We start from the raw sequence: 54,807 nt of genomic DNA on the forward strand, positions 1-54,807 counted from the left end.
CTGGGCATTGAGGTGGATTTCTCGCTGCCGTCCGAGCGGGTGATTCGCACGCTGGAGCAGCACATGGAATGGCGTGGCAAGCCGAAGGTAATTCGTTGTGACAACGGCCCAGAATACCTGAGCACAGCCATCGTGACTTGGACGCAGAAGCTAGGTATACGGCTGGAATACATTGAGCCGGGCAAGCCGCAACAGAACGCGTACATCGAACGGTTCAATCGGACCGCGCGATACGAATGGCTCTCGCAATATCTGTGGGAAGACCTGGAGCAGGTTCGGCAGGCAGCGGCCGACTGGATGTGGACTTACAATCACGAGCGCCCAAATATGGCATTGGGCGGCTTTACCCCGAAGCAGCGGCTGGCCATGGCCGCTTAGTTTCTACTTCTCGCGGCCGTGGAAAATGGGGGCATTACCTCTGCATCACCCCTTTTTCCGATCGCGTTGGTTCTGAGTTGCGCAAGCTGCGCATGGGTAAGCTGGACGAGCCGGAAGGGTTAGAAGATTTCTTGTGTAGCCCCATCGAGCTAATGGGAATACCGACGATTTCTACGCTCGGGTTTCTCGAATCGCATGTGGATAAAGAAACTTTCAACAAGGCATTCTTTGATGCCTTGTCAGAATTGCCATTTTCCTTCCAGTTGGAAGTTGCCGGTACATTTCCTGGGGCGAAGTGGGATAACTCGCGCGGCATTACAGACATCAACGACGGAAAGGTCGAGCATCAGTCGGAAATAACGAACCTCAACACCGGCATATTTGTTGAATTGACGGGCTGCATCGCAGCATGGTTCAGAGAGGAAGGGACAACCCTTTCCCAACCAGAAATTAAGCGATACGCACTTGAGGCGCAATACCACTGGCATGAGACGCCAGCCTCACGAGCAATGCCAACACTGAGGGTATTGAGTTCACTGTATGGGTTGATGCGATTCGATCCGCAACGCCGATACCAGAACGGAGATCCAAGCGACTTCATGGTGGCGGCATCCGCACTTCCTGTGGCGGATGCTCTTTATACGGACAGAAAACTCGCTAATCTTCTGTCCGATAAAAGAATCGGGCTGAACAGGTTTTCGGACTGCACGGTAGTCAGTGGGTTCGAGGACATGGCGGCGCATCTCGAAGAACAACTAAAGTGAGCGGCAACACAATGGACTCAACCTTGCCTCCGCGCGAGGATGAACAAGTAAAAACCGCAGTTCGGAACGTCTTGCTAGGTTCTGCGCCGGAACGCGAAAGCGAGTTGGCCTCCTTATGGAGCTTGCTTGAGCCTCGTTTTCAACTGACTGCCGATACGCATGACGGTGAGCGATTGGTCATGGAAGCGGGAATGTATCGTTTCGTCCGATTTAACCATCGCGTAGTGCGTGCATTCTGGATCGCAGGCTTTGCAGCTTGGGAAGCGTATCGCGTTGTAGCGGAAACGCCTGAACTAGAGCCACTTGACCTCAAGCGCCTGATGGAGCTGATTGATGCGTTTGAGCGCGTCTTGGAAAGCGATGCCCCAGAGCTGGAAGCGCTGCCCAAAGATGTTCCCGAGCCGGGCCACTACGACGACAACCCACAACTTCGCGCACCGGGGGAGCTTGCAACGTTGGGCGTTGGTTGGGCGCTTCTGCACGAGGTTCGGCATCTGAAGCATCAGCAGGATGGAGATGCGGCTGACCCCGATGAGGCAGACCCAACCCAGCGCAGGAACGAGGAGCTGTCATGCGACGCCTTCGCCACGAAATTCCTGCTTGACCAGCTTGATGCTTATGCCCAACGGGAAAATGCAAGCCCGAACCTTGTTCGCAGAAAGAGAGAGCTCGGAATCTATTTCGCGCTATTTTCGATGACCTTGATGGCCCGCGATAAGTGGGGTGCGTCCCAAAGCCATCCGTCCATTCAGGCCAGAATCGACGCAGTACGCGCCTTGATGGGAAGTCAACGCGATGAGGTGGCAGAGGCAATCGCAAGTGTGGCATTTGCAACGCTTCATACGCTGATGCCCGGTTCTCCTGGCATTGTTCCTGCCCCTGATGATTCAGACTACTCCCCCAACAAAAAAGAATTTGCGGGTGAACTAATCCTCAAGGAAATGTCGCGCGTTCTTGAATGGCTCAAGGGAAAGGGGCTTAACGCACTAAACTCACGGTACTCAAGATACGAGAAAGACATAGATCAGTTTTTCTCGTGCGACGATCCTACTTCCACTGACGGCCGGGCCAAGTTTGAAAAGCTGACCAATTCGTATATCGAGTGCTTGAACATTGTTCTGATTCACCGGGCATTTCGAGACGAAGCTAGCCAAGGCTTTGTCGATAGACTAAGCAAGGTCGCAGACGGGCAAGATCATCCTGATGCTAGTTCGGCAGGATCATCAAGAGACTATTTGTTCGAGCTGCTGATTGCGGCAAGAATGTCGTTGTCCGGCTACAAGATCGACTTCAACAAGGTCACGGATGTTGTCGCCGAGAACGACGAGTTCCTTGTGTTCGGCGAGTGCAAGCGACTGTCTTCCGAGAAGAAGTTTGAGGAAAACTTCAAGAAGGCGGGCAAGCAAATTACCGCCCAAGCCGAAGGGATGTCTCAACGGGTCTATGGCTTGGTCTTCTTGGATGTGTCCAGTTGTCTCGGCGGCATTCCCAAGATGGAGCTTCCCAATGTCGAAGCAGCCCAGTGGGCAATTCACGAAAGCCTTGAGGCATTCGTGGCAAGAAACGCATCAAAAATAGAGCAGTTAGCCGAACGCTTTTCCGAGGCTTCGCTTGGAGTCTGCCTAATTGGGCAGGCTCCGATTTGGACACGAGACGGCACTCTCTACATGGCGGCCAGAACAAGAGTAGTCGCACCACAGAGTTTGTCGGATGAGGATTTAAACTCTCTCGAAAAAATCTTGAGCGGATTTTCAGGTTCTATGCTTTCCCTCGTTTGATCTGCGATTCCGCTCGACGAGCCGCCTGCTGCAACCGTTCCCCCAAGACTGCACGCGGCGGCAAGGTGGTCAGGTACTCGGCAACGTGGATGCCCGACTTGTCCAGCTCCAGCAACTCGATCTGCTCGCGCTTCTTGCCGGTGCAAAGGATGATCCCCAGCGGCGAGGCTTCTTCCGGCTCCCGCTCGTGCTTGTCCAGCCAGCGCAAGTAAAGCTCCATTTGCCCTTTGTAGGCCGCCTTGAATTCGCCGATTTTCAGCTCCACCGCCACCAGCCGCCGCAGCTTGCGGTTGTAGAAAAGCAGGTCTAGGTGAAAATCCTCGTCGTCGATCAGGATGCGCTTCTGCCGGGCAACGAAGGAAAATCCCGCGCCCAGCTCCAGCAGGAAGGCTTCCATTTCGCGGATGATCGCGGCTTCCAAGTCGCCTTCCTGCCAACTATCCCGCAGCCCCAGGAAATCGAGGATGTACGGATCGCGCATGACCAGCGCCGGGGTCATGCGCTGCACATCGCGCAGGGTCGCCAGCTCCTGCGCGATGGTTTCCTCCGGCTTTTGGGACAGCGCCGTGCGCTCGTACAGCATCGAGTCGATGCGCTCGCGCAGCGTCCGCACGCTCCAGCGTTCGGCGCTCGCCATCTGCGCGTAGTAGTCCCGCTGGAGCGGGTCTTTCAGCGGAATCAAGGCGATGAAGTGCGTCCAGCTCAATTGTCGTATCAGTGATACGACAATTCGCTCGTCCGGGTATGCGGCGGCGAACTGCACCATCCGGCGCAGATTCTTGACCGAAAAGCTGCCGCCGTACTCCTTCACCAATTGCGCCGCCAGGGTGGATACGACTTCCTCGCCGTAGTCGGCCCGCCGACCTTCCAAGACCTGCGTATGGATTCGCTGGCCGATGCGCCAGTAGAGCATCGACAGCTCGCTATTCACCGCCGAAGCGGCGCGCTTGCGCGCCGCTTCGATCAGTATCCGAATGTCGCCCAGCAGCGCCGAAGGCGCTGCGGGCGACGCGATGGATGCCTTGCGCCTGGTCATGCCGTCGCCTCCGCAGCAGGGGGGCGTTTGGTGCCGGTGATCGTCTTGCGCCGGCTCGCCACCAGTTCGGCGGCTTCCCGAACCGGCTTGTCCTCGGTATGGACATAGCGCATGAACATCGCCACGGTCTTGTGCGCCGTCAGCACCATGCCGACCTTGACCGGGATACCCGAATTGGCAATATCGGTCGCGGAGCGGTGGCGGATACCGTGCGTGCCGACGTGCGGCACGCCAGCCGCCTTGAGCGCCCGAGTCCAGCCGCCGTAGTGCTCGCCATAGGTCAGGTGCTTGGCCGGGTCGTTGGGCGACGGCAGAACGTAGGGGCAATCTTCCTGGCGGGGTGCGGTCGAAAGCAGCCGGTGGGCTTCTTCGCTCAAAGGCTTGGACATGCCGCCGGTCTTGCTGTCGGGCCACACCACGCGCCGGTTTTCCAAGTCGATCCAGCTCCATTCGAGCGCGCAGATTTCGGAGCGGCGACCGGCGAACTCGAATTGCAGCCGGATCGCCAGAGGGATGACGTAGTTCTCCAGTCCCTCGGCCTCCAGATGTTCCAAATGGCGGAAGATGCGCGCCATTTCCTCGTCATTGATGAGGCGGGTAGCCTTGCCAGCCGGGAACATGGGGACGTGTCGGCAGGGATTGGTGCCATCCGGGCGGAAGCCCCACACTTCGGCCATGTTGAACATCTTGCGCAGCACGCCGAAGGTGTGATTCGCGTCGGCCGGCTTGTAGGCCAGCTTCTCCATCAGCCCGGCAATGTCGGGCCGCTTCACGTCCTGCACCTTCTTGCGGCCCAGCAGCGGGACGATATTGCGGTCGATGACCGCCTGATAGCCTTCCTGCGTGCTGACCTTGTTGCGCTTCTTGGAGTAGTCCTCCATGAACTTCTTGCACAACGCTTCGACCGTCGGCGCTTTGCGTGCCTCGGCCTTGGCACCGCCAGGGTCGCCGCCCCGGCGAACCTCGGCCAGCCAGTCCTGCGCCATGACGCGGGCCTGCTCTACGGTCAGTTCCCCGAACAAGCCCAGGGCGGGCTTGCGGCGCTCCCCGGTGTTCGTCCGATACTGGAGCATGAACACCTTGCGGCCCGCTGGGGTAATCTTGCACAAGAAGCCGGGCACCACGGTATCCCGTAGTTCGACGGCCTGCGCCTGGGGTTGCGCCGCATCAACGGCGGTCTTGGTGAGCTTGATCTTAGCCATGATGACTCCTCGGAAAGACCCGTTTCCAAGAGCCACATGGGGGCCAAGCGGACGGAAGCCGGGTCAGGTTTCAGAAAGCACCGTCATATGTTGAACTCGCCTAAGCCCTTGATAAACCTGCTGTATCGGGCTGCGGCGTAGTCCAGCGAAATTCGGTGCTGGAGTCATCGTGAAATAAAAAAACGGAGGCCGAAGCCTCCGCGAGGATCAATGAAGCAATGCGACCGTTACAGCAGGCCTGACTCCGCAAAGGAGAACGGGGAACCTTGGCCTACGATGATGTGATCCAGTACCCGTACATCGATGAGCGCCAGCGCGGCCTGCAGTTGCTGGGTCAGCACACGATCCGCGCTCGACGGCTCGGAGATGCCCGAGGGGTGCTGGTGCGCGAAGATCACCGCGGCGGCGTTCAACTCCAGCACACGCTGTACGACGACACGTGGATAAACAGAAGTCGAGTTGATCGTGCCCCTGAACAATGGCTCGTAGGCCAGCACCTGGTGCATGCTATCCAGGAACACAGCGGCAAATATCTCGTTGGGTTCAGCGACCAGTTTCACGCGCAGATAGTCCCGCACGGCGGCCGGCCGGCTGAGGCATGGTCCAGCTTTGAAGATCCGTTTTTCCAGCAGCACGATGGCCTGCTGGATGATCCAGTCTTCGTGTTGGGCAGCTACGGCGGAAAGCGACTCCACACAGGAGTCATTGATGGCGAAAGACATGGCGAACCTCCAGACGGTGAGATCGGAGGGCGCGCGCCCCCGAGGGCAAGCCCTCCTGGGGATGAGAATGAAAAGATGCATCCATCACCGCGATTGGGGTGACCGTTCGCGGCCAGGATGCAAGGCGAACGAGTCGCGGTCAGCGCAGAGGACTGCGCCGTAGCCTTGAAGACCGGGGCTACCTGGGCATGTCGCCGACGACGTCGGCAGGCATTTCGGATGTGGGTGTGCTGGTCGGACCGTCAGCCGCCAGCATGTCCATGGCTGACAGCAAGGCATCGCCCTCGATCGGCCCCTGCAGCAGGATGGCCTGGCCCGTTTGGCGATCGAGCAGGCGCAGCGACGGCGTGGCGGTTACGCCGCTCTTGGTGGCTTCCGCAGCCTGGGCGCGGATAGCCGCACTGGGCCTTTCGCTTGCCATGCACTGCTCGACGGCTGGCGTCGATTCGGGGTAGCGCAAGCCATCGGGCAAGCCCTGGCCGTCGCTGCGCGTGTGGGCATAGACCCATTCGATCGCCTGCCAGAACGCGACATGCCCACCTGCTTCGGCAGCGCATTCCACTAGGCGTGCCTCGGCTGACGCGGCCGGCTCGTGCTCGGCCAGCGGCTGGTGGTGCCATTGCAGCGCCACGTCGGTGTTGTTGCCGATCCACCGCTTGAGCTGCGGGAAATATTCCCGGCAGAACGGGCACTCCAGGTCGGCATAGAGCGTCAGCGTGAAACGGCCTTTGGGGTTGCCCATTAGCCAGGGCGGCCCGGCCACCGGTGCCATGCTGACCGGCGTGGGCGGCTGCGGCGGGGATTCGCCGGGCGACCTCGACACAAGCCAGATCAGCAGCAGCGCGACCAGCACAGCAGCCAATGCCCAAGGCCAGCGGGGTCGCCCGTTGCGGCGGCGGAACGCCTGGACCTGCATCGGAATGGAAGGACGTTTCTGTTCCATGGCGTTCTCCGTCTTACGACAGTTCCAAGGCCGGCGACTCGATGCCGCGCGCCTGGTCGATCTTCTCGGCCACCTTGAAGGCCGCTTCCAGTTCGGTGCAGCCGTAGTGCTGCATGAGCTGGTAGCGCTCGGCCTTCTCTTCGGGTTCGGTCTGCGCCAACGCCAAGTACAGGCTGGGCGGCACGGCGCGGAACAGCACTTCCATGCTCTTGGAAAGGATGACGCCCTCGGTGAACTTGCCCGCTTCTTTGCGCGCCGAGAGCATCAGCGCTTTCTGCGCGGGCGAGAGTTCGCGGAAGCGTGCAATCTTCTCGACCTCATCGGGCGGCATCGACAGGCAGATCCACCACTCAATCATGTTGAGCATGGGCTCCGCGGCACGCGGCAGATCGTCGATATTTTGTGTAGCCAGCCAGAACCAGGCCCCTAGCTTGCGCCACATTTTTGTAATTTTTACAACGTAGGGCGCAAGCAGCGGGTTCTTCGTGATGATGTGGCCTTCGTCGGTCACATTGATGATCGGACGGCCCAGGTACTGGTCGCGCTCGGCGATGTTGTTCACCGTGCTGATCAGGCTGATGTAGGCGATGGAGAGCTGCGCGTTGTAGCCCTCCCGGGCATAGGTCGCGAGATCCACCAGCGTGATGTCGGCCTCGGGCCACGGCGTGCCATCGCGATCGAACATCTCGCCGTCCGTGCCTTGGCAGAACATGTCCATCGCGTCCGCCATCTCCAGCAGCCGCACGCGCCGCATCTCGGGCAGCGTCGGGTCCTGGCCGCGCGTGCGCAGCGCGTTGCGCACGTCGCGCGTGAGCACCGTGCGTTTCTCGGCCACGCAGTGCTCGGCGGCATCGAGGATGCACTGGCGGATCAGCGAGCGATCGGCCCGCGTCATCCGGGCTTCTTCCTTGTCCTCGCCGCCTGTGATCATCAGCCGTGCCGTGATCTCCAGTTCACCCAGCACGTCGCGCTGCTCGTCCTCCTCCATGACCGAGGAATCGGCTGGCAATTCTTCATCCAGTGCATCGGCATCCAGCGTCTGCACGTTGCCGGGCGTTTCGATCAGCCGGCGAGCGTCGGCGAACGGCGCTAGGCTGATGCCCGAGCCAGGAGCCAGCTTGACCCGGTTCACGGTCAGACCCAGGCGCTTTGCGAAGTCGCTGAACAAGCCGAAGCTGTTGCCGGCCTCCACGATGAACAGCCGCGGCCGGTAGATGGCCGTGACCTGGTTCAAGAGGTTGTTGAGCGTTGCGCTCTTGCCCGAGCCGGTGGGGCCGAACAGGAACAGATGGGCGTTCATCTGCCTGTCCAAGCGGTTCAGTGGATCAAACGTGATCGGCCCGCCGCCGCGGTTGAAGAACGTGTTGCCCGGATGACCCGTACCCTGGCTGCGACCCCACGCCGGCGAGAGATTCGCCACATGCTGGGCGAACATCAGTTGGGTGAACCAGTTCCGTCGATCTTGCGCAGGGTTGTAGCAGCACGGTAGCCAGCGCAGGTAGCTGTTGAGCGGCGCGACTTCATCGTCCTCGCGCACAGGCTGCAACCCCGCGTTGAGCATCACGTTGGCGAGGTCCAGACCGCGCCTGTCAAGTTCGGCTTCATCGCGTCCGCGCAGATAGAAGGCCAGCGTGCCGCGGTAGAGCTTGTGCGCGCTGCCGATGAGCGAGCGTGCCTCCTGCACATCCTTGAGCGTTTGTTCCGATGCCAGTGTTTCGCCGACAGCCTTCTTCGCCAGGTGATTCAGGTGCGATTCGAGGATGTCCTGGGGCGTCGCCACCATGGTCAGACACATCGTAGTGTCTTCGGGCATCTGATCGAAAAGCGTGTTGATAGCGTCCCCCTTGCGGGTTTCGCCGGTCAGGTGCCCCGTACCGGGCGGCATGCGTAGCCGGTCGGTGACCAGTACGCGATGCGGCATACCGTCGAAGTACCAGGTGCCGTGCTCGGCATCGGAGCGAGGCTGACCGAAGAATAGCCGTTGACTGAAGTCCCGACCACTCGCCAGCTCGATTTCACCTTCCTCCACCTCGTCGGGATAGCGGGCCAGCGCATAGAAGCGCTCTCGCTCCTCTGCGCCGGGCCCGAGCATCGTGGGGCGTGGGTTGAACCAACGCAGCAGCCAGTCGTGAACATCGGCCGCGACCATGCGCCGGGCCTGGATGCCGGCGTTCGCCAAGCCGCCGCAGAGGCGATCGCAGACGATGTTCAGCATTTGCTCGGGTGTCTGGCCGCGGCGGTTCGCCTGCCCGGCGGCCCGGCGATAGACCACCATGCGCACGCGCCGCGTCTGGCCGCGCCAGCGCAACCGCGTGACCACCGTATCCTCGAACAGTCCGCCGGGCTTGGCCACCGCGCGCAGGTGGTGGCCAAAGAAGCGGAGGTAGAACTCGGTGAAGGCCGTGCTGCGGGCGCGCGGCTGCACGTAGTCGCGTAGCGTCTGCATGTACTGGTCGAAGCTGGGCTCGTCCTGTGCATAGAGCTGGAGCACCCACGGGTTCTCATCCAGCTCATCGAACGAGTCCTGGAGCGCGTTTTCGAGCGCATCGCGGGCATGAGCGAGCCAGCCCGGCTCCCGACCTTCGGTGCCTAGCGGGACCAGTTCGTAGAAGGCCGCGACCGATTGCCCGTCCTCCAGCAGCATGGACTTCGACGGCGGCAGGAACTCCACCCACGGCAGCAGCTCCGCGAATGACTGCGCAACGTCGTACATCGCCTGCTCGTCCGCCACGGTCGCCGGCCTGCGGCCCTGGACCGTCGCTCCGGGTTCGGCAATGCCGGCCTGGCGCAACGCCTCGACGTGGCGCTGCCAGCCGTCCGGCTGCTCGTCATTGCCACCATCGGATGCAGCCAGCTTCGGCCAGGGGAGTTTCCAGCGCATCAGTAGTCCTCCACGCGCTCGCCCGGCATGGCGTACTGCACTCGCTGGTACAGGGGAAAGACCGTCGTGTAGCCCGGAACCGGCACGGGATCGGTGCCCGCCAGGTGCGGGTACACATACATGACAAGATCGGGGTTCGGCAGGCGGTGGAACTGGCGATAGACCTCGTTGCGCGCCGTGCGCGTGTAGCGCATCTGCTCGGTGGGCGCGGCCTCCACGTCGGCCTCGGTCAGCGGCCGGCGCAGGCTCTGGCGTGCATCGAGCAATTGCCTGCGCGCCACCTGGCCGGCGCCACCACCCCCGTCACCGGCGTTCTGCTGCCAGATGTCCATCATCGTGCTGTCGCCGTGGGGGAGCAGCTTTTCCTTGCTGGTGGCACAGCCGCCGAGCACCGCGACGGCGAGGGCCAGCGCCAGGGCCTTATTCAAGTTCGAGAGCATGGCTTTCTCCTGCGCGGTGATCGACCTTGCGGCCTTCGGGATCGAAGTCGATGGCGAGCGGCTTTTCGAGGTGGACGGCGACCTTCGCGCCGGGCTGGACATAGACAGCGGCGAACGCCTGGCCGTACAGCTTGTTCACCCAGTCGGCCATGTCGCGCACGCCACCGGCCAGGATGCGGCCCACGGCTTCATTGCCCGAGATACCGACGCTGCCGATGGAGCCGTCGGCGCCGACGTAGGACATCTGGCCGCTGTCGCTGTCGATCAGCGAGGCGACGCCGGCACCGGCGGCGGTAATCAGGGCTTGCGAGCCAAGGTACTGCTGGGCGTTGCTGCGCCGCTCCCCGCTGACGCAGGGAATGCCGTATGGGTCGCTGATCCAGCCCAGGCCTCCACTTTGAGAGTTCTGCTGCTGGTTGTTTTGCTGGTTGCCGTCGCGGTCTTCGGGGATGGTGCGGATCGTGCCGTCGTGGAAGACGAAGGTGATGCTGCGTACCTGGCCGCGCACGCACGAGAGCGTCCAGTCGCCCGATGCGGTGCCGCTGAACACGGCACCGGCCACGTCGGGAATGTCGATGCCATTGGCGGTCAGGTTGTCCTGTCCGACCAACACCTTGAAGGGGTACGGATCGTTGACGGTTCCGTCGATCGGCACGCGGCCGATCAGCGCCGTCATCGCCACCGACCCCATCAGTGTCGAATTGGTCGGTACGGTATAGACCGCCTTGGCGCTCTTCACGCCTGCGGCGCGTGCGCCCGCGTTCGCCACGGTTTCGGCCGTGGTTTCCAACGTGCTCTGCGCGGGGCCGAAGCTCGTCGGGAAGCTCATGCCGCTACCCGTGCCACGACTGCTGTTGCGCCCCTCGGCTTTCCTCGCATCGTCGGGTTCGACCCAGCGCACGCCGCCTTCCATGCCGGCCTCGTCGCCGTCACGCAGCCCCAGACCCACCGGCAGGTCGGCATGGCCGCCGCCACGTCCGCCGATACTGTCCAGGCGCCGTTGCAGGTCGGCCAGCAGTCCTTCGGTCTGCTGGCGCGCGCTGGCTGCCTGCTCTTGGTCGCGACGCAGGTTGGTGCGCTCGGAGTCGAGGGCCGAATTGATGCGCTGGTCAATGGAGTTCTCGCGCTGGCGCAGTCGCTGGTTTTCTTCGCGCTGGGATTTGTTGTCCGAGAGCGCGGTCTGAAGCTCGGTGCGCAACTGCTTCACTTGGGCAACGAGCGTCGCCACGGTGTCGCGCGGGGTATCGCCCTCGATGCCCAGCGCCTTCATTTCCGCTGGCGTGAGCTTGGCGCCGGCATCCGCGGTCGGTGGTGCCGAAGTGCTGCCTCCCGAGAACAGCCGGATGGCGACGAACAGCACCAGCACGGCAACCGGGATCATCAGCCACTTCAGGAGTCCATTACTGCGCATGGCGGACCTCCTTGCGGTCGGTGCCATCCTGGGAACCGGCTTCCGGTTGCGGGAGATGCACGGCCGGGTCGAAGCGGTTGACCGCTGGTAGCAGCGATTGCGCAAGGCCACGCCCGCGCGTCACCAGGTACAGGACGGTCGTGTCCTCGGGCGTCCCGCGCGGGCCAAGCGCCTCGTGTTGGAAGGTGGCGGTGAGGAAATCGCCTTGCAGCACGCGCGGGTCCAGGGTGATCCAGCCGCTGCTGCTGTTGGTCAGGCGCACGGCGGTCACCCACTGGTCTTCCAGACGCCATGACGCGAGCGCGACCGCGCGCACGGGCAGCGTCGGCATCAGCGTGCCGAGGTCGAGGCCACTGCGCAGGTTCACCCGCATGACGCTCGGCAGCGGCTCCACGGTGCGTAGCGGCGCGTAGAGGTTCTGTGCGGCGAAGCGCGTCAGGACAACCGACACCGGGGTCTCGCGTCGCGCCGCTCGCGCGCCGGCCTGGTCCTGGGCGCGCGCCGGAGCTTCGTTGTCATCGCCGGGCTGATCGCCATAGCGCGCCGGGGTGCTGTTGCCCTCGACGATGCGCACTGGTTCCAGCTCGGCTTCGCCGTCCTTGGCTGGCTCCGCCGCAATGTCCAGCAGGATCAGCGCGCCCGTGTCGGCGTCCTGCAATTGCAGCCGCGTGGGCTCGATCGGCTCGCTAGCACGCAGGTACACCGCGCCGCCCGCGCTCTGCACCCGTAGGCGCTCGCCGACGCCCGCAGGTACGCCCACGCGGACGTTGCGGTCGATGAACACGATGCGCTCGTGGCCGACCTTCAGCGGCACCGCCAACGGCATACGTTCCCAGCGCAGGATCTCCACCGCCTGGACAGCAGGAGCCGCGGCCACGGCCAACAGCCCCAGCAGCGTGAGTACAGGATGCTTCATGGGGTTTCTCCTTGGGGCGCTTGCGGAGACAGGCCACCAGACGCCGGGCGCGTCGGCTCCGGCGTGCTGATGCGCTGGGGCGCGCCCTCATAGCAGTCGAGCGCCAGGCCGAACGGGTTGCGGGCAGGATCGACGTCCACCCGCGTGACCTTCACGGGATAGCGCACCAGAGCGCGCTTGACTTGCTCGGCGCCGTAGTACTCGTCGGCGGTGATGTCCAGCGTCACTACCCAGTCGCGGTCGGAAACCACGCGTACGCGGGCCGTGGGGTCGTCGCCGTAGCCGCGGCCGGGGATTTCGTAGATGCCGCGCACGCGCTGGCGCAACTCGCCCGTGCTGCGGCGGTAGTCGTAGTCCGCGCGCAGGAAGGCCTGGCAGGATGGGGTGAGGTACGGCGAGAGCGTGTGGAGGTTGCGCGCGTAGTCCTCTTCGCCATTCGTCGGCCAGCGGTTGAGCGTCTGGAACACGTAGAACGTGAACGCATAGACCGATTCGGGCGGCACTTCCCACCACTTCCTGGTACTGCCGGAGCGCAGGTCAGGCGGAACGTGGATGGTCAGATCGCGGGGAGCGCTCCACCAGCCGCCACCCATGACCAGGGCGACGATGATCAGGGCGCCAGCACCCAGGCGAAGCGTCTTGATGTGCGCCTGCAGGTGGGTGATCTCGTTCTTGAAGCGGCTCATCGTGCGCTCCTTCGGGTGGTCCAGAAGCCGGAGCGCGAGATCAGCACATGGCCGCCTACCCAGCCCGCCATCAGCGGATGGCGTGTGGCAATGCGCCATTGCAGTTGCCGATACAGCCAGGTGTCGGGACGCCCGCGCTTGAGGCGGCGAAGAATGCCGCCGCCGATGAACACGCCGAAGGCCACGCCCAGGACGACGAACGTGGGTGCTAGCGCGATCGTGCGGAACACCCACGACAGCGGTGCGCCGACCAGCAGACCGGCGGCGCCGGACAGGCCGCAGCAGATCCACAGCTCGTCGGCGGTGAGACCGCGCACCACAACGGGATGTCGATTGAGCCGGTGCGGAAGGAACGTGACCGTCCCGTCCGCACGGACGTGCTGCTGCTCGGACATACCGGCCTCGCTTACAGGATGCCGGTGGCTTCGGTGAGCAGCCAGATGCCGATCACGAGCAGGACGGCGCCGATGGCGACCGTGAGGCCGAACTGGCCCCACGTCTTGCGGCCTGTGTGGATTTCCGCGTAGGTCCCGTAGGCGTGGTAGCACACGCCGATGAACATGGACGCCACCACCAGCAGAGCCACGAGCATGATGATGTCGTAGCCGTAGTTGCGGATCGTTTCCATGATGCCGTTGCCTGTGCCGCGGGTCGGGTTCTCCAACTGCGGCAGACCCTGCGCGAACGACAGCGCGGGCAGCGCTGCGGTGCCCAGGGCCACGGTGGCGCGCTGGGCAAGACGGGAAGTGAGGATGCGGTTTTGCATGGTCATGCCTTTCAGGTCAGGAGAGGAGGAAGAAAGTCAGGACGAGGTACATCGCGACGAATCGGATGCAGACGCCGAGGAACTGGCGCTGGTTGAGGCGGCTTTCGGACCACCCCACGTAGGCCGTTCGCATGGCCCAGACGCCCCAGACGAGCAGGACCGCGAACACGACGCCGACCAGGACGGTCGCCATCGCTGAAGGCGCGATGCCGCTGTTGGCTTGAAATGCCGAGACCTGGGCGCCGTTCATGGCTTGCCCTCCGTGGTCGTCGGCGGTGATGGCGGGACGATCCGCTCCGTGCGGTAGTCGCCGATCAGTTCGGAGGCGTCGCGCGGCTGGGCGCGCGACGGTGTGAGATGGGCCTGGATGCCGGCGCGCACGCGCGCCAGGTCAGCCAGCAGCCTCGGGTAATCGAAGTGGTAGCGCTCGCCCGGCTGGATGGGGGCATGCGTAGCGCTGTCGGCGACGGTGCGCTCCAGCGCGTCGAGCTGGCGCAGCGCTGCGACCAACTCCTGACGCTGCGCCGGGGACTCGGCCAACGCCATCGAGGACTGACCCAGTACAAGGGCCGTCACGAGAAAAGTGGGCACGCCGCGATGCGCGGCGCGCAGCCAGATCGGAGCCAACATCGCGCCATTCCTGTGTGATCAGCAATGGCTCGATCGTGGAGATCGGGGCTGTTTCAGGCCGCAAACAATAGGAACCTGCAGATGACCGGATTGATCTGCTAGAGGTACTTCTTGAAGCTGCCCGCAGTCAGGCTCACGGCCAGTCCCAGCAAGGCGGCGCTCGGCAACAGGATCAGCAATGGATGCACCGAGATCGGCAGCGCCAGGTACGTGATCCACGGCAGCACGGCCAGCGGCATGAGGCTGGCTTTCGCACGGTGGTAGATGAACCCGGATTCGCGGCCCGCGCCGAACCTGCGCACGTCGCGTCGCACCAGACCGTCAATCAGACCGACGAAAGCGGCCGTGAAGATCAGTGGCAACGTGAGCACCAGGACCAGCAGGCGCACCAGGAAGGTCAGCGTCGTGAAGGCTGCGGCGATGAGGTAGCTCTCGGCCCAGACATAGACTTGGCTGATGTAGTAGCGGAAGTTGCGCGTCTGCTCGTGGCTGGGCGCGCGGACGCGCTCGGCGGTCTGGCTCATGCGCGCCAGCAGCCCCGAGCGAACGAACACCCATTCGTAGCCTGTATCCACCAACTCGTGCGCCGTGCGACCTGGCTCCTGCACGACCACGCTGCGCGTGAAGTGGCTGGACAGGTGCCCAAGCTCGTACTGCAACATCTGCTGGGAATGGCGCCAGCCCTGATCCTTCCAGAACAGGTGCATGCCGACGCACTCCACCACGATCGAGAACAGCAGCGAGCCAATCAATACCCCGAGCAGGCGAAATGGCAAGGTGATGGTGCCGACGATCAGACCCTGGCGCTGGTTCTGCTCCCGCTGCGCGGTCGAGGCGGCGTCCTTCATGGCGCGGCCTCGTCGGTACTGTGGTCGGTGTCGGTGGCCACCGCAGCAGGCTCGGCTGGAGCAGCATCGTCCAGCAGGTCATCGGGCAAGGCCGCATCCTGCAAGGCAGGGGAGCTAGTGAAATCCCACCACTGCGTGGCCTCGCTGTAGCTCTGGCGCATGTATCCGGCCAGTTGCTGCAGATCCGCCGGCATCACTTCATCCGGGTCTGGTGTCGGCAGCGGCATGCGAACCTTCCAAAGCTGGCCGCCTTGCAGCAGCGCGAAGCACTGGCCTTTTGGCAGGCCGACTACGTGCGATGGCTCGATCATCGGCACGCTGGACATGCTGATGCGGTCCTGGGTGTTCGACGTGAAATCCGTCGCGCCACGGATGTCCGAGCTGTCGGTCGCCCCTGAGACGATGGTGGTGGTATAGACCTCGACCTTCGGCAACTGCCGCGTCAGCAGTTCGGCGGTGGCCGTCTCGCGCACGCGCAGCATGAACAGGTTGTTGAAGTTGCCGATCACCTGGCCAGCTTTCGCGCGGTTGCCGATACGGGCCTCGATGTCCGAGAGGGTCTGCGTGTACGCGGTGACTTGCAGCCCGGCGCCGCCGCCTTTGTTGATAAGCGGCACGAATTCGTCACCCATGAGTTCATTGAATTCATCCGCATGGACGTTGATCGGCACGCGCGCGCCAGCCGAAGCGTCAGGCAGGCCATCGTCGATCCCGTGCTTGTAGATATGACCCGCGACCGAAACCAGGTCGGAGAACATGGAGTTGCCGACCGCTGCGGCAACCTCGGCGTCGGACAGCGCGTCCAGTCCCACATAGACGATGGCGCGCTTCCTGATGACTTGCATCCAATCGAAGATCGGGCGCGGGTCGGTCAGGTCGGAGTAGTTCGGGGCCAGGAGTTGGGCGATCTTGCCGCTGGTGAGCTTTTCCAGCAGCGGCAGCAACGATGCGACGATCTTGTCGAAGTAGGTCTTGTCGTACCGAACTGCCGAGCGCAGGCCGTCGAGCACCGGGTCGTAGTTGCGCGCCTGGGAGAGGTACTGCTCCAGCGCGACCACGCGCTTCTCGCGCCCGATCATGTTGCGCGGGATGTTCTTCTCGTTGAGCTTGGCCTCGATCTGGACGATCACCTCCCAGGCCTTGGGCTCGGTCTTGGCGAAGTAGTGCTGGGCGTACTCGATAAACAGTGCGTCGATGTTGATGACGTGCCGCTGGATCAGCATGTAGTCCGGGCGCTGCCCCAGTTCCACCAAAGCGCGGGCAATGATGTTGACGAAGCGCCACGCGAACTCCCGGAAGGCCGCGCTGTTGCCTTCACCGGAGAGTTGCCCTGCGATACGGGTGGCGACTTCCGAGATGCGACCGAAGCGTCCTACCGCGTTGTAGCGGGCGCTGATTTCCGGCCAACCGAGATGGAAGATGTAGAACTCGCCTTCACGGCCTGTGCGCTGGGCTTCGACGTACATCCGCTTCAGGAGATCCGCGTCGCCCTTGGGATCGATAACGATCACGACCTCGTGCTCGCCGGCAGCGTTCTTGCGACGGATGTCCTGAGTCACAAACAGCTCGGCCAGCCGCGTCTTGCCCACGCGCGTCGTGCCCAGCACCAGCGAATGTCCGACGCGCTCACCCAGCGGCAGGCTGACGTCCACCTCGTCGGGTTCGATGCCATGCAGCCGCGGCAGGCCACCTACAGGTGGCAGCGGGCGCACAGGGTTGAAAGGAACGTCCCAGCCCGTGAGAGCGGAGAGCCGGGACAGCGGGAACGGCGCGAATTCCAGCCGTTCCTCCAGCCGACGCGCCAGGCGATAGGCCGGTGTCGGCTCCGCGTAGCGGCGAAACTCCGGCCGGTATGTCTGCATGAGCCTATGGGTGTGCTTCTGCTCCCACAGGAATCCGCGCCCGATGAAAAGCCGCTGCTGGCTGACGGGCACATCCTTGCTTGTCATCACGTAGCGCGGCAGGCGGCGGATGTTGCGCCTGTAACGCAGGATGACGCGAGCGTCGCGGTAGCGGATCGCGCCGTAGGCGCCGAACGCCAGGGCGCTGCCGACGCCCATGGCAGGGCTCAGCGCGAGCGACCACGGGGCCACCAGGGACAGAAACGCGGCGCCTGCACACGCTGCGACGGTGTATAGCTCCACCGCTGGGCGTAGCAGAACCTCGATCGGCTGTTTCCCCGACATGGCTTCATTGCTCGATGCCGGTGGCCGTGATCAGCGCCGGGTAGTGCCGCAGGCCCAGGCGATCGGCCAGGTCGTCTCCGGCTACGGGCGCGAGCGGCACGCCCGGCACCAGGGCACGCAGCCGTGCCAGGCCCTGCGCGGTCTCGACATTGACCACCAAGCCGACCGCGCCGCGTTCGCGCAAAGCAATGCCGCGGCGCTGCAACCAGGCCCGGGAGGCGTCGTCGTCGCCGATGACCACGAACGGCCGCAGGCCGGGCGCTTCGATCACGCGCCGCGCGACGGTGCCAGGCGTGAGTTTGGCGCTGCGCACCGGCAGCATCGCTGCCTCGTCCGCGGGTGTGGCGGGAACCTGTGGCGTCGGAATGGGCGGCCGGGCCGGGACATCGGCGCGCGGCTGGAGGTTGAGGGCCTCGTAGTACGGCAGCGCCGACGTGCCACCGCGATCTTCGACCACGATCAGCGGATCGCCGGCACGCGATGCCAGCGGCAGACCCGCCAGCAGCACAAGCAGGCCCCGCAGGGCCAGATGGGATTTCGTCATGGGGAAGTCTCCTGGCGCGTGGCGAGCACCGCGGCGTTTGGGCGTGCGCCCTGCACACGCGCGAGATGGCGCGACACGCTGCGCCGGTAGCGGGCGGCGGGCTCGCCGCCCGCAGGACGGTGGTAGCGGCCGATCGCCAACAGCCAGTCTTCGCCGGACGTGTGCTGCTCCTTCAGGATCTCAGCGGCGATGGCGAGGTTGCGATAAGGGTCCAGCAGGTCGCACGCGCTGGTGAAGCGGTGCTTGTGGTAACCGAGGTTGATCTGGCCCAGGCCTGCATCGATGCGCGTGTGGGGCGTGGCGCGCATTGCCTGTTGCAAGCCCGAGCAGGCGTCGGCGCGCGTGGCGAAGCGGCGCGACTGGCCGGCGACATTGAGGGACCACGGCCACGGGACGATGCGCCCGTTGCGCCGAACACCGCTCTCCTGCAAGGCCACGGCGTAGAGTACGGTCGAGGGGATGCCCGCCCGCTGTGCGGCGAGCTGGTAGGCCGGTGGTGGAACCTCCTGGGCATGGACGGCGCAGGCGCACAGGCCGGTAGCAAGCAGCAGTGCGCGCAAGAGCTGCGAGACGGAGGTCGCTACGGTTGACGCTGCCATTGGCCGTTCACCTCGCGCACAGCCGCGGGCAAGTCACCGGGCAGGCCCAGCGACAGCCAGCGGCCGCCGTCGTGGTTGAGGGTAATGCTGCCGCTGCGCACGCGCGCCGGGTCGATCTGCGCGCGCTTGGCCCAGTCGCGGATGCGTGCATCGTCCTGGCGGCTGCCCACCATATACAGGTCGAACTCGGCACCCGAGGATTGCAGGCGCTGCACGAGCTGCCCACAGGCCGCGCAGCCGTCCTTGACGAACACCGCCATTCGGCCGCTGCCGCGCGCGGTGCCGGCGCCCGGCCCGTCGTCGGGCAGGTTCACGCGCTGCATGCCGGGGTTCAGGCGCTGCCAGGCTTCGTCGTAGGCGCGTTGGTAGGCGAGCAACTTCTCGACGCGGCGTGCCTCGATTTGCACCTGCAGCTCTGCATAGCGCCGCCGTTCTTCGTCGGTGCGTGCCTCGATGCCTAGGGCAGACAGCGGGTCCAGGTTGGGCGAGTAGATGCCCAGCGGCCCATCCATCAGCTCGCGGTAACGCACCCATTCCTGGGGTTGGAGGCCCCAGTTGCTTGCTACTCGGTCGTCCAGGACGCGGGCGGCCAGCGGGCGCTCCTGGCTCTGCGCATTGCGGGCGGGAGCCGTGGCTGACTGCTGCGCCCACGCGGGCCACTGGACTGAAGCCAGTAGGAGTGCGGAAAGGATGATCGACGGCTTCATGTGGTGTGCTCCGATCAGGGAATCGCCACGCGACGGGTCTGGTCGCCGGCTTGGAACACCGCGGCGCTGCCATCGATTGCCTGCAAGCGCCATGGGCCGACCGCATCACCGGGCAGCAGCACCTGAAGCTGGTCGGGCGTGAAGTCCCCACTGCTCGGCGCGACGGACACGCTGCGCTGGCCTGCGCGCAGTTCGGCGCCGACGATGCGGAACGGCAATGGCGGCGGTTCAGACTTGGCTGCGGGCTTGCTCGATGTGCGCGGCTGGACGGGGGCTGCTGCACGCGCGGCGGTCTGGCGCGTCTTGATCTGCTCGATCTCCGCGCGCAGCGCCTGAAGGTCGTCGGCGGCTGCGTAGCCGCTTAGTGTTTTCTCAACCTGGGAAGCGCGTGCTTCCAGGATTTGGCGGGTGTCTTTGAGGTCCGCCGCCGTTGCGACGGCCGGACGCTGCTGGATGGTCTCGATGGCCTCGGCCAGGGCCACCGCCTGCGCTTCGAGGCGTTGCAGACGGGAATCGAGCCGTTCCTGGTCGGCCTGGTCGCTCATCGCCTGGTAGCCGAGGGCCACGATGACGCTTAGACCGAGCAGCCAGAGCCAGAGCAGGCTTTGCACCACCACGGCGGCGGTCGGGCGACGCGAAGATTGCGGAGCGTTCATGGCTGGCCTCCTGGAGTGGAAGGCATCAGCGGGAAGGTCTGCACCGCATCGGCGGCGGTCGGTTCGGGCATGGGTTCGGCGGCCACGCTGTCGCCGGGCCGCTCGAAGCAAATCTGTCGTGCGCGGTCATCCGCGTGCAGTTCCCAGGCCGGACCAGCCAGGGTGAGCAGCGCATCGCGCAAGGTCATGGGACCGAGATGCAGGTGCGCCGCCGGGAGTGGCAGCTTATACAGCTCGATCACGGCATGCGCCGTTTGGCACAGGCTGTAGCCGCTGCGCTTGAGCACATGCCGCAGCCCATCGCCGACCGTGGCGCGGGCATCCTCGGGCATCGACACGTCGATGGTCTGCAACAGCAGGTCGCGCTGCGCCGCTGTAGGGGCCAGTTCGACCAGCGTGTAGCGGGCGTAGCGCACGACCGGGATGTACTCGGGCGCTTCGGGTTCGGGCGCGGCCGAGACTTCCTCGATGGTGTCGGGCGCGACCGGCGCAGTCGTCGTCGCGCAGCCACCGGCCAGCACCGACCAAAGCAGGCCGAGAAATCCCGCCAGCAGGCGGCGTTCGGGATGGTGAAACCAGGGTGGAGAGGGGCACATAGCTCGGCGTCCTGAAACATCGAGCCCTCACCATCGCCGCTCGGGCTACGAGCGGCAGCAAACAATGCGAACCAGACAGCGCCCGATTTGCCGGCAGCGCCTTCACCAAAGAAAGGCCCCAAGTTGGGGCCTGTGAAAATGGGTCTCTTATTTCTCGTCGTCGATGCCCATGCGCTCACGCATTTCGGCGAGGAACGCCTCGGGGGCCATCAGACCATAGCGTGCCAGGCGCACAGGGATGTCCTCCGCATCGAGGTTCCCATCTTCGATGCGCTGTCGCAGGAAATCCGCAATCTCGGCTTCCAGCTTCCGTTGGGTGTCGATGGCTTCGGACGGTTGGGTGTTGGTATTCATGGAAATCTCCTTGGGATGAAAAAAGCGCAGCCACCTCCACGGAGAACGTGGGCGTGGCTGCAAGGTGGGAACAACAGAAATGCCGGCGGCGCTAGGCCGGCTTGTGGCGTGGGAATCAGGCGGCGACCAGTTGCCGGGCCAGTGCGACCTCGACGGAATCACCATCCTGGTTCAGGACATCCAGCCCCGATTCGGGTACATCGCCCGAGGTGGACTGCGAGACCATGATCTTCTTGGCCATCAGTTCGAGGCATGTCATCTGCGAGGAACCGGCGTAGCCGAGATAGATCACGCGCACGGGGTGCTTCTGCCCGATGCGCCAGGAGCGGCGTGCCGCCTGCTGGAGCGAGTACACGTTGTAGCCCGACTGCATGAACACGATCGTCGGGAACTCCAACAGATCCAGCCCCGTCTTGACCAGCTCGGGGTTGGTGATGAGCACGTCGATGCCACGGTCCAGTTGCTCGGCGATCCAGTCTTCGCGGCGGCTGGCGTCCACGCTCGCGCGCAGCACCGCCACCTTGAAGCCCTCCTGCTCCAGCAGCACCTTCAGGCGCGACGTGGTGTCGCGCGTGCCGGTATAGACCGTGTAGGCCAGAACCTTGCGGCCTTGCGCCTTCTCCTCTTTGCAGATGTCGATCAGCTCGCGCTCTTTCGGTGTCACCTCGAACTCGTTGAACTGAGCCGGGACGAACGCCAAGGTGTTGCGCGTGCGCGGATGCACCACGGTCTCCGACCGGAAGCAGCAATCCGGCCAGGCCAGCAGCACGTTGAGGACCACACCCAGCAAGGTCGTATCGCGTCGCGCCAGAGCCTGTTTCAGCTCCGCGGTCAGCCGACCCGCCAGATCGCGGTAGGCCGCGGCTTGCGCCGTGTCCATCGCGACTTCGCGGAACTCCTCGTCATACGGCGGCAGGACGTTGCCGCCGATGTCCTTGAGCTTGAGGAAGATCGTGAACGGCAGGATGCAGCGCAAGACGCCCTTGGGGCCGAAGCCCGGAGCCTTGACCGTGCGCACCGATACCTTGGTGCCCTTGGCCGTCTTGTGCGCCGTGCCGGTGCTCTCGGAGTAGATGTCCTTCAAGACCCCGTGATCGCGCATGAACGCCATCGCAGCCGAGGTCATGCTGCCGCTCGTGGTCGGGCGGTAGCCGTCTTCGATCATCCGCCCAGGCAGGGCTCGGAACAGCAGATAGAACAGGTCGTCCCCATAGCCGCCCATCAGCGTGCCAGTCAGCAGCAAGGTCTTGCGAGCCTTCGCCGCCAGCACGCCCATGGCCTGGCCTTGGGCACTGCCGCCGTTCTTGTACTCATGGGCCTCGTCGGCGATGAGCAGGTCGAACGTGCCTTGCGGCAGGTACCTCTTGATGAACTCGGACGGTTGGTAGCCGCCCTCGCCGAAGCCGAACTCCATGTTGGCCATCGCGCGTTCCATGCGCGTGGCCTGACGGTCGGAAAAGACCAGTTCGCCGTTGCCGTCCATGAGGTTGATGAACTCATGCACGTTGTCCCCCAACATCGAGGCAAGGAAACCATCACCGAAGCGCTTCATGAGCTTCTGCGCGGTGATTTCCCCGATGGTCGGGATGCGCTTCAAGGCTTTGAGGACGGCCGAGGACTGATCGCTGCCGGACAGGCTGCGCGGGCGGATCAGCGTCCACAAGGGCGCGGCGCAATGGCTGCACTTCCTGCGGTACTCCTCGGCTTCAAGCGCGACCGGGTTGACCGGCTCGCCGTCGAGGTCGGTGATGACCGTGCCGCAGTCCGGGCATGCGGCGACGTCGCCGTGGCGGGTGCGTCGCTGGGTGAAGACAGGCTTCCAGTGGAAGCCCATCCGCATCCTCACGCGGCCCAGGACGAAGAACTCCTGACCCGTGGGCTGCACACCCAACTGCTCACGCAGCTTGATGAGCTTGACGAGCGTATCCGGCCCGTTAAGCACCCACACTTTGGCGCCCGCTACCGTCTCCTGGATCTCGCGCCGCCACTTGTAAACAAGGTGCGGCGGCGAAAGAACCAAGGTGCGGCGGTAGCCTTCGGCGTTGAGCACGGCGGCCGTGGCGATGCCGACGGTCGTCTTGCCGCAGCCCATTTCGCCATTGACGATCGCGGCATGTTCGCCACGGTCAATCAGCAGCTCGGCGGCGGCATGGACGACTTCGGCCTGGGCCTGGAACAGCTTGCGCTTGAGGCTGGCGACGATGAGCTGGCGATGTGCCTGCGGTTGGCCGGTATAGACCGGCGGATTAGCGCTGTTGAGGGCGTCGAGCAGTTCGTCGCCGAACTCGCCGACGAAATCCTGAAGGCTCAGGGTCAGAGGGGAAGATTCCGCATCGAGCAGTTCGCCCTGTACGGGCGCGGCTTCAGCGGCATTGGTTTCGAGATCGAGGGACATGGTGATGCTCCAAAGAAAATGGGGCATGCACCACCCCCAGCGGGGCAGTGGCATGCCCCGTGGTGGGAAGTAAATCGGCGCGTGGCCGAAGGTGGTTGAAGGTGCTGGCCTGGATGGCCAGCGGGTGAACCGTGCTCAGTCCTCGGACGGCAGAACGATGACGGTGGCGCGGCGCTCCGCGTCGGTAACGATGCGAATGGCCAGCCCCGGGTGGATCACGTAGTGCGATGCCAGCGAAGCACCTGATTGAAGTGCGGTGCTGTTGGCCTGCCATTGCTGGACGTTGACGTCGCCCCAGTCACCACGGGTGTGGCGCCTGAAGTACGGGATCGGGTCGAGGCGACCCGAGCGGACCAGGCGGTCAATGCCTTTGCTGAAGATAAGCGCCCCGATGGGGAACGCCAGCCTCTGGCAGTAGGTTTCGATGCGATGTGATGCCATGGGCTCCTCCTTGAAAGGTTATTGAGCCACGACACCCCTGGCGGAGTGAAGTGGCTCCGTCAGGTGGATGGGATGACGAGGTGGTGCCTTCAGATCAGGTCGCGCTCTTCGGGAAGCTGGACCACCGTGGTCTGGTGGTCTTCGCTGGTCTTCACGATCAGCACCAACTCCGGCGTGATGCGGTACTGGGAGATCATCAGGTTGTCCTGATCGAGTGCGACATCGTTGGCCTGGCGGGTGGCCTCGTCGATCTCGCCCCAGTCGCCGCGCACGTGGCGCTGTACATAGGACAAGGGATCGATGAGACCTCGGCGGGCCAGCCAGTGCACCTTTTCGCTCAACTGCAACGAGGCCGGTGCGAACAAGGGTTGCTTGTGCGGCGCGGGCCGCTGGAACAGACGTGAGAGCATGGTGTTTCTCCTTCGATGAAGTGCAGCAGGACGTCAGGCGTCCGGGGGATTAGCGGATGGTCAGCACCTCGCCCCGTGTCGGGGAGCCAGGCGTCATGTCCCACGCGCGGATGACGGGCACGAACTTGTCGGTGAGGATGCGGGTCTCGGCGATGGAGCCGTCGTCGCGTTCGGTGAATTCCCGCTGGAGCGTCTTGTCCTTGTGGGTGTCACCCTTGACGACGAGCACGCGCCCGGTCTGGGAGCGCACGACGCCGGAAATCGCACCCGCGGCCAAAGCCAGGGCGAGATGCCAGTGGGACAAGGCCCGCGCCGGTGGACGCAGCGATTGCTGCGCGGCCCCTAGGTGCGTGTCCAGAGACGGCCAGAGACCTTGCAGCCTGCCAACCTCGTCGGTGAACTGTTCGGGCTCCATCGTCACGCGGAAGAAGTGCTCCGGCTCGGCCGGACTGGCGGGGACGATGTACGGCAGGAACGGCCAGTCGCTCGGCAGTTCCTCGGGTTCGACTTCGCCAAGCCCAACCTGCAGCAGCAGATTGCGCACGGCCTTAATCGAATCCGACGCCAGCTCGCGCTGACGCACCCGACGGCCGAAGATCACCACCTGCTTGAACTGCGTCTCCACCGCTCGGTAGATGCGCAGGTCCGTGTAGTGGCGTGTCAGCCAGCCGACCAGCTCCGCGTCGAGCACGTAGCCGGGGACGATGAAGACCAGCACGCCGCCGTATTGCAGCAACGACAGACTGCGCTGATAGAACAGCTTTTCGAGACGGGCGCGGCCTTGGCCCTGATAGCCGATGTTGCCGTTGATGTCCTTGGACAGGTCGCCATACGGCGGATTCAGCCAGAGCAGCCCGAAGGACTGCTTGGAGACCATCGTGTCCATCAGGTCCGCGTGTAGGCAGTGATCGACCAGGCCGCGGGCATGGCGTGCCCGCTCCGCGTCGAACTCGACCGCGAACGCCTTGGCCTGCTCGCGCCCGAGGGCGTGGGCGGCTTCGGCGATCGCCACGCCTTCGCCGGCGCAGGGATCAAGGATGCACATCGGCCCGTCGCTGGGCATCAGTGCGTTGAGGGCTCTTTCGAGCGTGGGTTCGTCGGTTGGGTAGTAACCGTTCTTGGCGAAATTGCGGGCGAGCCGCGGGAACATGAGGGCCATGGAAGTCTCCTGGTTGGCGGGGGATGAATGGCGGAAGCACGCCAAGGCGTGCCTCCGTGGGTGGGTCAGGCCGCTACCGCTTCCGGCGTCCAGATCTTGGCCGGATACGGATAGGCCGTGAGCACGTCACTGCGGATCAGGGAACCCAGCGCCAGGGTCAGCGCCGGCACGTCGATGGCGAGCCGATGGCCTTCCAACGGCCCGAGGGCGAACGGAAGGCGGGCCAGCATCTCGCGGGTTTGCAGCAGTTCCAGCACGGTCTCGCGCCAGTGGTCGAGCAGCGGCAACGGGCAGGTGTCCCGCACCAGCATCCACAGGCGGTCAAGCCGGTGGGCGCTGCCCTGTGGCAGCAGTGCCAGTGCGCTGGCGTTGGCCTTGTCGGGCTTGACGCAGCGCCGGTCGAACAGCCACACGTTGGAGAGCGATCCGAACAGCGTTCGCCGGTAAGCGCGCGTGATGCGCTTTTCCAGGCGATCGACGTTGCCGATGAACACCGGGACGCTGCCGCCCTGGTCGGTGATGACGTGGAACTGGTCCAGTCCCTGCTCGTCGCGCCCGAGGGTCAGGCGAGCGAGGAACTGCTGGACGGCGGTGTCGCGCGCCCAGATGGACAGGAAGATCAGGTTGCCCTGGTCATCGCCGACGCAGGCGTCGGCCATCACGTCCGGGCATTCGTCGATGCGGTACAGCGTGGAAGAAGTATTGGTGGGCATGGTGGTGTCCTCGGATGAACGGGAACAGCATCGCCCGCTGGGGCAAGTACTGCCCCGGGGGGTGGAAGAAAATCGCTCAGTCCGGCTCGAACTGCCGGGTGTGCGGGTTGAAGTGAAGCGCCTCGTCCACCGCGGTGATCGGCGTGAAGCCGTCCAGGTAGATGTTGTTGAGGTACTGGTCGCGGTAGGTCAGTGCCTGCCGTGCCTGCTCCTCGGTGAGGCCGTTGTCGATGAAGTACCCCAGCATTTCTTCGTCGGAGGAAAGTTCGTCGTTGGACAAACTGCCTTCAACGAGCTTCAACAGCGAGGCGGGGAGCGCAGCCAGGATCGGGTCCATGTCGGTTCCTCCTGACTCAGGCCAACAGCGCCGCGGCGGGTGCCGTGGATGCCGTGGGGGTGCGACGCCGCGCGTGGTAGGCGCGAACGCCTGCACGCCAGTCGGCGGACTGCTCCGGCGCCATGTCGAGGTAGCTCAACGGGCACGAGTAGTAGTACGGGTGCATGGACTCGTCCAGCGGCTTGTAGCCCCACTGGTTGCCGCTGCGTTCCAGAAGATCGCAGCGGATGTAGCGCAGGGACTGGCCCGGTGCGAGATCACGATGCACGCCTTCGGCCTTGGCCGTCACTTCCGCGACGGACCAGAGGACGTTGCCGCGCAGCGTGTGGGCGATGACCTTCACGCTGGCGCGCTCGGTCTCCTGCTGTGCGATCAGTTCCGCGATCAGTTCAGACCGCGATTGAGGTGAGAAATACCAGCCCATGAGAGGCCTCCTGAAGAAGTAAAGCCGGAGGCCTCCCCGTGGGGAAGAACCCCCAGCGGGTGATGGAAATGCCGCGTGTGCGGCGAAGGAACCTATGCTTTGCCCTCAGTCCCAGTCGTCATCGTCGCGATCACAACCGGCCGGGCAGTAGCCGAACTCGATCCCATGCGAGCAGTAGCCATGCTCCGCATTCCAGTCCTGGGTTTCCTGCCGTTCGGCAGGTGTTGCGTAGTCCCATTCCCGGGTCGCGATTTCCAGCGCTTGAGTGCGCTGGTCATGCGGCAACCGACTGGCTTGCGCGTCGATCTCCGAGCTGAAAAGCGTGACCCAGTGATCCCAGGACAGGCCGCAACCACGTTGGGCATGCTCGGCGGCCGTCTTGCAAACGGCGCGCCACGCGGTTTCGTCCAGCGCGGAACGGGGTGTATCGCAAGCGATGGTGGACATGATGGAGACCTCCAGAAGAAAGCCGAGGCCTCCCCCCGCATGGGGAAGGAACCCCGGCGGGTGGATGAAGAACACCGCGGATGCGGCGTCCGCAATCACGCAGGTTGCAGTTCGGCCTGGCGGCTCCACTCCTGCGTCTTGAAGTCCAGCGCGTAGCCCAGTTCGCCCAGGCGGGCGATCTGCGCGCGCAGGGCGCGGCGGTCGATGGTCGAATCCAGCTTCACGGACTCGCCCAGCGGCCACAACAGGCCGAACAGCGCGGCGTCGCCATCCTCGGTGCTGCCGGCGGCAGCAGCCGCAGCAGGCGGCGCGTCCACGCCGAAGGGCGTGGTATCGACCAGCGGGTCCGCGGACGCCTGCACGGGTGCAGGTTTGGCGGACCTGGATGCCTTGGCGGGCTTGGCCGGCGTTGCCACAGGCTGCGTCCCTTGCTCTTCATCGAGCGGATCGACTTCCTGCGGGGCGAAGCTATGTGCTTCGGCCTTGCTCAGCTTGTCGATGCCGAAAAGTGTCATACCGTCCAGGTTGGCGCGCATCTCGAAACGCATGCTGCCGTCGCTGATCGGATAGCCTTTGAGGAAGATGTAGCGAAGAACGAACTCCCCTTGGTACTTGCCCTCGGGGTATTGCTCCAACTCCGCGTCTTTAATCGTGAATTTTCCGAGTTGGCATTCGAGCTTGCCAACATTGAACTTTCCGTTGCGGCCGTGAATGGTGCGCAGCGCGAGCTGGCCCGGGACGATGATGGGCGTGGCCGATTTCTCGGGTGCCGATGTGACTGCCATGATGCTTCTCCTTGAGGAATAGGAAAAAGGCAAGGCCCCGTGAGGGGCCATGCCGGATCAGAACGAAGCAGCCAATGCCGGCTCCTGCTCTTCGACTTCACCTGCGGGCTCGCGCTCGGCGGGCTTGACAGGCTGGTCGGCAGCGGTGTCGGCGGCGTCCTCGGCTTCGGGCGCGGGTGCGTCCTCGGCCTGCGCCTGGTTCGTCGGATAGACCTGCGTGCCGTCGATCTTGATCAGACCGATGTGGATCAGCGTCGATTCCAGGCTCGCTCCCGGCTCCCCGGCGCGCTCACCCTTGGTGCGGATGTACGGATCGATCTTCATGTCGTTCAACTTGAAGGCGATCAGCACCTTGCGGTCCCCTTCGATGGCCTGCACGCACCGGCGAACCAGGTGCTCGGCTTCAGGGGTGGCGACGATGGTGTCGAAGTACCGATAGTCCGGTTCACCGACAGGCCCGGCCAGAGCCGCGACGCAGCACGACAGGAACGGATCGCCATCCTTGGGGGTGACGTCCTTCGGACGGCTAAGGTAGCCGATGCCGCGGGTGATCAGCTCGTGCTGCTTGATGGAAGCCAGTTCGGCCCGGTCAAGCGGCTCGGCCTTGAGCAGTCGCGCCTTGAGAGACGCGGCGGCTTCACCCTTGCGCTCGCCCTTGTCGCGGATGTACGCATCGCCCCACAGGTCGCCGAGGCGGAAGCGCACCAGCGGGCGCTGCTTGGGATCGTCAACGCCGATGTAGCGCTGGACGAGGTTCTTGGCCTCGGCACCCGAGACCTTGACGTCGAAGTAGCGGTAGCTGGGGTCCCTGGCGGGGCCGACCAGCGCGGCAACGGTGCATGCCAGGAAAGGCTGCGCACGGCGGCCGCCCCGGACAGGCACTTCACGGACACGCTGGATATAGCCGATGCCCGAGGTGTGGAGGTCGAAATACGATTTCTCGTTGGACGTGGTGTTCATGGTGAATCTCCATAGGGAAGAAGCGGAGACACACCAGCCCCACGCATGCGGGGAAAGGTGCGTAACCCCGCGGTGGGTCGATAAGGCGAAAGCATCCGCCACCAGAGACTGGTGGCCGCTCGCGGATGGATGCGGTGCGAGCTGGCTCGGTCACGCAGTGGGAACTGCGACGCAACCTCGAAGACCGATGGTTGCCCGGCATGTCGCTGACAACGTCAGCAGGCATGGGGTCAGCATGGCCGGGCCTCGCGCGCGCGACAGCAATCAATCGGCATCCGGGCGCTTCCCATTTTTTCCAGGCTGCCCAGTTCCGCCCAAAAGAAAGCCCCCGAAATGGGGGCTTCAAGGGGTATGCGGACATTTTTGGACTACGCCGATTCCACCGCCGCCAGTGACAGATACGTAGCGGTGGCGGACAGCTCCAGATCATCTGAGCTTTGCAGAATGCGAGTGAAAACGCTGTCTTTCGGGTCGAAGAACTCGCCGAAGTCGTCGCCGCCAAGCTCGGCGCGTGCCAGTTCCCACCAGTCATCGAACGGGTCGGTATCCGGGTTGCAGCCGACGGCATAGGCCAGCAGCTTCACGCGGCCATCGGGGCGGCGCTCTCCGCGCTCGGCGAGGAAGTACACGCCCTGGTCCTTGGCCAGGGCGACGCGGCATTGGTTGGCGATGGCCTCGGCAAGCACGGGGCGCAGGTCGGAGCCTCTGAATCGCAGTGACATGGTTGAAATCTCCTGTATGGATGAAGAAAAAAAGCCCTCCACCGAAACGGATGGAAGGCTTGTGGGGCAGTCGCCGATAGGCTGTGGACTGATCAGTCGTGCCGCTAGGCTTCCTGTCTGGCACGTCAGGCTGGAATCGCCTGACGTTGCCGAGAGGCTTTGGCGTCGATCATGCTCACGTCGATCAGGCGCCAGCGCCCGTCGTCGATGAGCCGCTCCAGCACTTCACCGAGCATGTCGAAATACACCCCGTCGTGCCTATCGATCAACTCACCGTCGCGGTGCAGCTCCACCACGTAGGTGTCGCCGCCACGGTCGTAGAGGATCGTCACCTGACCCTCGAACTTGGTGGTTGAGACCGTGAAGCTGATCGCCGGCGGGGTCTCGATGATCTTGGAGGGCTTGGGATCGACCCAGGCGAAGTCGCGGGCACCTGCATCGACCAGCATGTGGGTGATGCACCGGAACCCGTCGGGCGCGGGCATCTCCTCCAACTGCTCGATGAGTTGGCCCAGCTCCATGCACTGCGGCTCGGGAATGGGCAGCTTGGCGGGTGCTTTGCCAAGGATATGCCTCGTGATGGTGTAAGGCGTGCCATCCGAAGTCTTCTCGGTGACGACTTCCGGGGTGTCCGCGCGCAGCCCGTCGAAACGTCGCCGGGCGTAGGGTTGGACATGGACCTTGGCGCCCTCGCTGGGAACGGTGGTCACCAGGTTGGGATCGAGCACGGCGAACTCGGAAGGCTTGAGCTTGACGACGATGGCATCGTCGGTCGCGGAGACTACCTTGCCGTTGAAGGGCTGAGGGTCGATGGCGAAGCCCAACGTCGAGGACTGCGGCTGATCATCGAATACGCGGTATTTGAACGAACGCACGTTACGAGGGACATGGCCCGCGACAAGCGAAGGCATCATGGATTTGATGAGGGAACGGTCCATGGGAATCTCCTTGAGGAAGAACAAGGGATTCCCCGCCCGCAAGGGAGAGGTCCCTTGTGGGTGGCGTGAACGGACGGGGTACGTCCATAGAAAGAAACGACCAGCACGGTTTCCCGCACTTGCAGCCTTGAAGGTCTCGGCTGCCAGGGCATGTGTCGGCAACGCCGACGAACATGGAGCAAGGATGGCTCTGGAATGGGCGGCCTGCTTGCAAGAAATCGCACAGCGTCGCACCCGCTTTCCTGCGCTGCGGACAAGAAAAAGCCCCTCGAAAGGGGCTTGGTTGGGTCAGGCTTCGTACACGAAGTAGTGCTCGCGCTGATGTGGGAAGAAGACATGCTTCCATGTATCGCCGCTGGTGTTGCCACCGTCGAAGACGACCATTTCGTAGTCGTCAATGTCGGTGTCCACCAGGTCGGCGCTGGCGATATGGCGCATGTGCAGCGTGCCGCTCATGCGCTCGAATACCAGGATCTGGCCGATGGCGTCGTCCTGGCCCATGGCATTGACGCAGGCGCCGAGCTGGTGCTCGAAGTCTGGCGTGCGCGAGATGAGGTCGGGGAACATGAGGTTGCTCCTATGAAAATGGACCAGCCCGGCTCCGGGAGGGAGACGGGCCGGTATGGGGGAGAACAAAGAGGAAGGATGTTGCGTCGAGCGGCTGCTAGGATTCGGCCAACGGCAGGCCCAACAGCACGGGTGCGTCGGCGTCGAGAATCAGGATGCGCACGTCGGCCTGGCCAGCCAGTTCAATGACGTTCGCCAGGTCATCCGGCATACCCTTGCTTCGGTGCTCCTGGCGAAGCTGCTCCGCACTGATGCCCTCGGCGTGGTCCAGGTTCTTGTCCGTCCAGGGGGTGGAGATCAGCTTGATGCCGATCGCCGGGCTGTACGGAACCCGGAACGCGATGAACAGGAATGCCTCCGGCGTAGCGAGGTCTGCCAGGTTGGCGAGGTATTGGCCGGTTTCTTGGCTGATGTGTGCGCTGCTGATTTCCCAGCACCGGCTGTAGTAGCCGGTCTCGAAACTCAGGCGCTGTACGACTTCCCGCGCTGCCTCTGCCGAATAGGCGTCGCCGACGTGGATGGGGCGACCGTCGAAGTCGTCGCCATGGATGGCATAGACCACGGCACCGATTACACCTTCGCCGCTGACACCTTCTGCGGTATCGCATTCGGCCAGCACCTCGGCACTCACGGGTTCGGGACCATTCCTGACCACGGCGAAATCGCTGGTGACGATGCACGAGGATGAAATCAGTTCCTCGTCGGAAAAGTGCTTTTGACTCGCGTGGATGATTCGCCAGACATGCGGGCTTCCGTCGTCGTAGCCGATGCACAGCGTGCGGACGATTTTTAGATTCCAGTAGCCGCGGAGAAAGGGATTGGGTTTCTGGGACATGGGAACTCTCCAGATTTGAATAATGGGGCCAATCCCCGCCACCGGGAATTGGACCCGGTGGGTTGAAAGTGGAAAATGCGTCAGTCGGCGCTGATCGTTGGCGTCTGAACCAGCCGTTCGGCGATGCGATGGCGCACATTTAGGCGAAATTGCTCATCGGTGATGCCGGCAAGCAGGTTGGCGGCCTCCAGCGCGATCAACGCTGAGGCCTCTTCGATGTCGGCGGCCAGGATGGTGTTGCGCAGTTGATCGCCGAGTTGAAGCGCCTGCGAGGACGTTCTGAAGACCTGGACCTCGCGGCTCAGGTAGCAGCCGTTGCCGCCGAACTCGAATAGCCTTGGCTTGCTGCAATACCAGCAGCCCTCAAACTGGATGGCGGTCAGGTTATGGCCGTCATCGAAGCGGGTAGCGATCAGAAGCAGGGCTTCCAGGTCGGCGCTGTCCTCGAATTGGTGGTGCTCGATCAGGTTCTCCCGCTCCCCGTCCTGGTCAGCACGGAAGTGCGCGGCCAGCCGTTCAAGCAGAGGCGGAATCGACAACTCAGCACATCTGTCCAGCGTGGATCATTGGTTTCGGCGATCTGGGCGATGTAGGCCTGCCCATTGCCGGGATGGTTTTCGTCGAGCGCGAAAGCACCGAACAGTGCCTTGATGACGGGAGTAACGCGGTTGAGCACGAGAACGCCCGTGCCTTCGTAGTAGTTGTTTGCCATGCTGGCTCCTTTCGAGAAGAGCGGAGCCAGCCCATGCGGACGATGGCATCCGCAGGGAATAGCCCAAGGCCGTTGGCGTCGGGCGATGGGGAAGAAAAATTGAGGGACATGGCCTTATGGGCGCATGTCCCTCACGGGGGGGCGAGAGGACAGTGGCGTGCCGGAGACCGGCTCACCAACCGCTGTAGTTCACCAGCAGGTCGGCGATGACCTTGCGGCGTTCCAGATCGAGACCGTCGAAGTCCGACAGCCCGTGGAAGCGGCAGCGCTTGAGCATGGCACCGCCCTCGCGCGCGTTGTAGAAGCTGACCATGGCGGACAGGAACATGCGTTCGCCGCTGCTCAGGACGCCGAGGGCATCGTTGAGCCGCAGCATGTCGGGACGCAAATCCCACTTGGTGTTGGCCTGGTTCAGGCCTTCACGGGTGCCGTCGCCGAACCACTCGGGACCAGCAATCTCGACACCGCGCTTCCAGGCCTCGAAGAAGGCTTGGGGCGCGGCAGCGAAATGCTGCTCTTCCCGCATGATCTGATCGACGACTTCCCGCGGCAGTAGCTGGTTCATGACGTGATTTCTCCAGTTGGATCAGGGAATGGCGAGCTGGGACCAGCCGCCTCTTTCGAGGGCGCGTTGAGCCGCGGCATAGCTGCGGAAGTACTCGCGGGATTCCCGCGAAACGGGACCTTCGGTATCGCGCGTGCCGATGTAGTGGCCGGCGGCGCTTTGCAAGACTTCGAGCGGCAGGAACTTGCCGCAGTAGGTCAGGGCCAACTGGCCGAAAGAGGCTTGCTGGGACATGGACGGGCTCCTTGGAAAAGCGGGGCCTTGTCCCTCACGGGATGGCAGCTCCCGCACGCGGTTGATAAAAAGCATCAGCGTCACGGGGACGCTCATCCGCAGAATTGATGCGATGCGGACTGGTGGGTGACGCGGGAGAGACCCGCGGCAGCCTGGAACCCTGGCTGCTGGCATGTGCTGACGAATCAGCGAACATGCAGGCAGCTTCGTGCGAGGGCTGCGTCGCGTCAGTTGGAAAACGGCATTCGGCCCAGCCCCGATTGATGAGCACCGGAAAAGAAAAGCCCCGCATCGAGTACGGGGCTGTCAGGAGGGTGCGGTGGCGCTGGGTCAATCGGGCTTGTCGCCCAGGACATGCTGCTTCCACAGGTCGAATGCCCGCTCGGGCGGAAGCTCGGCGAGGATGACGATGGGCTGGGCCTGCCTGGTGCGCAGCGACGCGAAGTACGCCTTGCGGTCGGCGATAGCCTTGAGCTTGATGCCTTTGATGAACAGCAGTTTGCCGTCCTTGATGAACAGCACCTTGTTGCCGATGTCGCGGTTGAAGGCGGCTCGCACCTTGCGCTCCGCGTGCATGGCATCGGCCAGTTCATCGACCAGGAAGTCGAGCGTCATGTCGATGTAATGAGGGTCTTCACCCTCCTGACCTAGATCGAGCGGCGCAGGCGGCAAGCCCTTGGCAAAGGCTTCGGCCTGAGCCAGCAGCGTCGTCTTGCCATTGAGCGCGCGGAGGAATGTCGAGCCGCCATGCCCGTCGTTGCGGGCCTCGGCGATGGGAGTGCCGTCGAACACGATGGTCGCGGTGAAGCACAGCGTTTCCTCGCTGGCGAAGTCGGCGACCTTGAGGTTCTTCAGCGTGATGCGGTCTTGCTTGGTGATGGTGTCCATGGGAAGTCCTGAAATCGACCGGGTGGCGACATGCCCCTGACGGGACGTGGCGACCATCCCGTGGGTTGGAGAAAGGAGGCATCGGTGCCCCGGTGGGCAGCGTTCGCCGGTGAGATGCCGAAGCGAACTGGTGGGTGGCGTGGGCGGAACCCACGGCAGCCTTGACACCCTGGCTGCGGGCTGCTGCCGATACATCGGCAATGCAGGGGGAGAATGGCGCGGCCGGCAGGCTGCGTCGTCGATCAATCCGAAGCGGTCGAGTCCGTCTTGTGCAGGCACTGCACCAGCCGGTTGCCCAGCCAAGCCATGCACGGGACGGCCATGGAGTTGCCAATCGCCTTGTAGCGCGGAGCGTCTGCGGCAGGCTTGCCGCGATAGGGGATCAGCGTGTAGTCGTCGGGCATGCCCTGCAGCCGCTCGCACTCCATGGGCATCAGCCGCCGCACCCGCCATTGCGACCAGTCCGCTGCACCGGATTCATTCCAGTCGTAGCGGAAATGTGCCTCGAAGTCGGGGGCCAGGACATGGGGCTTGTCTGCGCCGCCGCCGCTGGTACGCAACGCCGCCGCAACGCTTCCGCCCAGTTCGGCGGCAAGACCCTGCGTCCGTCCCCGCAGGGCAACGCAGGCCACCATCGGCACACCGTAGCCCGGCTTGCCGTTGGACAGGACGGTGCAAGACACCTGTCCATGGCCCGACTCGAAGCGCACTTCGCCGCGGTTGTTCTGCGCGAAGGCGATGGCGGGCACGACGCCTGCGTTCGCATGGCTGTTGCGATGCCCGCCGGCACGCAGCGTCGGCGTCAGTTCGATCGTGGCGTCCGCGCCGCTGCCCTGGGCGGTGAAGGCGATGATCGGCACGCCCTTTCCCGTACCGTCCTCGCTGCTGCCCTTGCCGTTGTTGGCGGTGTCGAGGGTGTGGGCGATGCTGCCGGCGATGGACTGCACCATGAACGTCTCGGTGCGGATGTCGTGCTTGGGACCCGCGGCCATCAGGCATGCCGCAACATCGACGGGGCCAATGCCGCCGCTGAATCCGAACGTCGTCGTGACCTTGCCGTAGGGCTGGTTCAGTCCAGCGAATCCTGCGTATCCGCCTGCTGCTGCAGCACCCGGTCCAGCAGCGCGGGCAGCTTCTTGCCACGGCGCACGGCCCGCAGAAGAATCCCCGCGCAGGCCTGTGCGCTCAAAAAGTACTTCGGAGGGATCGAGGTCATCACCACCACATGCCACAAGAAACACGCGCTTGCGGCGTTGGGCGACACCGAAATATTGAGCGTCGAGCACGCGCCAGGCGATGCGGCGGCGGGGTCCAGACACACAACCAGCGTGCGCCCATTTTTCCCCTGGCGGCTGGAGCGCACGGCTTTCTCCGGCCAGTGCTCCCAGGAAATGCCCGAAGGCATTGCTGCGGTCGTTGAGGACGCCGGGGACGTTTTCCCAGACGAGCGTTGCCGGCGGGCGGCGGTCTTGGTGGCGGGTTTGGTCGATGGCATTTGCAAGCTCCACATAGGCAAGGGTCAAGGCGCCGCGCGGGTCGTTCAGCCCCTGGCGCGCGCCGGCAACGCTGAACGACTGGCACGGCGTGCCGCCGACCAGGATGTCGGGCGCCGGCACGGTGCCGGCGCGCACCTGACGGGCGATCGCGGTCATGTCGCCCAGGTTGGGCACATGGGGGTAACGGTGGGCGAGCACGGCGCTCGGGAACGGCTCGATCTCGGCGAACCACGCGGCTTTGAGGCCGAGGGGTTGCCATGCGAGGCTCACGGCCTCGATGCCGCTGCACACGCTGCCGTACAGCAGTGGCGCGGCCTGGGGTGCACCGCGAAGGGTGCAAGGTTGCGGGTTCATGTCGGGTCTCCTGTTCGTGTGGCCCGGGGCGGGCCGGGACGTTGATAGGCAGGAGAAAGGCGCCGAAGGCCCTGCGGCCTTCGGCTCGGGAGGACAGAACCACCCGTGGGCTGGTGCAGGCCCGGTCGTCGCTAGAACCGTCTGCTCATCAGCAATCACACCCGGCGCATGTCGTGGTTCGCGCCGGCATCGTCTGGCGCACATCCGCGCACAAAGGGAGCCCGTTTTTGCGCCGGCGGGCACCGGCACCGAATACCGCTGACCACGAAGGGTCTCCGGGTGGCTCGCGCAGCTTGGCAAGCCACCGGGGGACCCTTCGCAGAGGCGGGAGAAATGCAGATCAGCAGAACGCGCAGGAGGCGGTTCGCGGAGAAGCTACCTTCAGGTCCCGCGGCCGGGGATGACCAAGCGGGACGCGCACACGGACAAGAAGGCGTTGCGCGCTGGGCGTCCCGCAGGGCGTGCGGAACACAGGCCGCGCCGCCGATGGCGGGCACGGCTCACGGGGAACGGGGTCGGTCAGGAGCCTTTGCGGCCGCTGCGGCGCGGGCGCGAGGCACCACGCTTGGACGTGCCGGATTCGACCGGCAGCGTGCCTTTGCAGTCGGGGTAGCGACTGCACGACCAGAATGGGCCGCTCTTGCCGGTGCGCTGGCGCGTCGGTGCGCCGCACTGTGGGCAAGGCGGTCCGTGGGGAACCTTGATGGACAGGGACGTGCTGCCGTACTGCGCGATCAACTGTGAGATCCATGCAGCCTGCTTGCCGATGAATACGTCCAGCGTGAGCTGTCCAGCTTCGATCATGTCCAGCGCCTGTTCCCAGACGGCGGTTGTCCCTGGGTCGGCAATCGCTGTGGGCACCGCGTCGATCAGGGTGAAGGCCGCATCCGAGGCGCGGATGGCGCGGCCCTTCTTCATGAGGTAGCCCCGCGTCAGCAGGCCACTGATGATGTTGGCCCGCGTCGCTTCGGTGCCGATGCCGACCGTATCCTTGAGCTTCTGTTTCAGGCGCGGGTCCGAGACCAGTTTGGCGACGCCCTTCATGGACTTGACCAACTCGCCCTGCGTATAGGGCCGAGGGGGCAGCGTCTTGAGCGCCTTCAGATCGACGTCGGCCACCTGACATGCCAGGCCCTCGCGCAGCGCGGGCAGTACCTGGCTGCGCGCCGCAGGGTCGCCATCCTCCTCGGATTGCGGTTCGGCCAGCACCAGGCGCCACCCCTTGACGACGACCTGCTTGCCGGTGGCCGCCAGCGTCTGCTGGCCGCAGGAGAGGTTCGCCACAGTGCGGTCGAACTCGTGGTGAGGAAGGAATTGCGCCAGGTAATGCGCCCGGATCAGCCGATACACTGCCAGTTCCTTCTCACTCATGGTCGAGAGGTTCGCCGGTTCGAGCGTCGGGATGATGCCGTGGTGAGCAGACACCTTCGCGTCGTTCCAGGCGCGTGAGCGTTGAGTGCGGTCGAGCTGGTCCATGATCGGTCGCAGCAAGGGATCGGTCTTGACCAGGCTGTCGAGGACCGTTGGCACCTCGGCGAACATGCTTTCGGGCAGGTAGCCCGAATCGGAGCGCGGGTACGTCGTGGCCTTGTGCGTCTCGTATAGGGCCTGAGCAATGTCTAAGGTCTCCTGCACATCGAGCCCAAGCTGCCTGGAACACACCTCCTGCAAGGTCCCCAGGTCGAACGGCAGCGGCGGGCCTTCCCGCACGCGCTCGGTTTCGACCGCCACCACCTGGGCGCTGTCCGCGGCGCGGATCTGCTGCGCGGCGTGCTGCGCGATGGGCTGCTGCAGGCAGCGGCCGGCGTCGTCGGTGCATGCTTTCGGGGGAACCCACTGCGCGGTGAAAGCCTGGCTGCCAGCGGACAGGGACACGTCGATGGCCCAGTACGGCACGGACACGAAGGCTGCGATCTCGCGATCCCGGTCCACGACCAGTTTGAGCGTCGGGGTCTGGACGCGACCGACCGACAGCACGCCGTCGTAGCCGGCCTGCCGCCCCAGCACCGTGAACAACCGGCTGAGGTTCATGCCGACGAGCCAGTCCGCCCGAGAGCGCGCCAGCGCCGAGTAGTACATCGGCAAGGTCTCGGCCGATGGCCGGAGCTTGCCGAGTGCGGCGCGAATGGATGCGTCGTTGAGCGCCGACAGCCACAGCCGCTCGATGGGGCCGCGGTAGCCGCACAGGTCGATGATCTCGCGCGCGATCAACTCGCCCTCGCGGTCGGCATCGGTAGCGATGACAAGCTGGGTCGCCTTCGCCAGAAGCGCCTTGACGACCTTGAACTGCGTGGCGGTTTTCGGTTTGACCTCGACCCGCCAATGCTGGGGAATGATGGGCAACTGCTCGATGGACCAGCGCTTCAACTGCTCGTCGTAGGCTTCGGGCGCTGCGGCTTCCACGAGATGGCCGATGCACCAGGTGACGGTGACGCCGGAACCGTTGAGGCAGCCTTCACCGCGCTGCGTGGCACCGAGAATCCGGCCAATGTCTTTGCCCTGGGAGGGCTTCTCGCACAAGAACAGCCGCATGTCCGTCCATCCCGATTCCCGTTGTTCATGGAGTTGCTGGAATCGAGGATGCCGAGCGCCACCTGGGGCAGCAGCAAACAAGCCGCATGCAGCGGCGACCGCTTTCACGGAATGGAATGGCTTGGGCGGGGTGGCGCGTGGCCGCAGGTGTGCGGACCGGAAGCCGCGATTTGCGGGAGCGCGTGGAAGTCGGTGGACGTTGGTGGAGCTATCCCCTGGGGATAGCTCGCGAGCGCATGGAGGGCGGCGAAGCATTGCGGCCGCCGCCCTCCATGCCGGTTCACTTCCTGCGCTTCGCCTCCTTCGGCGCGGTCGATTCTTGAGCGGCCTGGGGCTTCGGTTCTGCCTCCTGCGGCTTCGGACTGAGGGCCACGGACTCGATGCGGTACGGCAGGATGCCGACGCTGCGCGCATTGATTTGCCAGGTTTCGCGCGGCTGATCCTCGTTGTCCGTCCAAGGTTCGCGCTCCATGCGGCCGACGACCAGCACGCGCATGCCTTTCTGGTACAGGTCCTTCCAGTGCTCGGCGTCGCGGTGCCAGATTTCCACCGGCGCCCAGAAGCCGCCCCGGTCCTCGAACGTGCCATCCTTCTTCGGCACAGGGTTGTCGAAATAGACGTTCAGGCGTAGCAGGCGGCTGGGTTCGTCGTTGCCGTTGGGGAATTCGCGGTACTCCGGTGGCGAACCGATGTTGCCTTCGCCGGAAAAATGCGTGCTCATGGTGTGATCTCCGTGGTGGTTGAAATACCCGTGCCTCGTCGGCGCCGGGAGCGTGCTGGATGCCCGGCGCAATCACCGATCGCGCATTGCGGCGGGAATGGGCGTGAGCCGGCGCAGGTAGGCGTCGTCCGCCTCGGCCGCCTTGCTGGCGCATTCCTGCGCCTGCCTGCCCAGGGTGTGCAGCAGGCTGATCTGCATGTTCAACGTGATGCGCTGCAGCTCGATCGCGTGCAGGTCGGCCAGCAGGTTGACGGGTGTGCTGCTGCTGGCGACCAGCTCCCGCCACAGCGCCACGCCCATGGCCGATCTGTCGTGTCTGCGCCAGCGCAAGAAGACGGTTCCTGCGCCAGTGGTCTGTTGGGCCAGTTCGATGGGCAGCAGGTGGAAGGGGTGCCCGCATGCCTGCTCCAGCACCTGTCGCTGTGCCAGGGCAATCAACTCGTCGCGCATGGCGAAGCACTGGCTGGCCCAGGCCTCGAAGTCCCCTTTACCCTTAAAAGGCTTTAAAAGGCCTTTTAGATAGGCCGCGTGTTCCAGCCGCATGAAGGCACCCTGTTGCAGGCCTCGGAAGTAGCGGGTCGGTGGGTTCGGATCGCTCATGCCGGCTCGTCCTCGCCGGCTGCGGCTTCGGGCGACTCTGCGGTGGTGGTTTCATCGCCGGGCAGTGATGCTTCGGCAGGACCGTCGCCGCGCTGCTGCAGGCCACGGCGCACGATGGGCGGCGCAAACTTCGACCGGCGCGTGCCTTCCAGCACGTCCTGCGGCAGTTCGCCATACTTCTCCAGCGCTGCCCGCGCTGCGGCATTCTTCGACGCGAAGTCATCGCGTGTGCAGCCCGAATAGCGATACTGCTGGGCCAGCGAGAACAGGCTGCGCAGTGAATGTGCGCCCTCGTTGAGCCAGCGTTCCAAGGTGATGCGGTCAATGAGCGCGGTGTGATGGGCGAGGATCAGCTTGCGGGCGATGTCGTCGTAGTCGGCCAGGAGATAGACCGCGGCAAAGCCGAGCTGCGCGTTGACGAAGAGCGGGAGCTTGACCGGCTGCACGTTCAGGTTTTCGCCCAGGCTGAGCGCCGGCGGCACACTCGCCAGCGCCTGGTCCACCTGCTCGCGCAGCGATTGCAGCGTGACCTTGGTGTGGTCGAGCTTGTCCTCGATGCGCAGCATCCACCAGTCCGAGTACGGATCGTCCTGCTCCGAGCCCCGCCGCATCTTGTTCATCTGGGCGATATAGCCATTCAGGCCGACGATGCCCGGTCGCCCCTCGGCGGCGGCGCGACCATGCCAGATGCGGGAAGCGTGATGGGTGTGCAGGGTCAGCGACATCGCACTGCGCAGGGAGCCGAGATTCAGTTGCAGAGGTTCATTGGTTGCCATGGTGTCCGCTCGTTGTTGGAAAAGGAGCGGCCAGCTTCGACAGGAAGCGGAAGGCAGTCAGTCAAGAATCCGAATCCCGGCGGGCCCCGGTTTAGGGCGTGGCGGTTGCATGCGGCGCGAGCTATCCCCAGGGGATAGCTCCATGGAGCGCCAACGAACGCTGCACGCCGGGATCAGGGGGGGCAACGCCGATGCTGCGGCAGATGGTCGATCCCAGGCCTGCGACAGCTTGGCGTTGTGCCCAGCAGCGGAACTATCCCCAGGGGATAGCTCTACTGGCGGCCATGGGCATCTAGTTTCACCGCCTTGCATGCCGACTCACTTGCTGGCGAGCAGATTGCGTAGCCGCTCGATGTGCTGCTTGGCGACTTCTGGCGGCACTGGCTTACCCTGCGGCTGAGGTGGCGGTGCTGGTGGTGGTCGCTCGTTTGGCGGGACGGATGCCGATGGCGCGTCTTTCTTGGCCCAGGCATTGAACTCGCCATGGATGGCGCGCTGAATGATGCCGAACAGATACCCCGCAGGATTGCGGATGCCATGACTGCTGCATCGTGTGGCCCATTCGTCCAGCACGGCCTGTCTCAGCGCGGCATCAACCTGCTGCAATGCCACCCTGGCACCTGTCTGCTGCTCTGCCTTCAGTTCCGTGAAGCGCTTGGGCCATTGCAGATCGCCCAGCGCGCGCGCCTGCGCGGTAGTACGTACTTCATTAATACGACTACTACGTACTATACGGGCCATCTTCGGATTCCGAAGAGAGGCGTTTAGCACGGGTTTCGCCCCTGCTTCGGATTCCGAAGATGGGTCATCCGCATTCCGAAGAAGGCTCGATGCTCCTTCTTCGGAATCGTGGGCGGCGTCCTCCTGTGGATAACTTGCGGCGGCCGTGATGCCTTGGCTGGCGAGGCGTTCTGCCAGAACCTGCAGCCGCGACGGCAATGTGCGCCCGGAGAGCAGCGGATCTTCCGCGATCTCCTTAAGGGTGTTCAGGCCGACCATCTGGACGGCCTTGGCCGAATGGCCGAGGGACTGGCTGACCAGTGCCAGGTAGTCGGCGTCGAGCTGCATGGCCTCGAAGGGCGTCAGCGGTTCATCGTGCAGAACGTAGAGGTTGCCGAGGATGCGGCCGGTCTTGGGGTCACGCCGTCGCCGCACCAGGCTCAACCATCGGGTGAGGCGCAACAGCGTCAACGCTCGGGCCACGGTTTCATGCGAGGCCTGCCCGGCGCATGGCATCGATGCCAGCCAGGGTCGAAGCTGCTCATACGTCGGGAAGGCTGTCACGCCATCGTCGTTGAGCATCAGCCGGAACACCTGCCAGGCGTTGCGCTCCAGCGGCGTCAGGCGACGGTCGAGGAACAGTCGCCGCGGCACGGTCTCATGCCGGTTGCCGCTGAAGAGGAAGGCATCGCCGGACGTGGCGGGCGTCGGCGCAGGCATAGGTGCTGGCGCACTGGGCTTGGGCACGAGGTCTTTCAAGGCGGCGTCGAACAGGTCCGCGAGTGCGACGGGGCCACGGCGTGGTGCGGTGTCGTCCACGGCCATGGCTCAACCCAATCCTTGATCGACCCAGCTCTTGATCGAGGCCCAGACCACCGACAGAGGCAGCGACATGGCTTCGGCCAAGTCCATGGCGGCGTCGAGAATGGAGGTTTCGTCTTCGAGATCGACATTCCTGCTGCCGGTCACGGCCTTCCATTGCCGCCACAGATCCGTGTCCTGTTTCTCGTCCAGCACGGGGTGGCGGCCCTTGCGCTTGGGCAGGCCGAGGATTTCGCGGCGAAGCGCCACCTCCTGGTGGGTCAGGCCATAGAACCGACTGACCATCTCGGTGCTCGCACCCAGCCTGAGCATGCGATCGACCGTGGCGATTTCCTTCTCCACGTCCTGCGCCTGCTTGAGTAGTCGCCGGAGCACTTCGCGGTTCACCGTCACCGAGCACCAGGAGACGTTGGCGTTGGCGAGCACGCTGATCAGCGCGGGATGCTTGAGGGCGTCCAGTTCTTCCTCACCAAACCCCATCAGTTTGCACCGGCGCAGTTGCCCATTGCGCAGGTCATAGAGGGCCTGGGCGATGACGGCCTGGTTGAGTGGGTGTGGTGCGGACATGCTGGCCTCCCTCGCTCACGTTCCAAGGTCCGCAGCGCCGGCTTCAAGATCGAGCAGGCGCCGGGCCAGCCGCAGCAGCCGGAACAGCTTGACCAGCGCGGTGTCGCTCAATCGCTGGGCCGCATCACCCTGGCCGTGCAGCAACGCCGGCAGGTCGATGACGATTTGCCCGTCGTGCAGACCGACGTCGGCGGGCCGCTGACCGGCCAGGCACGCCAACAATGCGAGGACGGAACGGCCCAGCGGCGCCGGACTTTGGGTGCGGGCCCGGCAGGCGAAACCGATACCCTCTGCACGGTCATCAATGCACTCGTCCAGGTCTGCCTCGCTCGCGATTTCGCGGGCGAACTGTGCGATGTGGATGCGCAAGCGCTCGGCAGTATCCAAGCCGGGATCGATGTACCAGACATCGGAGATCGGATAGAGCCCGCCAGCCTGCACGGGGATGGACTGCAAGACGCTCGCCGAGAAGTCGGGAGGCAGCGCATCGCCCAACTGATCGGCGACCATGCGCTGGATGGACTGGAGCCGTTCGGTCGTCGGTGCTGGCGAGACGATGTGTTCCCGAAGCAGATCGCTCCCCGCCGCAGGGCTGGCCGGACCCGCCTGACTGGTATCCGTGTCGCTCTCGCGCGTCGAAGGCGTTGCCGCAGGTTGGCCTGCAGGCGGCGCTGCCGATGCAGCCCCTGCGGTGGGTGGCGCGGTGTTGGCAGGTGGGCGCGCGATGGTTTCCGACTCAGGCTCCGGCAACGCAGGCGGCGTCGAGGGCGGCGTTGGGTCGCTGATCAAGGCGCGCTGCCGGCTCTCGGATTCGGTCATGTCCAGGGCGAGCACGTCGTAATTGACACCCAGCAACTCGGCCATCTGGCCGATCAGCTCGTCCTGTACGCGCTGCGCGGAGAACTCGTCGGCCTGGACGTCGAATTGCGACAGCGCTTCCTGGAAAAATTCGTGGAAGTCCTGAACCAGGGAGCGGCCCTTGGCGTAGCGCTCCCACGCGAGCATGCAGGCTTTGCGCATGACCGACAGGCGTTCGACCTGATGGCGACCGAGGCCGCCATAGAGCACGGTGGGGATCGCGGGCAGGAGATACTGCACCGCGTCGTTCATGCGGCTGATGTGCGACTGTTGTACCGGGAAGCCATCGGCAGCGAGGCGGCGGGCCAGCTCGGACTGGCTCAAGGTAGTGCCACTTTCTTGCTCGTAGAACTCGCGTGCCTTCTCGACGCCGAGGGCGCGCTCGATGAACGTGAGGCCCCCGCGTAATTCGTTCTCGGCCAGGTGGCCGGTCAGCATGACGACTTCGCCGCGGCTGGGCCACGGCCGGAACAGGCACGATATACGGAAAAACCGCTCGTCCTTGGTCTCTGACCATAGTTCGCGCAGGATCGCCAGCCGCGTATTTCCGCCGTTGCGGATGATGTAGTGATCCTCACCTGGTCGGCGAGTGATGGCCGGCGCCGCGTCCAGACCTCGCTCGCGGATGGACGCCTTGATTTCCTCGTAGGCCGGGTTGCGTTTTTTCCTGGGATCGTGGTCGTAGGGGCGCAACTGATCTAGGGTCACGACCATGGGTGTGTCGGCGATCGGGTCGCTCAAGGTCGAGGCTGACGGGCCGCTGCGCTCGAACCCGGCCGCGAGCAGCTTGCCAGCCATCTGCTGGGAGGTGACCTCAGCCATGGCCGCCTCCCTGCGCTTGGTATCGGGCCTCGCGCTCGGCGCGGCGGATTTGCGCACGGGCATTCAGGGTCGCCCGGTGGTCGCTGGCCGTCGAGCTGGTGTAGATCGCGGCGCAGCCAGGCTTGGTGAACTTGAGGTGGCCGCCAGGCGTGCGTTTGACGTGCCAACCTTCGCCAACCGCGAACTCGATCAGGGCGCGAAGCCGCTTGTGGCCTCGGGCAAGCTCATGTGCGTTCGCCATGGGACCTCCCGGCATCAAGAGGGTGTGGCGGACGGCCGGACACCATGGCAAATCGGTGCCGCCATTGCGGAAATAGTTCGTCTGCGAGGCCGCGCATGGTGTCGAGCGCGGCGGGGGCGACTCTGCTCGGCGGCTGGCGGTATTCGACCCGATGCACTGGCAATCCGCGCGTAGCTGCACGCGGATACGCCTCGATGGCCGGCACGTCGGTGGCCAGCACGCGGATGCCGGCATGGTCCTGGAAAAGATCGCGCAGGGCCTGCTGGATCAGCCGTGCATTGGCTGACACAGGGTGGACGCGATTGATGAGCAGATGCAGAGGTGGAGGCTCGATGCCCAGGTGCCGGTAGGGCGCAATGTCTTCGAGCAACTGCATGGTGCCGCGCCGCAGCTCGCGCGCCGCGAGGATTTCCGGGGTCACGGGCGACAGCGCGAGGTTGGAGGCGAGTACCGCCATCTCCAGCAGCACCGATCGCGCGCCTTGGGTGTCGATCAGTACCAGGTCATAGAGAGGCGCCAGGACCGGCAAGAGATGGCGCAACCGCAGGCGCCCATCCGGCGCGTGCAGCAGCAAGGTGTTCAGCTCGCCTCGGTGGTCGTTGGAGAGCACCAAGTCCAGGCCCGCGACGATCGTGCGGGACACAAGCAACCCGAGGTCGCGCTCGTTGAAGGCCAGCAACTCGTAGATGCCACCAGGTGCGCGGTGGCCTAGCTCGTAGTACGAGGACAAGGTGGGCTGCACGTCGAGGTCGAGCAGTAGCACACGCAGCCCCGCGTCGGCGGCAAGCCCGCCGAGGTTCGCGGCCGTGGTGGTCTTGCCGACGCCACCTTTTGTTGAAATGATGGATACGACCTGCATGGCGTTCTCCGTGTGAGGATGGGAAGTCCGCTGGAGAACGGGTCAGGCCCGGTTGTTGACGCGCTCGGCGATCCACTGATCGATCTCGATGGAGTCCCAGCCGACCGCGCGCACGCCCAGGCGCAGCGCCTTCGGGAACAGGCCTTTGCGCATCAGGTTGTAGATGTGGGCGCGTTTGAAACCCGACTTGGTTTCGACTTCATCAAGCCGCAGGATGCGGCGCTCGCTTGCGGGCAGTGCAGGTGTTTGCGACATGGCGGTCACTCCTGAACGCTCAGTGGCGTTTGTTGGCGTGACCTCCATTCAATAGACATGGATGGGAAAAGACATTGCAAATGCAATCTCCGCGATTGCACATACAAGATGGAAAACCTCAGACTGTCGCGCTACGCAGCCGGCGTCTGGCCGTGGCGAACTTGCCGTTTAGCGTCCGCTCCGCGATCCCCATTGCGCCGCTGTGATGGGCGACCAATGCACTAACCACCGCCTCCTGAGTCTTGAAGCTGGAGTACGGCACGCCCGAAGGCGACTGGCCGAGCATCAGGTCCAGCATGCTGCCGATAATGTTCAGGTAGGTGGCTTCGGCGCGATCACTGATCAGGCACTGTGCGCCAGCAGAGGGCGCCATCTGCTTGAGAAGCGCCCCGTGCTTTTCCTGCAACTCATGCAGTTGGCGTTTGTACTGGTCCAAGGTGGACTTCAGGGCCAGGCGCTCGACTAGCATCGCCTGCCCAGTTTCCAGCGAGATGAAGGGATGGGCGATGCGCTCGCTTCGGGAGAAGAGGAAGCCCGGTCGTTGCTCGGGATAGTGTTGTCGCATCCAGCGCTTCAGATCGACGTGACGCACCGTCAGATCAGGGGAGTCGATCAGCGTGGAATCGCGCGTCGTGATGCCGTTCTGCCCGAAGGGCAGTTCTCCATTGAGGATGCCGTCGAAGATACGTTCGGTGCAAAGCCTCAGCTCGGCACAACGTGGGCAGTCCAACGACTGCGGCAGGCGCCTTGGCGACGAAATCGAAGCCAGGATCACCTGCTCGTATCGCAGCAGCCCGGCCCAGCGGATGGACGCTTCGATCGGGCGATAGAACACCTTTGATGTTGGTGCATCATTCTTGTTCTCGTGCATGCTCCGTCTCCTTCCAGGAGAAGAACTACATGACCGACTCCTTTGTCACCGACCTCATGGTCGGCCTGTCGTCTGTGCAGGAAGTGGGCACCTAAGGCCGCTTCGTCATGTGGTTTGAATACTTCTCACCAGTTCGCGCAACTGGTAGTCGTCGTGTGCTCGATGTGCAAAAATTCATCGATTAGAAGGTCGAGCATCGGGACGTAGGCTCGACAGTGACGCTCACGCTATCAGGGTCGTGAGAAGTTACGGTTTCTGCAAAACCGTCTAGGTATGACCTGATATGCCAGCGGTCTCAGGAGGCGTGAGGGGGCCGCAATCGTCGTCGAATGTCCAGCCGGACGCAGCAAACCCGCATCTGTCATGCTTGCCCCGTCATCCTGATATATCGACAAAGAATCGTGTGCGGAAACGCGGTGGCCAGCGTGCGCGTTCTTTCAAAGGAGCTTGAGCAGAAGGTCGCCTGTGAGTTGTGGTGCAGGCGTTCCCAGGTGGAATCCGACCTGTGCCATCACCAGAACCATCTGCCTGATCGTCTTCGCGATGATGGATGCGGGGCAGACAACCGGGCGTGGATGATGAGTTCGAGGCAGTCGCCTACGACGATGTACCGATCGTGGGTCTGGTGTACTGAGTGCAGCTCTTTGGACGTCTGTGGAACTCTTTGGACGAATTTGTTGCCGAGGACGAAAAACAAGGCTACAATTGAGGTCTTCGCTGGCCAGCCCAACGAAGAAAGTGTTTGGGAAACAACGACTTACTGTCCTAGTACACGTCTCGTTTCCCGCTCCAAATCCAGAGGGAAGCCTGGCTTCCCTTTTTATTTGCCGAAAAGCCCGCGGCGATCGATCCGAAGGGCGCCCTCGATGGCAACAGCGAGCGGTTACAATGCGGCATATCCCAATGGCGGGATGGCAGAGTGGTCATGCAGCGGCCTGCAAAGCCGTGTACGCCGGTTCGATTCCGACTCCCGCCTCCAAAATTCAAAAGCCCTGACTTGTCAGGGCTTTTTCTTTTTCCGCCGTTGATACGGCGCGTCCATGCAGATGCTGGTGCGCTGTCAAGTGCCGCTCGTTCATAGCGTTGCGCGGCTCACCCATGTCAGCATCATGGTCCGTTGAGAATTGCCGCATTAATATTCTGAGAACGATCCCAGGCATCGGAAATCGATGAAAGACATGACCGTCCCGAAACTGTTTTGCGTGAGCGCATTTTTGACGAGCACGCATTGCCGATGCTGGAACGGGCTAGTGATGCAGGTGTTTGCATTGGCCAGACACGCACGGATTGCCCGCCAGCTTCGCAAGCGCTTGGGCATGGCGCAGCACCTCGCGAACCTCCAAAGGCCCACCGTGACCCATGTGGAACCGCTTGCCGCCGCTCTGCACCATCCGAATCAGTTCACGCGACACCGTGGCGGGATCATCTTCGAACGGCGGTCGAATGGCTCGCCCCTTTCGAGTCACGCCACCGATAAGGATGCCTGAGGCGATCAGGTCGCCAACCATCATGTCCTGGGACGACAACTCCACGGCAATCGAGCCGGGCGTATGGCCGCCCGTATGCCGCACGATGCCATCAACCCCGAAGTCGAGCAGGTTCACCGTGTGGCCGTTGGTCATCATGATGTCCGGGACAAAGCCGTCGTATGGTTCATGCGGAACTGGCGTCTTGAGAAACAGCTTGCCGACCCAACTCGTCGTGCAATAGGTCATCGGCTCCTTGCGGCTGTAAAAATCCGCGTCATTCTGATGCGCCAGAATGGGCGCGCCCGACAATGCGCGCACACGTGCCGCGCTGCCGGCGTGATCGGTATGCGCATGCGTGACAACGATCAACTTGATGTCGCGAAACGTCAGGCCGTGTTCGGCGAGCACCTTGCCGATCTTGAGCTCCGATCCGGGAATGCCGGTGTCAATGAGTACACAACCGGCCTCGCTGCGGATGAGATGGGCGTTGACCATACCGAAAGGCAAGATCGGAATGGTAATGATCTGGGTCTGAAACATGACGTAATCCTTGGATAGGCAAGTAGACGGTGGCATGCGGTTTATGGTGTCGTGGCGAAGTCTTCGTCATCGCTGCGATGCGGTGCGAAGCGTTGCGTGGTGCCCGCGATCATGTTGCGCTCGGCAGGAGGCGCTTCCGCAGGCTCGATCAGTGCGGGCGTTGCAGCTGCTAACGGCGTGGCAAAGTCCCGGATCAGGTCTGACAGGTCGCCCGGTGCTTCCAGGGGCGAGAGATGGCCGATGCCCGACAAAATATGCAAAGTGGCGTGCGGTATGCGCGTCATCAACTCCTGCCGCAACACGGCAGGGGGATCGACCTGATCTTTTTCGCCTGAAATGACGAGTGTGGGAACGCGAATCAGTGCGGCTTGCGCGCTGATGTCTTCCTGGCTGGCGGCCAGCGGCCACGCCACTTTGGCTGCGGGCGCTCCGCGCAGGCTGTCCTGCACGACGGTTTCCAGATCGTCCGGCTGAAGCGGACTGGCGGCCAGCACGTGCCGGACGGTGGCCAGGATGCTTTCCCGGCTATCGTAGGCGCTGACCATGTCTTGCCTGACGGCAAGCGGCACGCGCATCGGCGATGGCGGCGATGGTGCTACCAGCACCAGTCCCGCCAATCCTGCCGGGTGGCGCGATGCCAGCAGTTGCGCGACTTTGCCCCCCATCGAATGCCCGACCAAGAGGTAATGGTCGAGGCCGAGGCTTTCGATCAGCCGTTGGGCATCGTCGGCCAGCGTCGCGAGCGTATAACCGCTGGATGGTTTGTCCGACTGGCCCCAGCCGCGCTGATCGAGCGCGATGGTGCGAAAAGCGGGCCTGAGGCGCTGGGTGACATGCCGCCACGTGCGCGACGACCCGCCCCAGTAATGCAGGAACACGAGCACCGGAGCGGTTATCCCGAGATCCTCGACATGTAGTTGGACGGTGTCCGAAAGGGTGTTCATGAAACGGCTCCTGAAACAGGCTGGCAGTGAGGATATTGCGGCTGTGGTGATCTCAGGCGGCGGCCTGAAGGATGAAGTCAGCGACGACAACGGGATGCGACAACATCGGCACATGGCTGGAAGCAACACGCTTGACCGTTGCATTCATGCGCGCGGCCATGCGTTCCTGATCCACGCGCAGGATGGCCTGATCGTCTTCGCCAATCAGGTAGAAGGTGGGACGACTGCGCCATGCGGCCTGTGTCAGCGTGCCGCCGAGCGCCGCGCCGTTGATCGGGCCTTGCGTGGCATGGACGACTGTCTGCTCGGCGGGGGCGAGGTCCTGTGCGAACAGGGTGGCGACGCCTTTGGCGGTGAGCGACAGGAACCCTTGCGCGTCGGGCCTGATTTCGTCGTTGAGCGGGGCGGCTTCGAACTGGGCGAAGAGCGAGCCGGCTGATTCGCCCGCATCCGGCGCAAAGGCGTCGATGTACACGAGCCGTTTGACCTTGGGATCGTTGCCTGCCTGCCCGATCACCGCGCCCGCATAGCTGTGACCCACCAGAACCACATCGCCCTGCGCCAGCGCGATGGCACGGCCAACCGCCGCGACATCGGCCTCGAAACTGGTGAGCGGAAGCTGGACGGCAGTCACGGCCATGCCCTTGGCGGCCAGCAGAGGGATGATCTTGGCCCAGCTGGAGCCATCAGCCCAGGCGCCGTGAACGAGGATTACGTTAGAGATCGAGTTGGATACAGAGACAGTCATCGTATTTCTCCTTGAATAAATGGTTTGGGGGAAGAGGCTTAGCCGTGCCAGTGTGAGCAGCGGATGACGGAGCAGAAATTCCCGCGATGGAAATGCGGCGCCTTGTCGGCGATCACATCTGCCTTGACGTTGCCGAATGTGGTGTCGGGCTTATGCTTGATGCCGTCGTAGAAGGCCTGGATGATGTCTTCCTTGAAGGCGGGGGTGCGTGGAAAGGCGGCGACCACGGCCTCACGGATGTCCTCGGGATAGCGGTCATAGGTCAGGCCCAGCACGTCCATCTCAACGCCTGCGGTGGTAAGGGCGATCACCGGATGCATGAATTCGGGTACGCCCGGCGTGGTGTGCAGCGCAATGCCGGTCCACACCTTTTCAATGTCGGCGGGGTCGAGCTTGTAGCTTTGCAGGAAGTCGCGGGCGGCGTTCGCCCCATCCACTTCGAAGCGCAGGTCGGCGCTGCTGTGCGACGGCATCAGACCGACATCGTGGAACATCGTCGCCGCGTAAAGCAGCTCCGGATTGAAGGTCAGTCCGCGTTGCTGCCCGGCGAGGGCGCCGAAGAAATAGACCCGGCTCGAATGGTTGAACAGCAGCTCGGTCTCGGTATCGCGCACAAAATCGGTGATCGCCCGGGCCAAGGCGCTGTCGGGAATGGCAATGCCATTGATGGCCGGCGTTGCATGATGATGGTGGGTCAAGATGGTTCTCCGTAGGTAGCGAACTTGGCGGGTATCGGATGAATGCAGGGTTTGGCGGGTGCCCGATGAGGACCTTGCAGCCGGTTCAATCATCATCGCGACAATCCGGTTTGGCGGCAATCGCATTGGCCTGCGGAAAACTGCCAAGCGTGAGTGATAAACTGCCAGCGGCGTTTCGGGCGAATTGGCGTCCGAAAAACGGATCATTCTTGGCGCGAGGACACGGGTACCGATGGCAAAGAGAGAAGTTGCGGTCGTCATATTCGACGGCGTTCAAGCGCTTGACGTAGCCGGCCCGCTTGATGTCTTCACGGCAGCCAATGGCTTCTTGCCGGAACAGGACCATTACCAATGCGTTCTGGTGGCAAGCAGCACCCAGCGCCTGCGCAGTTCCAACGGAATGTGGATGATGGCTGATCTGAGCTTCGATCAGGCAGACCGCGCTTTTGACACGGTGCTGGTGGCAGGCGGCCCGCACCTTCCCGCAAGTCCACCCGACGATGCCTTGTCGGCATGGCTGAGGCGATGGGGTGTCGCGGCCCAGCGATATGGCTCGATTTGCACGGGCGCTTTTGCGCTAGGCCATGCCGGACTGCTCGATGACCGAACCGTCACGACGCATTGGATTTGTTCGGAGCAGCTCGCAACGCAGTTCCCTGCAGCGCGGGTGGAGCATGACCGGATCTATTCTCGTGACGATCGCTTGGTGACCTCCGCCGGCGTGACGGCCGGCATTGACCTCAGCCTCTCTCTGGTGGGTGAAGATCACGGACCTGCGCTTTCTCTCGCATGCGCCAAGGCGCTCGTTGTTATCGCGCAGCGCCAGGGAGGCCAATCTCAGTTCAGCCCCCTGCTGATTTCGGCCCGTGACCCGGAAACCCCGCTGGGCAGGGTGCAAACCTACGTAATGGAACATATCCGCGAGGCGTTCCCGGTTGAGCGGCTCGCTGATATCGGCGGTGTAAGCCCGCGTAGTATTGCGCGGCTCTTCGTGAGTGAACTGAGCGTAACCCCGCATGAATTCGTGGAAGGGGTTCGCCTGGATCAAGCTCGCAAACTTCTGGAATCCACCGACGCGGCCCTCAAGACCATCGCTTTCGACTGTGGTTTTACCAGTCCCGACCATATGCGCAGCGCGTTTCAGCGGCGACTCAACGTCACGCCTCAGCAATATCGAGGAAGCTTCAAAACCGTGTAGAAGAATTTGCCTCGGTGAAGTTGGCCCTTCGTTGTTGAACGGCTCACTCGCCGGCAGTTTCGCGCAACACTCATGCCGCCGCGCCGAGGCGCGCGACTACCTGAGCGCGTGGTGACCAAAGCGTTCAACGAGAAAATCAATGAACGCGCGTGCGCGTGCCGACTGATTCAGTTTGTTCGGGTAGTAGACGAACAAATCGGCATCCGGCGGAACGTGTTCGGGGAGTACCGCGCGCAGTCGCCCGCTCTCCACGAGATCCACCGGCCGATCCGTCACGTCCAATTGCACTTCCACGTGGGGGTGCCGCTTGGCGAATTCGGAAAGGAGCGGCGCAATCACGGTGCGCCCGAACCCCATGGGCGCGTTGACGCGCAACAGGCCTCGCGGCACTGAACGGCTCGACGATACCGCATCCTCCATCTCTCGGATCTCGGCCAGGATGCGCGTCGCATGAACTTACGTGGGGGGGGCGCAAGCGACGGGCGGGCGGTGCGGACCGACCAGCATCGGCCAGCAACGTCGCTTTGCCCCCCCGCCATTGCGTCAACCGATGGAGGGGCGTGCGGTGGCGCGTCGTGACAACAGCATCAGCACTGTCAGCACGCAAAAAATGGCGCCTGCGTAAAACGTCGCCATGGCGCCGACCCGATCCCACAGCATGCCGGCAATGACGCTCGACCCGAGCGTGACGATGCCGCTCACCAGGTTGAAAACACCAAAGGCCGTCCCCCGCAATTGGGCCGGCGCCGTCTGGGCGACCATCGTGGCAAGCAGCCCCTGGGTCATGCCCATATGCAATCCCCAAAGGGCGACACCGACGAGCAGTACCGTCCAATGGTTGCCGTGCGCGAGCACGATGTCGGACGCGAACAACATCACAAGGCCCGCGATGAGCAATCGGGTGTGGCTCATCTGGTCGGCGAGCTTTCCGAAGGGATAGGCCGACAGCGCATAGACGGCGTTCATTGCCACCATCACCAGCGGCACCCATGCGACAGGCACGCCGCTGTCCATGGCCCGCAGCACCAGGAATGCTTCGCTGAATCGCGCCAGCGCAAATACGCCCCCCACGCCGACGACCCACCAATAGTCGCGTCCGAGGCGTTTTGCGTTCTCCCAGCGAATCGGGTTGACCCGCTTGGCCCCGCGGTCGTGAGCGGGTTCTTCAATGCCCAGCGTGAGCAGCGCCACGGCGATCACGCCGGGGATCATGGCCAGCCAGAAGGCCAGCCGAAAGTTGTCCGATCCTGCGAGCATGATGACAACCGCCAGCAACGGCCCCAGGAACGCGCCCACCGTGTCCAGTGCCTGTCGCAAGCCGAACGCCGCGCCGCGCAGGTGGGGTGGCGTAACGTCGGCCACCAGCGCGTCGCGTGGGGCACCGCGTACACCCTTGCCAACACGATCGAGCACGCGCGCGGTCACGACAACCCCGATCGTGGGCGCGATGGCGAACAACGGTTTGCTGATCGCACCGAGACCGTATCCCAAGACCGCAAGCCACTTGCGATTACGCAAATAATCGCTGAGCGTTCCGGAAAACACTTTCACGATTGGGGCCGTGGCTTCGGCGATCCCTTCGATCAGGCCAATCGTCGTCGCGCTCGCGCCGAGACTTGCCATCAGAAACATCGGCAGGAGGCTGTGGATGATCTCGGATGAAATGTCCATGAACAGACTGACGAAACCGAGTATCCACACGCTTCGTGGGATCTGTTGCAGTACCTTCGTTCGCGGGTTGGCTGACATCGAACATTTCCGAGGGGCGGCGGAATCGAGTGGGGGGCTGGACCTGCCCTCCCACAGGGTAAACCACCTGCAGGTTAGCTGGCAGGCACGTTTTCGGCTATTACAATTGTTGGGATTGCCCTGCCGCCGGAGCGACTGCTGCTGTGCGTCGTCGCCCTGCCAAGGGGGGCAACCGCGGAACGACGTGTCCGAGCGTGCCGGCTGGAAAGCGCCCGAACTCTTCTCTACAATGAAAACCCGCACTCGAAGCCGAAACCGAACATCGGCTTGCGAGCCCGCCGGCTGCGCTGGCGAACGCCGGCAACCCAGGAAGGCAACCATGTCGACACTGATCGAAACGATGACGGGCGCGATCGACGGCCTACTGCCGGAACTCGAGGCGATCTACAAGG

General features: G+C 63.8%; 62 protein-coding genes, 1 tRNA gene and 1 pseudogene (1 of these 64 only partly in view). 6 read left to right on the forward strand and 58 right to left on the reverse strand.

Features of this window, described 5'->3' with window-relative positions; translation table 11 throughout:
* From PCE31106_RS04375 to PCE31106_RS04385, 3 genes are all read left to right on the forward strand, one after another.
* On the forward strand, positions 1-378 hold a 378-nt coding region (locus PCE31106_RS04375; RefSeq protein ID WP_174974959.1), incomplete at its 5' end, for an integrase core domain-containing protein.
* Between the two features lie 92 nt (positions 379-470).
* A complete protein-coding gene (locus PCE31106_RS04380) occupies positions 471-1,142 on the forward strand; it encodes a hypothetical protein (RefSeq protein WP_044040002.1) in 672 nt (223 codons plus the stop codon).
* The gene (locus PCE31106_RS04385) at positions 1,139-2,920 is read left to right on the forward strand and encodes a phage exclusion protein Lit family protein (protein ID WP_079383137.1); all 1,782 of its coding nucleotides are present in this window, start codon (positions 1,139-1,141) and stop codon (positions 2,918-2,920) included. Before PCE31106_RS04380 ends, PCE31106_RS04385 begins: the two co-directional genes overlap by 4 nt.
* Here PCE31106_RS04385 and PCE31106_RS04390 read toward each other — a convergent pair.
* The 52 genes from PCE31106_RS04390 to PCE31106_RS04645 all read right to left on the reverse strand — a co-directional run bounded on the left by PCE31106_RS04390 (position 2,901) and on the right by PCE31106_RS04645 (position 47,069).
* Positions 2,901-3,956: a PDDEXK nuclease domain-containing protein gene (locus PCE31106_RS04390; RefSeq protein ID WP_024087545.1), complete on the reverse strand. Its 1,056-nt coding sequence runs from the start codon at positions 3,954-3,956 to the stop codon at positions 2,901-2,903. The two genes, PCE31106_RS04385 and PCE31106_RS04390, sit on opposite strands and share 20 nt — an antisense overlap.
* Complete coding sequence (locus tag PCE31106_RS04395) at positions 3,953-5,158, reverse strand: tyrosine-type recombinase/integrase (RefSeq protein ID WP_024087546.1); 1,206 nt, start codon at positions 5,156-5,158, stop codon at positions 3,953-3,955. Before PCE31106_RS04395 ends, PCE31106_RS04390 begins: the two co-directional genes overlap by 4 nt.
* A gap of 227 nt (positions 5,159-5,385) precedes the next feature.
* Positions 5,386-5,880: a RadC family protein gene (gene radC, locus PCE31106_RS04400; RefSeq protein WP_024007868.1), complete on the reverse strand. Its 495-nt coding sequence runs from the start codon at positions 5,878-5,880 to the stop codon at positions 5,386-5,388.
* A gap of 178 nt (positions 5,881-6,058) precedes the next feature.
* Positions 6,059-6,823 carry a DsbA family protein gene (locus PCE31106_RS04405; RefSeq protein WP_029885963.1) on the reverse strand — a complete coding sequence of 255 codons (765 nt, stop codon included), beginning with the start codon at positions 6,821-6,823 and terminating at the stop codon, positions 6,059-6,061.
* A 13-nt stretch (positions 6,824-6,836) separates the two neighbouring features.
* On the reverse strand, positions 6,837-9,704 hold the full coding sequence (locus PCE31106_RS04410) for a conjugative transfer ATPase (protein WP_029885962.1): 2,868 nt from the start codon (positions 9,702-9,704) through the stop codon (positions 6,837-6,839).
* Positions 9,704-10,144 (reverse strand): TIGR03751 family conjugal transfer lipoprotein, encoded by a 441-nt coding sequence (locus tag PCE31106_RS04415; protein ID WP_029885961.1) that lies wholly within the window; start codon positions 10,142-10,144, stop codon positions 9,704-9,706. The genes PCE31106_RS04410 and PCE31106_RS04415 overlap by 1 nt, the downstream gene beginning before the upstream one ends.
* Positions 10,125-11,555 (reverse strand): TIGR03752 family integrating conjugative element protein, encoded by a 1,431-nt coding sequence (locus tag PCE31106_RS04420; protein WP_023464783.1) that lies wholly within the window; start codon positions 11,553-11,555, stop codon positions 10,125-10,127. Before PCE31106_RS04420 ends, PCE31106_RS04415 begins: the two co-directional genes overlap by 20 nt.
* Positions 11,545-12,471, reverse strand: a complete 927-nt coding sequence (locus tag PCE31106_RS04425) for a TIGR03749 family integrating conjugative element protein (RefSeq protein WP_033972374.1) — start codon at positions 12,469-12,471, stop codon at positions 11,545-11,547. The genes PCE31106_RS04420 and PCE31106_RS04425 overlap by 11 nt, the downstream gene beginning before the upstream one ends.
* A complete protein-coding gene (locus PCE31106_RS04430; RefSeq protein WP_009459666.1) occupies positions 12,468-13,157 on the reverse strand; it encodes a PFL_4703 family integrating conjugative element protein in 690 nt (229 codons plus the stop codon). Before PCE31106_RS04430 ends, PCE31106_RS04425 begins: the two co-directional genes overlap by 4 nt.
* Positions 13,154-13,552, reverse strand: a complete 399-nt coding sequence (locus tag PCE31106_RS04435; RefSeq protein WP_009459668.1) for a TIGR03750 family conjugal transfer protein — start codon at positions 13,550-13,552, stop codon at positions 13,154-13,156. The genes PCE31106_RS04430 and PCE31106_RS04435 overlap by 4 nt, the downstream gene beginning before the upstream one ends.
* 11 nt (positions 13,553-13,563) lie before the next feature.
* Complete coding sequence (locus PCE31106_RS04440) at positions 13,564-13,923, reverse strand: TIGR03745 family integrating conjugative element membrane protein (RefSeq protein WP_024308620.1); 360 nt, start codon at positions 13,921-13,923, stop codon at positions 13,564-13,566.
* A 16-nt stretch (positions 13,924-13,939) separates the two neighbouring features.
* The gene (locus PCE31106_RS04445) at positions 13,940-14,173 is read right to left on the reverse strand and encodes a TIGR03758 family integrating conjugative element protein (protein ID WP_009459672.1); all 234 of its coding nucleotides are present in this window, start codon (positions 14,171-14,173) and stop codon (positions 13,940-13,942) included.
* Positions 14,170-14,553: an integrative conjugative element protein, RAQPRD family gene (locus tag PCE31106_RS04450; protein WP_033972373.1), complete on the reverse strand. Its 384-nt coding sequence runs from the start codon at positions 14,551-14,553 to the stop codon at positions 14,170-14,172. Before PCE31106_RS04450 ends, PCE31106_RS04445 begins: the two co-directional genes overlap by 4 nt.
* A gap of 98 nt (positions 14,554-14,651) precedes the next feature.
* Positions 14,652-15,401 carry a TIGR03747 family integrating conjugative element membrane protein gene (locus PCE31106_RS04455; RefSeq protein ID WP_033972371.1) on the reverse strand — a complete coding sequence of 250 codons (750 nt, stop codon included), beginning with the start codon at positions 15,399-15,401 and terminating at the stop codon, positions 14,652-14,654.
* Positions 15,398-17,587, reverse strand: coding sequence for a type IV conjugative transfer system coupling protein TraD (gene traD, locus PCE31106_RS04460; protein ID WP_033972370.1), 2,190 nt, complete (start codon positions 17,585-17,587; stop codon positions 15,398-15,400). The genes PCE31106_RS04455 and traD overlap by 4 nt, the downstream gene beginning before the upstream one ends.
* 4 nt (positions 17,588-17,591) lie before the next feature.
* Positions 17,592-18,131, reverse strand: coding sequence for an integrating conjugative element protein (locus PCE31106_RS04465; RefSeq protein ID WP_029886384.1), 540 nt, complete (start codon positions 18,129-18,131; stop codon positions 17,592-17,594).
* Positions 18,128-18,730, reverse strand: coding sequence for a transglycosylase SLT domain-containing protein (locus PCE31106_RS04470; protein ID WP_029886383.1), 603 nt, complete (start codon positions 18,728-18,730; stop codon positions 18,128-18,130). Before PCE31106_RS04470 ends, PCE31106_RS04465 begins: the two co-directional genes overlap by 4 nt.
* A complete protein-coding gene (locus PCE31106_RS04475) occupies positions 18,712-19,437 on the reverse strand; it encodes a TIGR03759 family integrating conjugative element protein (RefSeq protein WP_009459680.1) in 726 nt (241 codons plus the stop codon). Before PCE31106_RS04475 ends, PCE31106_RS04470 begins: the two co-directional genes overlap by 19 nt.
* 14 nt (positions 19,438-19,451) lie before the next feature.
* Positions 19,452-20,093, reverse strand: coding sequence for a hypothetical protein (locus PCE31106_RS04480; protein WP_029886382.1), 642 nt, complete (start codon positions 20,091-20,093; stop codon positions 19,452-19,454).
* Positions 20,090-20,689: a PFGI-1 class ICE element type IV pilus protein PilL2 gene (gene pilL2 / locus PCE31106_RS04485; RefSeq protein WP_029886381.1), complete on the reverse strand. Its 600-nt coding sequence runs from the start codon at positions 20,687-20,689 to the stop codon at positions 20,090-20,092. Before pilL2 ends, PCE31106_RS04480 begins: the two co-directional genes overlap by 4 nt.
* A gap of 147 nt (positions 20,690-20,836) precedes the next feature.
* Positions 20,837-21,043: a hypothetical protein gene (locus tag PCE31106_RS04490; RefSeq protein ID WP_009459683.1), complete on the reverse strand. Its 207-nt coding sequence runs from the start codon at positions 21,041-21,043 to the stop codon at positions 20,837-20,839.
* 115 nt (positions 21,044-21,158) lie between these two features.
* The gene (locus PCE31106_RS04495; protein ID WP_033972367.1) at positions 21,159-23,438 is read right to left on the reverse strand and encodes a helicase-related protein; all 2,280 of its coding nucleotides are present in this window, start codon (positions 23,436-23,438) and stop codon (positions 21,159-21,161) included.
* A gap of 135 nt (positions 23,439-23,573) precedes the next feature.
* On the reverse strand, positions 23,574-23,879 hold the full coding sequence (locus PCE31106_RS04500) for a hypothetical protein (protein ID WP_009459685.1): 306 nt from the start codon (positions 23,877-23,879) through the stop codon (positions 23,574-23,576).
* An 89-nt stretch (positions 23,880-23,968) separates the two neighbouring features.
* Positions 23,969-24,289, reverse strand: coding sequence for a hypothetical protein (locus PCE31106_RS04505; RefSeq protein ID WP_033972366.1), 321 nt, complete (start codon positions 24,287-24,289; stop codon positions 23,969-23,971).
* Positions 24,290-24,338: 49 nt separating this feature from the next.
* Positions 24,339-25,541: a DUF6094 domain-containing protein gene (locus PCE31106_RS04510; protein ID WP_371820129.1), complete on the reverse strand. Its 1,203-nt coding sequence runs from the start codon at positions 25,539-25,541 to the stop codon at positions 24,339-24,341.
* Positions 25,514-26,161 (reverse strand): hypothetical protein, encoded by a 648-nt coding sequence (locus tag PCE31106_RS04515; protein WP_033972364.1) that lies wholly within the window; start codon positions 26,159-26,161, stop codon positions 25,514-25,516. The genes PCE31106_RS04510 and PCE31106_RS04515 overlap by 28 nt, the downstream gene beginning before the upstream one ends.
* Before the next feature lie 76 nt (positions 26,162-26,237).
* A complete protein-coding gene (locus tag PCE31106_RS04520) occupies positions 26,238-26,498 on the reverse strand; it encodes a hypothetical protein (protein WP_033972363.1) in 261 nt (86 codons plus the stop codon).
* A gap of 16 nt (positions 26,499-26,514) precedes the next feature.
* Positions 26,515-26,922, reverse strand: coding sequence for a hypothetical protein (locus PCE31106_RS04525; protein WP_033972362.1), 408 nt, complete (start codon positions 26,920-26,922; stop codon positions 26,515-26,517).
* Positions 26,923-27,027: 105 nt separating this feature from the next.
* Positions 27,028-27,369, reverse strand: a complete 342-nt coding sequence (locus PCE31106_RS04530) for a hypothetical protein (protein WP_033972400.1) — start codon at positions 27,367-27,369, stop codon at positions 27,028-27,030.
* Between the two features lie 95 nt (positions 27,370-27,464).
* A complete protein-coding gene (locus PCE31106_RS04535; RefSeq protein WP_033972360.1) occupies positions 27,465-28,154 on the reverse strand; it encodes a DUF3275 family protein in 690 nt (229 codons plus the stop codon).
* A gap of 57 nt (positions 28,155-28,211) precedes the next feature.
* Positions 28,212-29,114 (reverse strand): DUF3577 domain-containing protein, encoded by a 903-nt coding sequence (locus tag PCE31106_RS04540; RefSeq protein ID WP_033972358.1) that lies wholly within the window; start codon positions 29,112-29,114, stop codon positions 28,212-28,214.
* A 368-nt stretch (positions 29,115-29,482) separates the two neighbouring features.
* A complete protein-coding gene (locus PCE31106_RS04550; RefSeq protein ID WP_009459699.1) occupies positions 29,483-29,836 on the reverse strand; it encodes a DUF3085 domain-containing protein in 354 nt (117 codons plus the stop codon).
* 125 nt (positions 29,837-29,961) lie between these two features.
* On the reverse strand, positions 29,962-30,774 hold the full coding sequence (locus PCE31106_RS04555; RefSeq protein ID WP_033972355.1) for a hypothetical protein: 813 nt from the start codon (positions 30,772-30,774) through the stop codon (positions 29,962-29,964).
* Between the two features lie 288 nt (positions 30,775-31,062).
* Positions 31,063-31,341 (reverse strand): hypothetical protein, encoded by a 279-nt coding sequence (locus PCE31106_RS04560; protein WP_033972353.1) that lies wholly within the window; start codon positions 31,339-31,341, stop codon positions 31,063-31,065.
* Positions 31,342-31,438: 97 nt separating this feature from the next.
* A complete protein-coding gene (locus tag PCE31106_RS04565) occupies positions 31,439-32,176 on the reverse strand; it encodes a DUF5983 family protein (protein ID WP_017512403.1) in 738 nt (245 codons plus the stop codon).
* 80 nt (positions 32,177-32,256) lie between these two features.
* Complete coding sequence (locus PCE31106_RS04570; RefSeq protein ID WP_426789286.1) at positions 32,257-32,715, reverse strand: hypothetical protein; 459 nt, start codon at positions 32,713-32,715, stop codon at positions 32,257-32,259.
* Entirely contained in the window at positions 32,640-32,888 is a 249-nt protein-coding gene (locus PCE31106_RS24605) for a GNAT family protein (protein WP_426789285.1), read from the reverse strand. The genes PCE31106_RS04570 and PCE31106_RS24605 overlap by 76 nt, the downstream gene beginning before the upstream one ends.
* Before the next feature lie 172 nt (positions 32,889-33,060).
* Positions 33,061-33,453 (reverse strand): hypothetical protein, encoded by a 393-nt coding sequence (locus PCE31106_RS04575; protein WP_023103928.1) that lies wholly within the window; start codon positions 33,451-33,453, stop codon positions 33,061-33,063.
* A 21-nt stretch (positions 33,454-33,474) separates the two neighbouring features.
* Positions 33,475-33,687: a hypothetical protein gene (locus PCE31106_RS04580; RefSeq protein WP_003290186.1), complete on the reverse strand. Its 213-nt coding sequence runs from the start codon at positions 33,685-33,687 to the stop codon at positions 33,475-33,477.
* Positions 33,688-34,017: 330 nt separating this feature from the next.
* Positions 34,018-34,575: a hypothetical protein gene (locus tag PCE31106_RS04585; protein WP_023103929.1), complete on the reverse strand. Its 558-nt coding sequence runs from the start codon at positions 34,573-34,575 to the stop codon at positions 34,018-34,020.
* Between the two features lie 242 nt (positions 34,576-34,817).
* Positions 34,818-36,425, reverse strand: a complete 1,608-nt coding sequence (locus PCE31106_RS04590) for a DNA cytosine methyltransferase (RefSeq protein ID WP_033972351.1) — start codon at positions 36,423-36,425, stop codon at positions 34,818-34,820.
* Between the two features lie 519 nt (positions 36,426-36,944).
* The gene (locus PCE31106_RS04595) at positions 36,945-38,957 is read right to left on the reverse strand and encodes a DNA topoisomerase III (protein WP_033972349.1); all 2,013 of its coding nucleotides are present in this window, start codon (positions 38,955-38,957) and stop codon (positions 36,945-36,947) included.
* A gap of 280 nt (positions 38,958-39,237) precedes the next feature.
* Complete coding sequence (locus PCE31106_RS04600) at positions 39,238-39,678, reverse strand: single-stranded DNA-binding protein (protein WP_024008204.1); 441 nt, start codon at positions 39,676-39,678, stop codon at positions 39,238-39,240.
* Positions 39,679-39,750: 72 nt separating this feature from the next.
* On the reverse strand, positions 39,751-40,278 hold the full coding sequence (locus PCE31106_RS04605; RefSeq protein WP_009459718.1) for a DUF3158 family protein: 528 nt from the start codon (positions 40,276-40,278) through the stop codon (positions 39,751-39,753).
* A complete protein-coding gene (locus PCE31106_RS04610; RefSeq protein WP_033972347.1) occupies positions 40,275-41,054 on the reverse strand; it encodes a PFL_4669 family integrating conjugative element protein in 780 nt (259 codons plus the stop codon). The genes PCE31106_RS04605 and PCE31106_RS04610 overlap by 4 nt, the downstream gene beginning before the upstream one ends.
* A gap of 318 nt (positions 41,055-41,372) precedes the next feature.
* Positions 41,373-42,599, reverse strand: a complete 1,227-nt coding sequence (locus tag PCE31106_RS04615; RefSeq protein ID WP_033972345.1) for an STY4528 family pathogenicity island replication protein — start codon at positions 42,597-42,599, stop codon at positions 41,373-41,375.
* A gap of 3 nt (positions 42,600-42,602) precedes the next feature.
* Complete coding sequence (locus PCE31106_RS04620) at positions 42,603-43,163, reverse strand: DUF2857 domain-containing protein (RefSeq protein ID WP_033972344.1); 561 nt, start codon at positions 43,161-43,163, stop codon at positions 42,603-42,605.
* A 15-nt stretch (positions 43,164-43,178) separates the two neighbouring features.
* Positions 43,179-44,843 (reverse strand): ParB family protein, encoded by a 1,665-nt coding sequence (locus PCE31106_RS04625; protein ID WP_033972343.1) that lies wholly within the window; start codon positions 44,841-44,843, stop codon positions 43,179-43,181.
* Positions 44,836-45,084: a hypothetical protein gene (locus tag PCE31106_RS04630; protein ID WP_019726333.1), complete on the reverse strand. Its 249-nt coding sequence runs from the start codon at positions 45,082-45,084 to the stop codon at positions 44,836-44,838. The genes PCE31106_RS04625 and PCE31106_RS04630 overlap by 8 nt, the downstream gene beginning before the upstream one ends.
* Positions 45,068-45,943, reverse strand: coding sequence for a ParA family protein (locus PCE31106_RS04635; protein WP_033972342.1), 876 nt, complete (start codon positions 45,941-45,943; stop codon positions 45,068-45,070). The genes PCE31106_RS04630 and PCE31106_RS04635 overlap by 17 nt, the downstream gene beginning before the upstream one ends.
* Positions 45,944-45,985: 42 nt before the next feature.
* The gene (locus PCE31106_RS04640; RefSeq protein WP_009459729.1) at positions 45,986-46,198 is read right to left on the reverse strand and encodes an AlpA family transcriptional regulator; all 213 of its coding nucleotides are present in this window, start codon (positions 46,196-46,198) and stop codon (positions 45,986-45,988) included.
* Between the two features lie 118 nt (positions 46,199-46,316).
* Complete coding sequence (locus PCE31106_RS04645) at positions 46,317-47,069, reverse strand: hypothetical protein (protein ID WP_033972340.1); 753 nt, start codon at positions 47,067-47,069, stop codon at positions 46,317-46,319.
* Between the two features lie 905 nt (positions 47,070-47,974).
* Between PCE31106_RS04645 and PCE31106_RS04650 the strand changes: the two genes are divergently transcribed.
* A tRNA-Cys gene (locus tag PCE31106_RS04650) sits at positions 47,975-48,048 on the forward strand.
* A gap of 268 nt (positions 48,049-48,316) precedes the next feature.
* Here PCE31106_RS04650 and PCE31106_RS04655 read toward each other — a convergent pair.
* Genes PCE31106_RS04655 through PCE31106_RS04670 form a run of 4 tightly spaced genes read right to left on the reverse strand, consistent with a single transcriptional unit; the run spans position 48,317 to position 51,468 of the window.
* Positions 48,317-49,078 carry an MBL fold metallo-hydrolase gene (locus tag PCE31106_RS04655; protein ID WP_150562551.1) on the reverse strand — a complete coding sequence of 254 codons (762 nt, stop codon included), beginning with the start codon at positions 49,076-49,078 and terminating at the stop codon, positions 48,317-48,319.
* A 41-nt stretch (positions 49,079-49,119) separates the two neighbouring features.
* A complete protein-coding gene (locus tag PCE31106_RS04660; RefSeq protein WP_150562552.1) occupies positions 49,120-50,022 on the reverse strand; it encodes an alpha/beta fold hydrolase in 903 nt (300 codons plus the stop codon).
* 52 nt (positions 50,023-50,074) lie between these two features.
* Positions 50,075-50,770 (reverse strand): alpha/beta fold hydrolase, encoded by a 696-nt coding sequence (locus PCE31106_RS04665; protein ID WP_017232527.1) that lies wholly within the window; start codon positions 50,768-50,770, stop codon positions 50,075-50,077.
* A 38-nt stretch (positions 50,771-50,808) separates the two neighbouring features.
* Positions 50,809-51,468, reverse strand: a complete 660-nt coding sequence (locus PCE31106_RS04670; protein WP_150562724.1) for an HD domain-containing protein — start codon at positions 51,466-51,468, stop codon at positions 50,809-50,811.
* A 232-nt stretch (positions 51,469-51,700) separates the two neighbouring features.
* Here PCE31106_RS04670 and PCE31106_RS04675 point away from each other — a divergent pair, with 232 nt between their 5' ends.
* The gene (locus PCE31106_RS04675; protein ID WP_150562553.1) at positions 51,701-52,666 is read left to right on the forward strand and encodes a GlxA family transcriptional regulator; all 966 of its coding nucleotides are present in this window, start codon (positions 51,701-51,703) and stop codon (positions 52,664-52,666) included.
* 96 nt (positions 52,667-52,762) lie between these two features.
* Here PCE31106_RS04675 and PCE31106_RS04680 read toward each other — a convergent pair.
* Positions 52,763-53,119: pseudogene (locus tag PCE31106_RS04680) on the reverse strand (LysR substrate-binding domain-containing protein); the annotation flags it as partial.
* A gap of 90 nt (positions 53,120-53,209) precedes the next feature.
* A complete protein-coding gene (locus tag PCE31106_RS04685; RefSeq protein ID WP_150562555.1) occupies positions 53,210-54,415 on the reverse strand; it encodes an MFS transporter in 1,206 nt (401 codons plus the stop codon).
* A 319-nt stretch (positions 54,416-54,734) separates the two neighbouring features.
* On the opposite strand from PCE31106_RS04685, the gene PCE31106_RS04690 reads away from it, so the two are divergent.
* Positions 54,735-54,807, forward strand: partial view of a M20 family metallopeptidase gene (locus PCE31106_RS04690; protein ID WP_150562556.1) — the start only. It continues 1,196 nt past the right edge of the window; the window shows 73 of its 1,269 coding nt (coding positions 1-73); it begins with the start codon at positions 54,735-54,737; the stop codon falls past the right edge of the window.

Source organism: Pandoraea cepalis, from assembly GCF_902459665.1.
Classification (GTDB): Bacteria; Pseudomonadota; Gammaproteobacteria; order Burkholderiales; family Burkholderiaceae; genus Pandoraea; species Pandoraea cepalis.

Coding starts and splice junctions, on each gene's coding strand:
- PCE31106_RS04515 (WP_033972364.1), bottom strand. CDS start 26,161: ATGCCCACCAATACTTCTTCCACGCTGTACCGCATCGACGAATGCCCG.
- PCE31106_RS04605 (WP_009459718.1), bottom strand. CDS start 40,278: ATGAGCGATCCGAACCCACCGACCCGCTACTTCCGAGGCCTGCAACAG.
- PCE31106_RS04625 (WP_033972343.1), bottom strand. CDS start 44,843: ATGGCTGAGGTCACCTCCCAGCAGATGGCTGGCAAGCTGCTCGCGGCC.
- PCE31106_RS04665 (WP_017232527.1), bottom strand. CDS start 50,770: ATGACTGTCTCTGTATCCAACTCGATCTCTAACGTAATCCTCGTTCAC.
- PCE31106_RS04620 (WP_033972344.1), bottom strand. CDS start 43,163: ATGTCCGCACCACACCCACTCAACCAGGCCGTCATCGCCCAGGCCCTC.
- PCE31106_RS04595 (WP_033972349.1), bottom strand. CDS start 38,957: ATGCGGCTGTTCTTGTGCGAGAAGCCCTCCCAGGGCAAAGACATTGGC.
- PCE31106_RS04390 (WP_024087545.1), bottom strand. CDS start 3,956: ATGACCAGGCGCAAGGCATCCATCGCGTCGCCCGCAGCGCCTTCGGCG.
- PCE31106_RS04585 (WP_023103929.1), bottom strand. CDS start 34,575: ATGGACACCATCACCAAGCAAGACCGCATCACGCTGAAGAACCTCAAG.
- PCE31106_RS04615 (WP_033972345.1), bottom strand. CDS start 42,599: ATGGCCGTGGACGACACCGCACCACGCCGTGGCCCCGTCGCACTCGCG.
- PCE31106_RS04645 (WP_033972340.1), bottom strand. CDS start 47,069: ATGCACGAGAACAAGAATGATGCACCAACATCAAAGGTGTTCTATCGC.
- PCE31106_RS04420 (WP_023464783.1), bottom strand. CDS start 11,555: ATGCGCAGTAATGGACTCCTGAAGTGGCTGATGATCCCGGTTGCCGTG.
- PCE31106_RS04475 (WP_009459680.1), bottom strand. CDS start 19,437: ATGAAGCCGTCGATCATCCTTTCCGCACTCCTACTGGCTTCAGTCCAG.
- pilL2 (WP_029886381.1), bottom strand. CDS start 20,689: ATGTGCCCCTCTCCACCCTGGTTTCACCATCCCGAACGCCGCCTGCTG.
- PCE31106_RS04635 (WP_033972342.1), bottom strand. CDS start 45,943: ATGCAGGTCGTATCCATCATTTCAACAAAAGGTGGCGTCGGCAAGACC.
- PCE31106_RS04455 (WP_033972371.1), bottom strand. CDS start 15,401: ATGAAGGACGCCGCCTCGACCGCGCAGCGGGAGCAGAACCAGCGCCAG.
- PCE31106_RS04600 (WP_024008204.1), bottom strand. CDS start 39,678: ATGAGCACGCATTTTTCCGGCGAAGGCAACATCGGTTCGCCACCGGAG.
- PCE31106_RS04430 (WP_009459666.1), bottom strand. CDS start 13,157: ATGAGCCGCTTCAAGAACGAGATCACCCACCTGCAGGCGCACATCAAG.
- PCE31106_RS04580 (WP_003290186.1), bottom strand. CDS start 33,687: ATGTCCCAGCAAGCCTCTTTCGGCCAGTTGGCCCTGACCTACTGCGGC.
- PCE31106_RS04565 (WP_017512403.1), bottom strand. CDS start 32,176: ATGTCCCAGAAACCCAATCCCTTTCTCCGCGGCTACTGGAATCTAAAA.
- PCE31106_RS04445 (WP_009459672.1), bottom strand. CDS start 14,173: ATGAACGGCGCCCAGGTCTCGGCATTTCAAGCCAACAGCGGCATCGCG.
- PCE31106_RS04505 (WP_033972366.1), bottom strand. CDS start 24,289: ATGCTCTCACGTCTGTTCCAGCGGCCCGCGCCGCACAAGCAACCCTTG.
- PCE31106_RS04415 (WP_029885961.1), bottom strand. CDS start 10,144: ATGCTCTCGAACTTGAATAAGGCCCTGGCGCTGGCCCTCGCCGTCGCG.
- PCE31106_RS04675 (WP_150562553.1), top strand. CDS start 51,701: ATGGCAAAGAGAGAAGTTGCGGTCGTCATATTCGACGGCGTTCAAGCG.
- PCE31106_RS04450 (WP_033972373.1), bottom strand. CDS start 14,553: ATGTTGGCTCCGATCTGGCTGCGCGCCGCGCATCGCGGCGTGCCCACT.
- PCE31106_RS04410 (WP_029885962.1), bottom strand. CDS start 9,704: ATGCGCTGGAAACTCCCCTGGCCGAAGCTGGCTGCATCCGATGGTGGC.
- PCE31106_RS04380 (WP_044040002.1), top strand. CDS start 471: ATGGGTAAGCTGGACGAGCCGGAAGGGTTAGAAGATTTCTTGTGTAGC.
- PCE31106_RS04560 (WP_033972353.1), bottom strand. CDS start 31,341: ATGTTCCCCGACCTCATCTCGCGCACGCCAGACTTCGAGCACCAGCTC.
- PCE31106_RS24605 (WP_426789285.1), bottom strand. CDS start 32,888: ATGGCAAACAACTACTACGAAGGCACGGGCGTTCTCGTGCTCAACCGC.
- PCE31106_RS04405 (WP_029885963.1), bottom strand. CDS start 6,823: ATGGAACAGAAACGTCCTTCCATTCCGATGCAGGTCCAGGCGTTCCGC.
- PCE31106_RS04530 (WP_033972400.1), bottom strand. CDS start 27,369: ATGTCCACCATCGCTTGCGATACACCCCGTTCCGCGCTGGACGAAACC.
- PCE31106_RS04435 (WP_009459668.1), bottom strand. CDS start 13,552: ATGTCCGAGCAGCAGCACGTCCGTGCGGACGGGACGGTCACGTTCCTT.
- PCE31106_RS04610 (WP_033972347.1), bottom strand. CDS start 41,054: ATGGCAACCAATGAACCTCTGCAACTGAATCTCGGCTCCCTGCGCAGT.
- PCE31106_RS04555 (WP_033972355.1), bottom strand. CDS start 30,774: ATGGACCGTTCCCTCATCAAATCCATGATGCCTTCGCTTGTCGCGGGC.
- PCE31106_RS04495 (WP_033972367.1), bottom strand. CDS start 23,438: ATGTCCCTCGATCTCGAAACCAATGCCGCTGAAGCCGCGCCCGTACAG.
- PCE31106_RS04575 (WP_023103928.1), bottom strand. CDS start 33,453: ATGAACCAGCTACTGCCGCGGGAAGTCGTCGATCAGATCATGCGGGAA.
- PCE31106_RS04500 (WP_009459685.1), bottom strand. CDS start 23,879: ATGGCATCACATCGCATCGAAACCTACTGCCAGAGGCTGGCGTTCCCC.
- PCE31106_RS04640 (WP_009459729.1), bottom strand. CDS start 46,198: ATGTCGCAAACACCTGCACTGCCCGCAAGCGAGCGCCGCATCCTGCGG.
- PCE31106_RS04490 (WP_009459683.1), bottom strand. CDS start 21,043: ATGAATACCAACACCCAACCGTCCGAAGCCATCGACACCCAACGGAAG.
- PCE31106_RS04550 (WP_009459699.1), bottom strand. CDS start 29,836: ATGTCACTGCGATTCAGAGGCTCCGACCTGCGCCCCGTGCTTGCCGAG.
- PCE31106_RS04520 (WP_033972363.1), bottom strand. CDS start 26,498: ATGGACCCGATCCTGGCTGCGCTCCCCGCCTCGCTGTTGAAGCTCGTT.
- PCE31106_RS04425 (WP_033972374.1), bottom strand. CDS start 12,471: ATGAAGCATCCTGTACTCACGCTGCTGGGGCTGTTGGCCGTGGCCGCG.
- PCE31106_RS04535 (WP_033972360.1), bottom strand. CDS start 28,154: ATGGCAGTCACATCGGCACCCGAGAAATCGGCCACGCCCATCATCGTC.
- PCE31106_RS04480 (WP_029886382.1), bottom strand. CDS start 20,093: ATGAACGCTCCGCAATCTTCGCGTCGCCCGACCGCCGCCGTGGTGGTG.
- PCE31106_RS04590 (WP_033972351.1), bottom strand. CDS start 36,425: ATGAACCCGCAACCTTGCACCCTTCGCGGTGCACCCCAGGCCGCGCCA.
- PCE31106_RS04525 (WP_033972362.1), bottom strand. CDS start 26,922: ATGGGCTGGTATTTCTCACCTCAATCGCGGTCTGAACTGATCGCGGAA.
- radC (WP_024007868.1), bottom strand. CDS start 5,880: ATGTCTTTCGCCATCAATGACTCCTGTGTGGAGTCGCTTTCCGCCGTA.
- PCE31106_RS04630 (WP_019726333.1), bottom strand. CDS start 45,084: ATGGCGAACGCACATGAGCTTGCCCGAGGCCACAAGCGGCTTCGCGCC.
- PCE31106_RS04465 (WP_029886384.1), bottom strand. CDS start 18,131: ATGACGAAATCCCATCTGGCCCTGCGGGGCCTGCTTGTGCTGCTGGCG.
- PCE31106_RS04655 (WP_150562551.1), bottom strand. CDS start 49,078: ATGTTTCAGACCCAGATCATTACCATTCCGATCTTGCCTTTCGGTATG.
- PCE31106_RS04470 (WP_029886383.1), bottom strand. CDS start 18,730: ATGGCAGCGTCAACCGTAGCGACCTCCGTCTCGCAGCTCTTGCGCGCA.
- PCE31106_RS04660 (WP_150562552.1), bottom strand. CDS start 50,022: ATGAACACCCTTTCGGACACCGTCCAACTACATGTCGAGGATCTCGGG.
- PCE31106_RS04440 (WP_024308620.1), bottom strand. CDS start 13,923: ATGCAAAACCGCATCCTCACTTCCCGTCTTGCCCAGCGCGCCACCGTG.
- PCE31106_RS04395 (WP_024087546.1), bottom strand. CDS start 5,158: ATGGCTAAGATCAAGCTCACCAAGACCGCCGTTGATGCGGCGCAACCC.
- PCE31106_RS04540 (WP_033972358.1), bottom strand. CDS start 29,114: ATGAACACCACGTCCAACGAGAAATCGTATTTCGACCTCCACACCTCG.
- traD (WP_033972370.1), bottom strand. CDS start 17,587: ATGTCGGGGAAACAGCCGATCGAGGTTCTGCTACGCCCAGCGGTGGAG.
- PCE31106_RS04685 (WP_150562555.1), bottom strand. CDS start 54,415: ATGTCAGCCAACCCGCGAACGAAGGTACTGCAACAGATCCCACGAAGC.